Source organism: Paenibacillus sp. YN15 (assembly GCF_003285005.1).
In the GTDB taxonomy this organism is placed as follows: Bacteria; Bacillota; Bacilli; order Paenibacillales; family NBRC-103111; genus Paenibacillus_AR.
On sequence record NZ_QMFA01000027.1, the window covers coordinates 1 to 54,868 of the forward strand.

Here is a 54,868-nt window from a genome sequence, read left to right on the forward strand (position 1 = left end):
ATAGCTCAGTCGGTAGAGCACTCGACTGTTAATCGAGTTGTCGCAGGTTCGAGTCCTGCTCGGGGAGCCATATGGAGAGGTGTCCGAGTTTGGTCGAAGGAGCACGATTGGAAATCGTGTAGGCGTCACAAGCGTCTCGAGGGTTCGAATCCCTCTCTCTCCGCCACTATCTTTACAGTGGCCCGTTGGTCAAGTGGTTAAGACACCTCCCTTTCACGGAGGTAACAGGGGTTCGAGTCCCCTACGGGTCATGTTTCGCGGGCGCTTAGCTCAGCCGGGAGAGCATCTGCCTTACAAGCAGAGGGTCGGGGGTTCGATCCCCTCAGCGCCCACCATATTACGACGCGGGGTGGAGCAGCCCGGTAGCTCGTCGGGCTCATAACCCGAAGGCCGCAGGTTCAAATCCTGCCCCCGCAATACCGCGGAGCCGTGGTGTAGAGGCCTAACATGCCTGCCTGTCACGCAGGAGATCGCGAGTTCGAATCTCGTCGGCTCCGCCATTTTCTTGACAATCGTATAAGGCTTGGTAGCTCAGTCGGTAGAGCAGAGGACTGAAAATCCTCGTGTCGGCGGTTCGATTCCGTCCCAAGCCACCATCTTGTATGCCGGTTTAGCTCAATTGGTAGAGCAACTGACTTGTAATCAGTAGGTTGGGGGTTCAAGTCCTCTAGCCGGCACCATCACGTGGAGGGCTAGCGAAGTGGCCAAACGCGGGAGACTGTAAATCTCTTCCTTCGGGTTCGGTGGTTCAAATCCATCGCCCTCCACCACTTTTCTTGACATTTACATAGGGGCATAGTTTAATGGTAGAACAGCGGTCTCCAAAACCGTTAGTGTGGGTTCAACTCCTGCTGCCCCTGCCATTACTTGCTAGTAACATGGCGATCGTGGCGAAATGGTTAACGCATCGGATTGTGGATCCGACACTCGAGGGTTCAATTCCCTTCGATCGCCCCACTAATTATTTTTTATTGGGGATTAGCCAAGCGGTAAGGCAACGGACTTTGACTCCGTCATTCCTAGGTTCGAATCCTAGATCCCCAGTATATATGCGGACGTGGCTCAGTGGTAGAGCATCGCCTTGCCAAGGCGAGGGTCGAGGGTTCGAATCCCTTCGTCCGCTCCATAATGTGGCGCCATAGCCAAGAGGTAAGGCAGAGCTCTGCAAAAGCTTTACCCCCAGTTCGAATCTGGGTGGCGCCTTTTTTTATTTGTTCCCTTAGCTCAGCTGGATAGAGCGTTTGACTACGAATCAAAAGGCCAGGAGTTCGAATCTCTTAGGGAACGTTTTCGATAAGCCGGTGTGGCGGAATGGCAGACGCGCGCGACTCAAAATCACTCGCCTCTATTTCGCTACGGATTCCGGTTGTTTACGCCGATTGTACGCTGATTTCAGNGATTCCGGTTGTTTACGCCGATTGTACGCTGATTTCAGCGCATACATCCGGCTTATTTTCGTTTATAATCGTATGAACCGGAAATGTACGTTGTACTCACGAAACGCGCACGACTGCAATCGTTGTTACCGTTCTCCGCTAACGGAGAATGTGTTATTCGCGGCGAATAAACTAGCGGAGGGCATACGATGGCTCGGCGTAAAAATGCGTTAACGCAGGAGGATTTATTACCGCAGCACAAACCGGTATACGTGGCGGACGATTTAGACAGCGCGGTCGATTTGTTTTTGCGGGACGGAAGAATCCGGAATATCAGCGAACATACAATCGGATTTTACCGGCAGGAATTACGGAAGCTGAAACGGATGCTTGAAGAACAGCGAGTGAAAACGGACCCGGCCGAAATCACGGAACGTACGATGAAAGAGAACGTTATCCTCTACATGATGGATAAGGGACTGAAGGAAACGTCTATAAACTGCGTGCTGCGGGCCTCGCGGGCAATGTTCAACTTTCTCGTAAGAGAAGGCTACTTGCGCGTAAGTCCGATGCGTGAAATGAACCTGATTCGGCAGAGGAAGAAAGCTGTACCAACGTTTACGACAGCGCAGGTACACATCTTACTTGCACAGCCGGATGAGAAAACCTTCGTAGGCGTACGTGACAAAACAATTATGATGCTCATGCTTGAAACCGGTGTGCGACTACGTGAGCTGGCGGACATCAAAACCGGGGACATCGAGTGGCGGAACGGTGTAATTTTAATCGAAGGAAAAAATGGAAAGGATCGCTTTGTCCCCTTTCAGTCGACAATGCGTCAGCAACTCGGAAAGTACCTGAGTCTTCGCGGAAATTTGGGGCACGATACGCTATTCGTAACAATTGATAATACTCCGATTACGCGGCGACAGGTGCAGGAGCAGATTCAATTCTACGGCGCTAGAGGCGGCATACAGGGCGTCCGCTGCTCTCCACACACCTTCCGACACACCTTCGCCAAAATGAGCGTTCAGAACGGCGCGGACGTCTTTGCGCTTCAGGCCGTACTCGGTCATGCCACGTTGGAACAGGTTCGGACGTACGTAAATCTCTTCTCGTCAGAAGTGCGCGATAAGCACCGCAAATTCAGTCCGCTTGAAAAGCTGTAACGTAACCCCTGCGCCACTCTTCCGGTCTATCACGGTTGGGTGGCGTTTTCTTTTTCCGCTTTACTTACCCGCATCTCCATCGCCTTCATCCGCCTAGCCAACCGCAATCCAATCTCCCGGCGTAACTCCTCGCGCTGTAACTCCGTTTTCTCCTCGTCTATACCCGCGCTATTCCGCACTGTATAGCGCACGATCAACGTACCTTGCGCAGCCTCCTCGCTGACAATTCGCAGCTTCCTGCGGCTCATCTCGCGGCGTAGAGCGTAGATATCCGCACATACTTCGGATAGTATAACGTACGTTGCGGCCGCGTATAGACGCTGTAATAACGTCTTAGATGCGCTAATCTCATCGAGACTCCGCGTCACTACCTTACGCAGATTGTCCGTTATAACAAATTCGTGGACGAGCGCGCTGTTCTCCTCGCTATTTACGCTAATCTCCGTTGTCATTTCCGCCATCCTCCGTAATCTCATATGGGAACGTATATTCGTATTATAAACGTGCGTTTTCATTTCCGCAACCTTGCGGTGGAGATTGACAGTTTCGCAATCCTGCGCTAATATACAAATAGAGCCAGTGACGAAGCACGTCCGCGGCTCTTTTCGTTTTTCCTTTTTTGCGTCTTATGCGCAAACAAAAGCGCCAGCCAAACGGATTACTCCGCAAGCTGACGCTATGTATCCGCTGGCTATTTTCCGCCTACTACCGCATACCCGTCGATGACCATTCCGTCAAACGTCCGGTGCTCGCTCCAATAATCGGATTGTACACGCTCAATCCTGCGCATCTCTTCCGCCAGCATAGCGGATATTTCACGCAACCGATCAACCTCCGCCACTCCTCCGGAAACTTGCTCGCCATCCCAGCGCTGAGACCGGTCCATGTACAGCCAGCGCAATTCCGGTCCGGACCATTCCGGCTTATCCCCGAAGTTTACCCATACGGTTAGTTCGCGATATCCTATCGGAGAGTCTACGATTGTTCCGCCATCTGGCGTCTTCTTTGGGAGACGGTTACTAGCGGGGCGGACGTCCAAACGGAACTCCTGCGTAAATTGAGGATAATTTGAGGAGTAGTTCTCTTTCATCCAGATACGTCCGTTTCCCTCGATGTGCGTTACCTCGTAAGCAAGCGCGATCATTTCTTGTACATTCATCGTAACAACCCCCTTGTTATTTTGCCCTCTTTGTTATTTCCTGGACGCTATCAAACGTAAGAATGCCGGAAGCTCTGCGGATATACATTTCGGCCATATTACCGTATCCGACGTGGGTATTGACTGCGGAGCGATACGCATCCATGTACGCTACTTTCGTCTCGCAGGGTCCGTAAGTTTGCGCAATTCGACCGTCAACAATTGCCATAATGGAGGTTATTTTGTGCGTTACCTCATCCGCAATCACCACGACTTTAGTACCAGAAAGCGTTATCGTCGCGCTCTTTGTTTCCGCCCAGGCTTTACGCAATGATTCCGCGAAGTATTCGCGAGTCTTGCCGCCAAATTTTACCGCCGCTGCTTTCGCGATCTCCCAAGCACGAACCATTACGCTTCTTTTCATCCTCATCCGCTCCTCTGCGTTAACCTTATGTCTATATAATATCACGCGTATTGCGTTAAGTCAACACACATTTCGCGAATATATTGAATAGACAGCGAGATAACGAGGGAACAGATATAAATAGAAAAACCGGGAAAATATCTCCCGGCTTCTACATTAAGCAAACTACGTTATTTCAATCCACGCACGCCCGCGAGGGCAAGCGGCTACTTAATTTGAATTATAGCGGATTGTCGTGGATGCGTCAAGGCTGTGTTAGTCTGGTACTCTACTAATTGACGTAGGTATATAACTAATAATGCGTGTTTTAGGCGGTATGCGAGTTATTTTCGCAAGAATATTTACAATAGCGCGGCTGGTGTGCTATGCTGTATTATGCGCAGGACAGCACAGTGAGAGGTGGTAATACATGCTTATCAATAAAACTACAATAAAGGCCGCAGTGGACGTCATGCTTGCAGAGACGCAGTACGGTAACGTTGCGGACCTGGCGCGCGGCCTTAATATCGCCGATAGTACGCTGCGTACAACGATCAACCGCGGCACTCTGCGCGTAGCGGACTTGATAAAGATTGCAGATATGCTCGGCTATAGTGTAATCATTGAGCGCAAGGGGGCGCAACATGGGTAGACTGTCTATTATGCAGGCCATGCGCAAGTACCGTAACAAAGACCGCATATCCAGCGTTTTAGACGAGTGGCTTGCGGGATTCCAGACGGAGAGTACGGTGATCAGTCGCAAAATCGTCGCCTCTATGCGCAGAGGCGATTACGATGTGCTATGCCGTGCGCTTGGCGGATTGAAAGAGGTAATGCGCAAGCACTTCGCCGCCTGCCCAAACGTTATTAAAGCGCTGTACGCAAAGCTACCGCCTGATGACGCAGTCGGCGTAATAGACGCTCTAGCCCTAGTATTGGACGCAAAGGACGATTGTGACACGCTATCTTATAGAGCGGAGCAGTCCGTTATACACGACGACTATGATACGCTGTCCGCGGACCAATTGCGGGAACGCCTAGTTACGTATAATAACGCACTTAGGCGAGCTATTTCGGATGCGTGCGAAAAGATTCCGGAATATGTGAGCGGGACGTAATCGGTCCCGATTTGCACTATTGGTATAATATCGGACGCAATCACCCGCCTTAGAGCGTAGCTTACTCAACCATCCTCCCGGACAACTATCTCGGCCTTACGCAAACAACCCCACGTTGTTTTCACGTAAAATTACCGTTAAATTAGCCACGCAAATATCCGGGAGGCATATTCCTACCCTCGCGCATCTGCAATCGCTAATTCGCCGCAAATTTCACGCTAAAACAACGGAAGCATCCGGGGGACTATACGCAGGCGTGCGGAGAGGAGGCGGAGTTGCGTATGATATACGTAAAAATTACGAACAAGGACGGGGGAAGACGGCGGCGGCGGCGGGCCGGACCACTAGGTTTTATCTTTTATGTTTTAAAGCCCTAACGTTCCCCATAGGGGTTATATGCCGTAATAATCCGCTATAAATCCGTTATTTATAAAGCTTATTCGTCACGGAATCGAACACGGTTTTACGTTCGAGGCCGTAATTTATAATATTTAGAACGTAGTGATTAAATATTATAAATTTATAGATCTTAAGATCTTTAATAATTAAAAGATTTTATTATAGCGCAATTACTCCGGAATATCAAGCGTTATTATCCGTTAATTATTACGGATGTGTGAACGTTAATACTGCGCAGTCTATCCGTTATCCCATCGCTACCACCCCGCAATCATCCTACGCCTCAAATCCGCAGCCTCACCCGATCCCATTCCGCCGTCACAACGTTTTACCGCGTAAATCCCACGAAATTAGCTGCGCTAGCCATCCGCTAGGGTATTCGTAAGGGTCCGATATCCACGCGCCTCATTTTCCGCAAATCCTACGTAATCTCTACGTGGGACTTTTTGCGTCCCTGCGGATAGATTGCGGAGGATATGCTGTCGTGTCCGCAAGTTACCAGCAAGTTAAACGCTGGGATTCCGATTGATTTCGTTTGCACTATTGGCATATTGCGGACGTCTGCGCGAGTTACCGTCAAGTTAAATCCGGCTGACTACGTACTGACATATCGTGCTTTTTCGGATTCCTGCGTAAAATAGTTCCGCCAAATTGCGAAAACATGGCCCTGACGTGCGCGAAACCGGATGCCTGCGGATAATACTCCGGTATGAGGCCGACACGGCTAAACAAAGGAGGCGGAAGAGCATGGAAGGAGCAACAAAATACTACTGGCTAATCAAGCGGGCTTATTCGCGAGGACTCGGTGGCCTGGCGAAGACAGCGCTAGGGTACGCCAAACACGGAGGAGGCGCGGAGTGTTACCGGAAAGACAACGTTTTATTCGTAGTTGCGGAACATGCCCGCGGAGAGACGTTCTTCATTTATCTCATCGGCGATGACGACTCGCTTTTCGAGGTTTACGGAGTTACCGGCGGGCATCGCGGATGGACGGAGACATACGGATGGCTGCGTAAGGGGACGTGGGTACTTCCGATTTTAAAGTATCTGCGCGATCTGGAAGCGGAGATTAGGCGCTACGACATGGATAAAGCGGAAGCCCAGCGTAAGAAAGAGGCGGAGGTTAACCGGGTTATTGGCGTAAAAGTTGCGGAATTTAACGAGAAGTTCCGGGAGGTGTCGTTATGAAACGCGAAGTCGTAATAGCGAAGTGGAGTACGCTGAAGCCGCGGGAACGTGACGCATGGGTAGCGGAGGTTGTTTTCGGAAAAAAGATCGGACGTGAGCGCAGAATAGGCGGATCTGTGTACGAAATCGGACATGGCGGCATCGGAATCGAATTGGACAGTTACACAACGGATATTTACGCAGCTTGGGCGGCTGCTTCCGGAATCCCCGGCGAGTTTATTCTGTTCCGTTTGCTTCCGGATAAATTCGTAGCCTCATTCGGATATTCCGTGGAGGAGTGTCCGGAGTGTGGCGAAGATCCATTCGAGGTTACGGCGCAGGGAGTCGCAAGCAGTCCGGCTGAAGCGATATGCCTCGCGGCTCTCATCGCGAAACTGTGTCCGTAAGAATACGAATAAACTACGAAAGGGTGACGTTATTATGACGAAGAAAATCGAAGTTGAGTTACCGGTGATTCCGCGTGAGGTTGCGGAGGCAGTTAAGGCGGCGGATGACGTTCAAACCACGCTCGACTGGTTGTACGGCGGAGATAACTATAATGAGGAGCATACGCCAGCTTTGCGCAGTATTCCGACAGCAACGCTACTTCGGGCGCTATCGGTTGGTTACGAAATCGAGCGCACTCCGGAGGAAATCGCAGCCGAGCGGAAGAGGCTAGCGGAGTACCGATTGAGACAGCGCTTAGACGAGTGCCTTGGTGCGCACCTACAGTCTCACGCAGAAGGCTTCGCCCGCGGTATCTACTGCGCTATTAACGTGTTATCTGAAGCAGGGTACGAAAATTTACCGCAACTTATGGAGGTGTCCGAATAATGTCCGCATCCACAACGAAATTTACTGTTCCCTTAACGCAAGACTTCCGCCTGACCACGGATACCGAAAACTCCGCTAATATCCGCAATCTCGTCCTCCAACGCCGGGTTATCGTTGACCCGAAGTCTGCGCCAGGATTTGCGTTAAGGTACGCGGCCGACCCGACGATTAAGACGGAACCATACGAATCCTGGCGCGATGACGGTTATTATCCGGTGAATCCTAGCGGATTAACAGCCGCAATCAACAGCGCAGTCATCCGCTCTGTGATTGCGAACGGCTCCGCAGACGGACCGCAGGACTTGGCGGACATGCTACGCCAGATTAAAGCGGAGATTGACCGGATTGCTGCGATGGTTGATGCGGCGTTTATACCAGAAAATAGCGAAGAGGTGGCGTTGTAATGGCGAAGGTTAAACTGTTTACGCATACGGATTTGGACGGAATCGGCTGCGCAATCGTAGCGTTTTACGCATTCGGCCGCGAAAACGTTGACGTAGAATACTGCGATTACAACAACGTCAATGAGCGGATTTCATCATTCCTGGATTCCGGTAAGGTGGCGGATTATAGCGACGTGTTTATAACGGACATCTCCGTCAACGAGGCGGTGGCCGAGCGGTTGGATGCGCTGGACGCCGAAGAGGAGTGCGTGCGCCTATTCGACCACCACGCGACTGAAAAATGGCTTGACCGGAAGTATAGTTGGGCGTTTGTTCAAGAACACATAAACACGTTCAGCAAAGAGTTGTCCAGCGGGACTTACGCGTTTTACCGTTTCGTTTGTTGTTACGGATTTGCTGGAATCTGTGAGAGACCGCAATTATCTCCGTTCGTGGAAAAGGTTCGCCGCTACGATACCTGGGAGTGGAAAACAACCTACGGTGATATCCACGCGAAGGAGCTGAACGATCTTTTCTACCTCATCGGACGTGACCGCTTTATCGACCGGTTTATGGCGAATCCATCCGTCGATTTCACGGAATCCGAGCGCCTGCTCCTCGATATCGAATCCGGACGCCGGGAAGCGTACATGAAGCGCAAGCTCCGCGAAGTATCCGTACGCGAAATCGCCGGACGGAAGGTTGGCGTCGTATTTGCGGAACAGTACGTCAGCGAACTCGGTAACCGAATCGTAGAGGAGCGGACGGATATCGATTGTGTGGCGATGGTTAATCCGTCACTATCCGTTAGCTGGCGTGGGATTGACCGGATGGACTGCGGACAGTTTGCGCAGACGTTCGGTGGTGGCGGGCATAAGAACGCAGCCGGATCGCCTGTTACGGGCGACATGCGTGCGCAGATTGTCAGCGTAATATTCGGGAGGTAGCGAGAAACTGCGCGATAGCGAGCATGAGCGAGAATAACGGAGGTGCGGAAATACAGCGGCAGGCTGGCGGAGCGTAAGTAAATTATTGCACAGTTAAATGCGTGAATATCGTTGCGGCATATTACGGAGCGTTCAGTGGCGGCGTAAACGGTAAATCGCGGAATTTGAACTTTGCGGAATTTTAACGGGGAGGTTACGATAATGGCAAATAAGCAGCCCACGGCAACCAAGCGCAACCTAGCGGAGGATATGAGGATTTGCGAAGTTGCTACGCCGGGTAATTGGTTCGTGATGCACGATACGGATATTACCGTAGAAGACCCGCCAGGAAGCGGCTATACGGACAGTATCGGATACGCGAGTTCCGTTATTGACGCGCAGTTTATCGCGGAAGCCCGTACCGGTTGGCCTCACGCAATCCAGCGGGCAATTGAGGCGGAGGACTTGGCGGATCATTTACGCGCAGAAATAGCGTACTTGTCCGCATTCCAATCGGAACTACTCCGCCAGCTCGGTAAGCAGCGTGCGTATACGTATTTCCTGCGCGAGTGCCTGCGTAATGGCGTACAGATTCCGTACGATTACAATTTCAGCGCGTTTAAGGAGGCGTATGGCGGTGGTGAAACGCAAGACTACGAAATCTGACGCAGAGGAAACGCAGATTAAACGGATTACGAATGAGCAACGAAAGGACTGGCGTACGCTTCCGGTATCCGAGTGGAATACGTTGACGTTCACCGTTTACTTTACGGAGAAGAATGCGGAGTTATACGGAGTCGAATACGTTCCGCTGCGGAATTGGCGTTTTGAACAAGCGCAGATTAAACGGATGTTGGACGCATACGGGCCGGAGATTCTGCGCCAGGCTTGCGAGGAGTGTTTCCGCGACTATAAGCCTACGCGGGAATATCCGGTGCTGACGGCGGGATTTGCGCTGAGTTACCGGGTGAATACGATTATTCCGCGGTTGGTTGCGGAGAGAGCGAGGGAGGAGCGTAGAGCGGAGGTCGTGCGTGAGGGTCCGAGTGTGACGGAGTTGGAAGCGTGGCTGTAGCGTAGGGTGTTGCGGATCAATGCGTGATATAGCGTCCGTCTGCGGTCTTAGTGAGGCGCGACTTACACTTCGGACATACGCTGCTACCGCCCATTAAGCGGAATTGCTTACCGCAGACCGGGCAGCTTACGGATTCCGAGCGGATGTCGCGCGATGCCTGGCGGACAACTGCGAAGATGATAAAAGCGCCGAGACCGACGATTACGCCGAATACGATCATTTGCGGATACCTCCGTTATTTTTCTTCGACGAATTCGACTACGTTCTCAATCCGGCAGTCAAGGAATGCGCATATCTTCGCGATTACATCCAGCGCAACCCATTCGTCCTTGTTAATCTTCGTATACGTTGATGGGGCGATTCCGGTTTCACTCCGGAGCGTGGAGGCGCTGATATCTTTATTAATCATCATAACTTTCAATGGCTTATAGCTTGGCCGGAGCTTCTTCACGTATGTATTCACCTCAAGATAATTTTACCAGCATGAGAGCAAATGAACAATTGCTAAGTTCTCGAAAAAACTATTGACAACTCATTAGTTCAGGATTATTATGGGAAATGTAAGCAACACGAAAACAAACGCAAGACACGATAAACTCCGCAACACTCGCCTCACCCAGCGTATCCACTACGCAAAACATACTCCGCACAACTGGCGCTCCCCTACGCGTCAACTTCGCACCAAAACCTCCGCAAAAGAGCCGCAGTATCAGCGTACCCCTTACGCTGTGCTACCGGTTATCGCGCTCCCCTAACTGCGCGATACACTTTAGCGCGAGGTTATTCGTTTTCCTTGCGCAAGAGTGGCGGAAAGGAAACGAAAAGATGACGCAGAAATGCGAAGGAGGAACGCGATCATGAAAAAGAACCTGATGAAGGGCGAAAGAGTAAGAATTCACGGGGACACCCCGATGCACGGCGAAGTAGGCGAAGTTGTTGAGGTGCTGGACGGTTTTGTGCGTGTAAAGTTCGTAAACTGGTCCGGCGGATACGTCGTGTTAATTTACGAAGGATATATCCGCGAACCATATTAAAACGGGGACTCCGTTCCCCTTCCGAAAGGAGGCGCTAGTGTGGCGAGGAAGATTCGATTCCACCTCACGCGGTCGGATACGTTAGAAGTAAGCGCGAAGAAGTTTACCGATGTTGATAAGGCGTTTGACGCGCGCGATAAACTCGAAGCAAAAACAGGCGCAATCTGGCATGTAGTTGCGGAAACTTCTCTCGGAGACTGGACGGTGTTTCCGAGTGAGCGCGGCAACTGGCGCTAAATAAACAAAGGAAGGAGGCGCTACACTTGCGCAACGAAACGCTTATGACGATCCGCTTTGCGTTAAGAATCCGCATAGATACGTTGGCCGAACGCCTGCGCTTCTGGTCAGAGGAGTCCGATGATGCTTCCGCTCGGGTTACGGAAGAGACGCGCAAGGAGCTGGAGGAGACGCAAGTGGCTTATGACGCTGTTGTTCGGTTTCAGGATACCGGCGTGTGGCCGGAAGATGACCGGGACAAGAACGGGTGTTCGTGATAATATAAACGTATGAGAACGAGAGGAGTGAGCGGAGGTGAACGAGGAGACAGTCGTAATCAGCCTCGATAAAGTAACGGTCGGCCGCTATCAAGTATGGGGCAGCATGAGCAAGGAAACGTATGAACAGTTCCGCGAGAGTATCCGTAACAACGGAATCGCACAGCGGATTATTGTGGATGAGGATTACGTCATCATTGACGGACACCATCGTTACCGCGCGGCAATTGATTGCGGATTAACGGAAATTCCCGTTGAAGTCATCCGCGGGTTAACGGAAGAAGAGAAAGAAGGGCAAGCGTATTGGCGGAATACGCTGAGCCGGAGTTTAACGCCGAAGGACTTAAAACCCGTTGCGAAGAGGTTGCGGGATCAAGGAAAAAGCTACCGACTCATAGGTAACTGGCTCGGTAAGCACCACACTACGGTAGTGGAATGGTTAAAAGAAGCCGATGTGGCGTGTTCAACTGGTGGAAAATCAACAGTTGACCAAATCGAATCCGCAGATGGAAAGCTCCGGCCAGCATCCGCAGCATCCGCTGAAACGCTAACCGAGCGCGAACAAACCGCAGTCCGTATGCGCGAGGAGGGCGCTACTCTCCGGGAAATAGCGAAAGCAATCGGAGTATCATCACATATTACCGCAGCAAATACGCTAAAACGCGCAGAAGAGAAGGCGGTACTAGCTGCACGAGTGAGTACGGAACCGTCCGAACCTGAGCCGGAAGAGCAAGCGGATGAGTCCGAAGATTGTGGCGAACCAGTCTGGTGGGACTCCGAGATAGAACCGGAAGACGCAGCAGCGATTAAAAAGGCGGAGCAAGACGCGCATATTCAGAAAGTATACGAAATGGTCGAGTATATGGCGCGGACAGCCGCAGAGGCTCCGATGTATACCGAAAACGATATGAGCGCTGACAATCGGCTGCTATACTACATCCACTGCAACTTGCGCCCATTCCTCGGAAAGTACAGCGGGTCGTTCGGAGCATATTCCAGCGCAAAGGATGAGCGCGCCAAGGAGTTGTACGTTGAACAAGTACAACTATTAACAGAAATTGGATTGCGTGTTCTTCTTACAATAGACCAAGATTCTATTTATAAAATTCTGGAGGTGCTTGGCCGTGACTTCAATTAGAACTAATAGAGACGGGGATCGTTTGTTTGATAAATTTCAAGTTCTTTCTGGTAAAAAGACAGACCCCATGCTTCCTGCGCAACTAAGAACAACAGGACTAGACATCCTTAGGGAATCTCCTTTCCCTGCTTTTGGATTTACCAAGGCTGGTGTTAACTTAGGTGATCGCAAACAAGTGTTTATACCTGCATCTTGTAGTTCACCAGCAGTAAGGCTTCACGGCAGCGCTATAACGAAAGGAAAGCTTCACGAAGTTAATCTCCAGACATTTGACAGCATGATTGAAGTTGTTCATGAGAAATTAGTCCACCAACCCAAGTTACCAGAGGCCTTAAAACGCCTACTTGGCCCTTCGTGGGAGACGAGGCTTAACGATTCTATCAGCGAGCAGCAGCTTAAGAACAAATTTTATCAAATGCTTATTGCCGGTATCGGCATGTCTGATTCGGAGGTAATGGTTTCCTCGTTCGCACTTGTGCAGTACATTACATCGAGACCGCAAGGACACCAGCTTAACAAATTTCTGGCCGAGTCCGGGATTGATAAGACAAAGCAAAAGGAAGTTTATCAAGCTTGGGTTTCCGGTGGGTTGGGGAACTTCATACGAGAATCTTATGCGCTTAATCCGTGGTTCAACCCAACTAACACAAAAGTTATGGACATATATAACGAGCACGTAAGGAGGAATGGGAAGGGAGACCTTTCGATGTTCGGAGTGGTAAAGGATGTTGTATCCGACGCTCAGGAGTTCTCTTCGTTCGGAAATCGCGATTCTATTCTTTCGGCCATGGAGACGTTCTTGGGACGTATGAAAGGCGATTCCGAACCTGCTCGGATAATCGCGCCGGATAATGGGCTAAGGGTGGCTAAGTTGTCGGAATCACGCGCTGGATCTGGTCGCACACAGTCGGCCGACGAGAAGGAGTTGCGCCGGATAATCTCGGTATACGCTAGGGCCGAGGATATTCCGTACAGCAGCGCTATCCGGCAGTTTGAGGAGCGGTATATGACGGTACACCGCGTAAACATCCGCCAAAAGGCGGCGCAGATGTCGCGCGACAACGGTTTCGAGCAGATAAATACCGTTGACTATCTCGCCAGGACCGGAAATCTTGATCGGGGGATCAACGTTGCTCGCGGATTGGGCCGGAGTAGCATCGTAATATAAACGGAGGTATACGAATATGGACGCTTTACATCGTAACACAAACGCAATCATTCCGTCAAATAGACGCAAACTTACCACGTTATCACACGCAATATCACTCGGCCGTCAATTGGCGTACATTAAGCGGACGGGTGCAGCTGATCACATCGGAGGTTATGCGGAGTGGATCGCATTAGCCGGATACACGCGTCAGCAAGCCGATAGGTTAGTGGCGTTGTATGACTCGCTGTCCGCAAAGGAGGCTTAACATGAGGCGGTATGTATCGGAATACAGCGGAAACACGGCGCAGTTACTTCGCGACCTGGCGGCATTAGCGCAGAGTGACCGCGTCAGGCGCATATGGCTGCGGATGCTGGAGCGGAGGGGCGTTGCGCAAGGTTGACGCAAACTGTGCGATAGAAGGGATGGATAAAAATGAAAACTGAAATGCAGATTCAACAGGAAAACGTCTTGGAGCTTATCAGGCTGATCGCGGAAAACCCTGAATTAAGAATATTGCCGATGGTAGATTCTGAAATTGTAGCTGACGAAGGGTATTGTTCGTGGGTTGGATGCTTCGGTGAAGCGCAGGTGGATGAAGTTTTTTCTAAGGGCGAGCGCCTTTATATCCGTTCCGATGACGAGGAAGGTCTGATTGAAGAAGTGTACGACAATTTGGATGGGCCTATAACGGATGAAGAAGCGGAAGAAACGGCAAAGGAGATCGTTTCCGGCTATGAGTGGGAAAAGGTTATTTTAGTAAGGATAGCCTGCCCGTAACTTCGCAGTACGACGACATGGCGCAAAGGAGGGAACGCTAATTGACGGAGTCAGCAACGCAACACAGTCGCAAGTGTTTACTATCCGGAGTATGTACGTTAGCGAACACCGCTAATTGTACGCCGTTGTGCGCCTCATACATCGGAATGCACGGCATCTCAGGCGTCGGCGGGCGCATGGGTAGCGCGAATGTTCCGGCCGAATACCGTATGCTTACGCTAGCCACAAGCCCGGCGCGGGAGGCGCAAGCAATCGGACCAGACAATGAGGGCTGCGCCAGACTATACCGCGCGTACAACGTAATCGAACGATACGTTGCGACATTTCCGCGGATGTTTGCGGAAGGTGGCGAGGGGCAGCGTATCAAATCGCTATATCTATACTCCGCAGAACCTGGAACGGGAAAGACGACGACAGCAGCGGCAATACTGGCGGAATTTCTCATCGTCCATTACGTCGGAAGCCTGCGGAGAGGATTAACGCCAGCTGAGCGGCCAGCGTACTTCCTCGACGTGAACGCCTGGCAGACGCTGTACAACGGATTCAACCGTTCAAATGTTCCGCAGGCAACCGCAGAGCCGATCGCAGCCGAATATTACGCGGTGGAGGAGCGCGCAAAAACGTCAGCCTTCGCCGTCCTTGACGATATCGGCGTAAGATCCGCAACCGAAGCGTTCCGAGCGGATTTACACGGAATTATCAATTACCGCGTGGCGAACGGACTACCTACGGTATATACGAGTAACGTTCCGATGGCGGAGTTATCAAGCGTCTTTGACGCTAGATTAGCGGACCGGATACGGGATATGACGGCGGAGATCGAGTTCAGCGGACAATCGCGGAGGGGGATGCGTTGAATTGATGCTGCGAGAAGCCGAAAAGCTATCTCCTGGAGACTTAATAAAATGTATATACCCAGGATATCAGTCAGGACTTAAGATAGATACCTATTATGTGGTTGAACGAACATGTATAGGTAATTATGACGGCGTTGTATACTTGAGAGGTTTCCCAGAACGTCGCGTGCATGTAAATGGTGTAACGGAAACCGCAGGATGTTTTGACATACGTTGGTTTGATAGGAGATGAGGGGCGTGCAAGTAACTTCGGAGACAACAAGGGCGGAGTGCGACCATTGTGGGGAATTGACGGATTGCATTATTTTGTACGCTGAATTTAGAGGATTAAAAAACGATTCGATTCAATTATGCAAAGAACATGCTGCATATTTTTCGCGAGTTCTCAAAGTATTTAGTGGTGGGGGGGGTGACGGAGATTGAGCGTAGCAGAAACGCTATTATCGAAAATTGTTGACGCCAATGACCCGCAAGCCTTCGTCCGATTCGGTATCGACCGCGATCACTTCCCGACGGAGGAGCTGCGCAAAGCCTACGATTTCATCCGGACGTATGCGGACGAGAACCGGGGCCAAGCGCCATCCTACGCTATCTTTACCGTAGCCAATCCGCGAATCACCTATGTCCCGGCTGTGACGGATAGTTACGAATATTTGACGAAGAAGTTGAAGGATGACGCAGGCAAGCGGATGTTCCGCGATTTGTATGAGCACGAGATTCCGAAGCTGTACGAAGAGGCTGCGGACAGCCAGGCGCTATTGTCCGGAGTAGCTTCCGGACTCGAGCGTATTCACGCGAAGACGAAGCCGCATACGGACATCGGCGTAAACTTGGCGCTAGCTGGGGACAAATTCTTGTCAGAGTTTCAAGCGCGTAAGGACGGAAAATCGTTCCGCATCTGGCGCAGCAAGTTTCCGTCGATTAATCGTGAGATTGGCGGATACTTCAGCGGAAATACGTACGCCTGGTATGCGCGATCCGGCCGCGGTAAATCCGTCCTCGTAATGGAGGACGGCGCGATTGAACCAGCGTTCCAAGGCGCAACCGTACTCGTATGGGCGCTGGAAATGTCGGAGTACGAGTGGATGGCGCGGGCGTATTCGTCCATAAGTGCGCGGTTGGGAACGTTCAGATCCGAATACGCTGGCGGTGAGATCGAAACCGGCTACGAAAATAAGGCGCTGCTTATGGGTAAGCTTCCGGAGGACTTCGAGGAGAGCTTTGCGGAGTTTCTGCGGACGCTTAACGATAAGATTCCGGGAAAGATTATTCTGCGGGCGGCAGATTCCGAAGGTTTCGGAACACGCGGAGTAGCGCATCTTGAGGCGGACATTACCGAAACAAAAGCGGACGTTGTCGTAATCGATCCGATTTATCTAATGGACTACGAAGCGAATACGTCTCGCGTAGCTGGCGGAGACGTTGCGGCAACCTCCGTTAAACTTAAACGGTTAGCCGGGCGGACTAAAACCGTTATCCATGTCGTAACCCAGGCGGAAGAGGATGCGAACGAGAAGGCGGAGGATGGAACGCGGGAATTGCGGCCACCTAAGCGCGCGGAGTTGAAGAAATCGAAGGCGATACTCGAAGACGCAGCGAACATATTCGGACTCGATACGCTGAATAACGAGGGTCGCGGCGTTATCGAACTCGGTAAAGGGCGGAATGGCGGCGAGGATACGCGCGTGGAACTCGTATATCTACCGAATTACGGCGTCGTACGCGAGTTGGTTACGCAGGAGTCAGCGGATCATTTCCGGAGTGACCTCGGATTCTAGCGCAGAGGAGGTAACGCAATGTCCGGAACAATCCGCATTCATAACGTTGATTATCCGGTTGATGTCCGCGCTGAACTCGAAGATTACGGTTGGACGCGCGACAACTGGACGAACCCACGCCGGTTCCAAGCGTCATCACCGTTCCGCTACGATAAGAATCCGTCATTCTTCGTTGATACCGATGAATCCTCGGAATATTTCGGATGCTGGTCCGACTCGGCCGCGGATGATCCGGAGTGGCGTAGCGGCAATTTTACGAAGCTGCTGGCGTTTTTGCGTAACGAAACCTACGCTGAGGCTGCGGAATACCTAGCGCTAAAATACGGAGAGCAGCCGGAGGATGATGCGCTGCCACTTCGCACAAAGAAACTGCCGAACTTGGCGCAAGAGTACCGACCGATAGCGCTTTCAACGCTCGAACGTTATAAGCGGGCGGAGGCGTGTCCGTACTTAACCGGAAGATGCGTATCGGCGGACGTGCAGCGGATGATGCGGGTTGGATACGATGCAGAGCGCAAGGCCGTGGTGATTCCGTGGTTTAACGCGGACGGGACGCTCGGGAACGTTAAGTTTCGGAAGGTAGCGGAGAAAACGTTCTGGTATACGAAGGGCGGACGTCCTATCCGCGAGATGTTATACGGAATCGACATTGTCTATCGGAGGAATGTAACACGTGCGTGTATAGTCGAAGCGGAGATTGACGCTATGACACTGATGAGCGCAGGGATGGCGGCTATTGCGACTGGTGGCGCTACGTTTACGGAGGATAAACGTAGACTCATCGTTCAAAGTCCGCTAGAGGAAATCGTAATCGTCCGCGACAACGACCGGGCGGGGCGTCGGTGGCGGAACGAGATATACGAGGCGCTACGTAAGGATATACGGATAAGCTTCGCAACAATACCGGTAGTTCCGTTATCCGTGAAAGATCCGAATGAATATGCGCAGGCTTACGGAGTGGGTGCGTTGAGAGCGGTGCTGTTGCGTAGATTGCGTCCGATTGCAACGTTGCGAGGAGGATTATGTGATATGATGTAATGGACATTGCATAACTAATCACGCCGAATCCTCCCGAAAAGTACGCGATCGCGTACGATAATTGTACTATAACATAATTATACCCAATTTGAAAATATTTAATCAAGAAAGTTTTGTAAAGACGCGCGAAACAAGGTGCAGGCAGGTAATACTACCTTCAGGAGGGATAATATTGGAAGAATCCAAACAACTGAATAGTTTAGTCGTCCGCTATCAAAACGGAGACAAGGCGGTATTCGGCGATATTTACGAGGCGCTAGCGCCGATGCGCAACGGTTGGCTCGCCAAAGCCAGCGGACGTTATCTCGACGATAAAGCAACGCGACTAGCATCGTTTGATGATACGCTTTGCGATAGCCTCTGCCGTTATAATCCGGATATCGGAAGATTCGTCGGATTCCTCGCGGATAACCTTCGGCGCGCCAACGCCAAAGGTTACCGGAACCGGAACCGGAAAAAGCTAACGTGTGAGGTGCCGGACGATCCGATTTACTCGGACGATGACGACGGGATGACACTGCTTGACACAATTGCGGACGCCAATCCGCTACCCGAGGAGGTTGTACAAAAGAAAAGAGACCACCGCCAAGTGATCTCAATTCTCCTCGCCGACCAAAGCGCAGAAGTGAAGCGTATTGCAGAACACCGCCCGATGTATAAAACCGACAACGCGCTCGCCAAAGCGCTTGGCGTACACCACACGGTGGTTAAACGGACTTGGAGTAAAATTGTGGCACGCTACGACGCCAATCGTTACGGACCTATCTCCGAGTATCTCGCTTAACAATATCATTATATCATGAGCGTCTCGTTTTATGCCTGGTAGTAATTCTCAATCGCAGCAACGTTACCGCCATAACTAATATAACGGGACGCGCTACTCAAGTCAATGCAAATTAGGAGTTTTGGGATAAATTTCAATAAAAATAGGTCTATATACCTAAATATAAGGAGAAGTGTGTCATGAAAATAACAAAAGATACAAGCGTTGTTGCCCGGTTGGAATTTCGCGGCACTCCAGTTAACGTTTCCCCAACGTATTTATACGAAGGCTGCGCGGAAGAATACGAAGATTTAGCGGACGTCATTTCCGTCCCTCTACGCAGCATTCCGAAGGGGGTTCGCGTTGCATGAGTGCACTGAAGGTTACGAATCATGCCGCTGAGAGAGCAACCGCCAGGTTCCGCATTCCTCCGGAGTTAACTACGCAATGGCTGCGTAATACGTATGCCAAGTCCCGGTACATTTGCGATATTGTCGGAGATAACGGAGAGTCACGCAGGCTGTTCGCTGGGGATGGCGTTGCTCTCGTACTCGATCCGAACGAGGAAAAGGTAATCACCGTATTCGAGCCGCGGCTTAATGGCGCTATTAAGTCCGAAATGACTGCGCTCATTCAACGGAAGATTGCCGCCGCTAATCGTAAGGAGCGCGCCGAGGAGCGTCGTATCCGTATTGAGAAAGCAAAATTGTCCGTAGAACTGGCGCAATGCACTTTGCGGATGGAGTTGACGCCGAGCAAAGCGGTTATCAAGCGCAATACGGAGATTATCGCCGGGATTAACGCCTCTGTGGCGAAATTGGACGCTGAGTTGGCGGATGCTCGGCGCACAAAGAACGGCGTGGTAAAGAGTTTAGCTGCGTATTTGTAACGCAGATAGCGCATTTTTGCGGGTAAACGCCAGTTGCCCGCTGGCTAACGCACATGTCCGATAGTTACGTAATTTGAGACGCAGCTGACCGGATGTGTGCGTTCGCGGGCGGGTAAGAGGCTCGAAATTTAAGCGAAGGGAAGCGGTATGCGAATGACAATGTTTACGAAGGTTGGCGCGGCGGCAGCGGCAGCAAATAACGATGAAGGAGGCGCAAAGGAAAGTCCGATTGTATCGTTTAAGTCAGGCTCTACGTATAAAGTCGGCGTAAAGTCGATTAACGACGTAGCAGAGTATTACGGGTACGGCATGTACGGAAAGGTTAACACGTTTGTTCCCAAGAATCCGCCGGAGCGTAATGCTAAGGGCTACGTGCAAAAGAACCCGTCTGTGTGGGATAAGGCGGCGGACCTGCTTTACAAGGACGCTGATGCGGCCAAGGATTCCGGAGCAGGTGAAGACGACGTAAAGGCGATAACGAGCGAAGCGTACTTATACAGAGGTAAGAAACGCTATCTCCGCGCATTCTTCGACCTTACATCCGGGAAGGACATCGTAGTTGACCTCAGCCCTAGACAGGAGCAGACGGTCAAGTCTACGATTGAGGATAACGTGGATGACCTCGACGCTATTGCGTTCAAGTTGACGAAGAAGGGTTCCGGTACTAATGCAGTTGTATCGTTATCCGCCATTGTAAAAATGGAGCGCGATTTGACGGAGGATGAGCGGGCTAACTTCGCTAAGATTGGCGAGGCTCCGTTCGATATGGACTCGTTTGAAACGTGCCTGTACGTAGCGGATGAGGAGGAACAAATAAAGAACCTCGTTATCGCCGGATTCGATATCGCACGCTTGGGACTGTCGATTGGTGCGCAGCCTTCTACGCAATCCACCGCGCAGCCTGCCGCCAATACTCCGTCTGATGCCGACGCTCCATCCGCAGAACCGAAGCTGAACTTCTAATGTTCACACGTCGGTTCTCCGCAAGAGGTTACGCATGTCTCGCAGTCCTGGCGTTTTGTATAGCGTCATGGACTGCGGCGATTGCGGTACTGTGCGCAATATTACGATAAGGAGGCGTGGGAATGGCGAAGGTTATCCGCAATAAGCCGGAACAGCACGAAACACTCGAAATGTCCGCGGAGCAACTGGCGGGGTTGTTAGCGCAAGAATCCGACGACACAACGCCTGCATCTCCGCAGCATTCGATAACCGTCGGAGTTCATGCGAAGAAGTCCGGTCAACTCGGCGGAATCGCGTATGATATTGCGGAGTTTATCGCAGTCCTCCGCGAACAAACGGGGGAAACGTTCGCACTCGATATTCAGGCGGCGGTCGGCGAGGCTCCGGAAAGCAGCGGAGATAAAGCGCCGGTTGTCGGATTCATTGCGCAGGAGCAGGCGGAAGATGATGAAGGGGATGACGAGTAAATGGCGCATGTAAGTACCGTAGTTGGAGCGTATTCCGAGGCAGTTGCGCGGGTTGCGCTTATGGCGAACGGATGGGTCGTCCATCAGGCGGAAACGGCGGAAGCGTACGATATCCTGGCGAAAGACCCGCTGAACGGCGAATACGCGAAGATACAGGTGAAAAGCGTACGCAAGCGTGACGACCGCGGCGGTGACCTCGTAATCTGCGCGCGAAAAGGGAATGGGGCCGTATATGACCGATCCGAGGCGGACTATGTAGTCGGCGTGTGGGCGGTAGATGGCGAGATCCCTCGCGTGTGGATTTTGGAAAATCGCATGTGCGGCGAGTATTGGGCGTCAGAAGCCCGCGCAAGTGAGCGATGGGTTGAGTTGTCCATTGCGCTTAATCGCGACTTATACGCGGAGTCGGCGGGGGTGACTGCGCAATGAGCGTACGGAAAACGATAGTTGACGTAGTAGAGGCGATGCGCAACGTTTACCGCAGACTGCGCTATTGGACCGGAGGTGCAGCGTATGTCCGATAGGCTCGATACCTTCGCGCGATTTGACGAAGACATTCCGGAGCCGGTAGCGGTTGATACCTGCGCATGGTGTCGCGAAGCTATTTACGTAGGCGACGAAGTGTGGCGCGTAGACGACAGCGGTAGTCTCGTTCACTCGGATACTTGCGCTAATGCCTTCGCAAGAGAGCGCGTATACGATATCTGCGGAGTTGTGCAGGCGGATGGCACCGTAGAGTGACGAAGTACTGGCGAAGTAATAGCGGACAAAGGAACGGATGCAGGCGCAGGACGGCGTCGGTCCGAGAGGAGACCGAATAAATGGCGAAGTTGACGGGTGTTAGCGTTGTAGCGGAAAAGATTACGTATAATGGCGCGGAGTACGTGAAGACGGATGAGAGCGCTAAGGCTGGCGATATCATCCGGATTGCTAGCGACGTGAGTTTCCTGACGGATGGCGGATACTACGTAGTTGATAGCGTCGATTGCGCTGGTGATCCGCAGATTACGGACGACGAAGGCGATAGTTACGACATTTGCGGAGATGAGTTCGAGGTGTTTGCGAAGGTATCCGTTGCGGCTCCGGGTGCGACTTCGGCAGGAACCGCTACTTATCTCGAGGTTAAGCGGAGGGCTAACGTTGGAGAGCGGATTCGTATCGTCAGTGGTGTATCTTACTCCGATTACGGTAACGGAGACGAGTTCGTAGTTGAGCGCGTCGATTTGGACGGTGACGTTTATATCACGGACAATGTCGGAGAGGAAGAGTGCGTATTCCTGCGCGAATACGTTGTCCTCGAGCCTATTCCGCAGCCTAACGCAACTACCGCGGACACTCTCCCGGACACACTTCCGGAGCCGTACGTCATTCACGACGGTAAGGTGTACGTTAAGGAAACTCGGAAGGCTGCGGCGGGTGAACGCATCTTGATCGTAAATCCGCAAATTGCGCTTAGCTACGGAAAAGGCGATGTGCTTACGGTTAAAGAATCGCTAGAGGGCGGAATTTCTGCGGACAACGAAGCGCGGTCGGGCGTACTTCACCGCGAGTATGTCGTACTCACTCCGGTAACTTCCGTCATCCTCGGCGGAAAGGAATACGCGATTGAGCAGCGGAATGCTAAGGCGGGAGATATCGTATTGGTTACGGAAACGGCTGCGGATTACTGGGCGTTCTCAACCGGCATGATCGGAACTTGCGACGGCGAGTCCGGACGGGTAGCGAAAGATGCGCACCTTACGTTCGCTAACGGAAAGAAATACTACGTCGGACCTTCCGCAAGTAAATCGGATTACGTCGTACTTGTTCCGCAAGAAGATACGCAGCCTGTCGCCAAGCAGCCGGAAGCCGTACGCCTTACTGTCGGAGATTATGCGAAAGTCACTGCAACCAGCAATCACAATTACGCTATCGGAGACGTCGTCAAAATCACGGAGGACGATCCCGACGGACGTCCGTATAGAGGCGAAGTTGTTGCGACCGGCCGCGTAGGTAACTGGCTGCGCGAATCCGAAGTCGTACGCGCTACTCCGGAAGAGGTAGCGGAAGCCCAGCGTAAGAAAGCAGAGGCAGACGCAAAGGCTGCGAAACTGAAGCTGAAGGTTGGCGATAAGGTCCGTATCAACGTTCCGGAGGGAACACGTACCTCTTACGGAAGGGCTGGCGTAACTAACTCGGAAATTGGCGAAGTAACTACGATTATCTCCGATGACCTCGTAAGGGTTCGCTGGCCTTCGTTCAGCAACGATTGGAACGGAAAGCCTGCGGAGTTGGACGTAGTTACTCCGGAAGAAGCGGCATGGGCGAAACTTGGCCGTAAGGTTGGCGAGTTTAAGGCGGGGGATATCGCAGAGTTTGCGGAACCAGCCGGATATAATGCGCTCACAAAGGGAGACATCGGAGTAGTTGGAGAGCCGAATCAACTCGGGTGGGTGCGCCTCAACACGGCAAGCGTAGTCTGCGGAAACTGGTGTACTCCAAAAGAGTTGCGCTTGATTGCGCCGGTAGAATCGCTGTTCAACAGCGCAATTAATAGCGCTAGTACCGCAAACTAGGAACGGGGTGATTGCGCATGGAACTCCGTCAGACTCTCCGCCCATCAAACGCTAAACTGGCGGAAGTTGACGCAGTCAATGCGGATTCTGGCGAAGTGTTGCGGAATGCGGTCCGGAAACGGGCTGCTTCCGCCCCAGAATCGGCTGAGGACGCGTGGAAACGAATCCTGGCGATGAAGATAACGGATATCGACCGCGAGCGCTTAGAAGCCGTCAGAAGCGCTATGGAGCGCGGCGAAATCGGAAGATCCTCGATCTGCGCAGGCAAACGGTTTAGTAAAGCGGAAGCGTTGCGGATGTACGCGGACTTACACGAAAGCAGAAAGGCGGAAACGCTGCGTAGACTTGTCGCGGATACTCCGTCACACTACGTATTAGTTCGCGACGAACAAACGCTAGAAACGGCGTTTAACGCGGTCTCAGCGGCATCTATTATCGCGATTGACTGCGAAACGTTCGGTGAGAACGACGGCGCACTTGATCCGTGGTCCGGAAACATGGCGGGATTTAGCGTTTCCACGCGTGACTATTCGTTTTATATTCCGCTGAACCACGAAGAAAAGACGGAGTTATCCGAACAACGCGTGTTCGAGCGCTTGAAACCGTTGCTGGAAACGAAGCCTAACGTCATGCATAACGCGCCATTTGACTGCAAATGGTTCGCGGTAAAGTACGGCGTGAACCTTATCGATACGCTCCGGGCAGATACGCGGATTATGGCGATGTCGTTAGACGAGAACCGCAGTCACCGGCTGAAGGATCTGTGTACGGACTGGCTGCGATTGCCTGGCGATAACTTCGACCAACTCTTCGGTAAGACTCCGTTCAGCAAGATTCCGCTAGACGTTGCGCTCGCATACGCCGCTGGTGATACGGAGAAGACGCTGAAGCTGTACCGCTGGATTTGCGATTGGTACGATAAGCGGCCGGATCTTCACGAAATTGGCGCGCTGGTGTTCAACGTAGAGATGCCGGTTGCTCGAACGTTCATACGCGCTGACCTGCGCGGTATCCGGTTTGACTCCGCCAAGTCGTGGGAGCTTGACGCTAAGTTTGCGGAGGAAGAGGCGGAATTACGGCGGCAGATATTCGTTCACATGGGCGAGGAGATTAACCTTAACTCTCCGGCGCAATTGAAACGCAAGCTTTACGAAGACCTGCGCTTACCGGATAACGATAACGGTTCGACAGGAGTTCGCAGCCTGAAGCGTATCAAGCGTGAGCATCCGGTTATTCCGTTGTTACTCGAATACCGCGGAATCGATAAACTGCGTCAGGCGTTCACGTCCAAACTTCCGAACAACGTAAAGAGCGATGGCCGAATTCATCCGTGGCATAACACGTGGGGAGCTGCGACGGGACGGTTTACTTGTAATAACCCAAATACACAGCAGATTCCAGCCAAACGACCGGAAATCCGCCATCTGTTCCTATCCGCCGGAGACGACCGCATTCTTGTATCGATCGACTATTCGCAGATTGAGTTACGCGTATTGGCGCATATGGCGAATGAGACGGTGCTTATCGAAGCCTTCCGAGAGGGTCGCGATATCCACTCGACTACGGCAGCGTTAATTTCCCGCGGAAAATACACGTATGACGATATCGAGCGCTGGAAGGACACGGAGGGTCACGAATGTCAGAAACTCCGTAAGCAGGCGAAAATCGTTAACTTCGGAATCGTGTACGGAATGGGCGCTGGTAAACTCGCCGATACGCTGGAAATTACGAAGCAAGAAGCGCAGGAAATTATCGACAACTATTTCCGCGGTTATCCGGGAATCAAGCGGTACATGGACGATCAACACGCGAAGGTAATGAAGGACGGGTACGTAACGGACTTTGCCGGAAGAAAGCGCAGACTCCATGAGGACATAAAAGCGAAGGAGAAGTGGCGTGTATTCAGCGCTCAACGTATGGCCGGTAATTTTCCGATTCAAGCCGGAGCCGGAACGATTCTGAAGCGCGCCATTGTCGACTTGGAGCCGGTTCTTCCGCTGTACGATTCGTATATCCTCCTTCAGGTACATGACGAGCTGGTGTTCGACTGCCCGCGCGACATCTCGAAGGAAGCGCTGGAACACATTCAACACACGATGGAGAACGCGTTTCTGCTGCGCTGTCCTGTGCGTTGTGACGTCGAAATTAACCCGGAGCGCTGGCTTAAGAAAGTCGATATTGACGCGTGGTTTGACGAAGACGAGGAACTTGCGCAATCCAGCGGAATCATTTCGTAACATATATGCGGAGGTGAAGCGGTATGGAACGTTTTCAGACGAAGCCCTACGATGGCCCACTGCATGACTACGAGGCCCTGCGTAGGGATGTACGCGAGTATGTTACGCTATGTCACCGCCAGGGCCTGCGGCCAGATGCGTTCGCGTTCTCAACGGGAATGGTCCAGCGGTGGGGCTACGTACCAGGGCGGACGATTGAGCGGATGATTGCGGAAGAGGAGAGCGGAACAAGCGCTAGACCCGTAATCGTCGATAACGGCGGATTTGACGAGTGGTTACGAAGCGAGAGGAGGCGTAAACGTGGCGAAAATTAACGTTATCCTTTGTCCGAAATGCGGACGCGATCTGCATACGAAGTACTATCGCTACTGTGGCGAATGTGACACCCGGGGAGTTTCCGCACAGCGCGAAAAGAAGCGCATAGACTTCGCGGAGTTGACCGTAGTTGACTGGTTTAGTTCGCGAAGCAGCGCCGGGCTAACGCTACAGGACGCGGAGGGCAAACGCTATTCCGTATACATGTCGGATATATTCCGATACCTCGACGGAACGAAAATTGCTAACGTTGCGCTCGAGGAGACGAAGAAGGGCAGCGCGTACGGCTGGCGGGTTATTGCGAAGGAAAACGAAGAGGAGGCGCAAGTATGAGCGCGGATAAGGCGAAAGTAATCGCGGAGGTTAAACGAGCGATAGAGCGTCTAGACAGTGTGATTAGCCGGATTGATAACGGTGATATGGGGTTTTCGGAAGCAGGAGACTGGTTGCACAATTGCGGGGATACGGTTGTTAGCGCGCTCGAATCAGCGCTCGACGCTATAAAGGAGGCCGATTAATTGGCGAAGTTATTTACGCGAATTGGAGCCGAAGCTGCAACGGAGTCAGCTGCGCAATCGCTCGGTAAGAAGCGTGGTGATACGCTAGTACGCGAATTCCTAACGCAACTTGACGCATATTACACTTCCCCAGCGTCATCCTTTTACGACGACGCTATCAGCCGCAGATATTACGAACAGAAACTCCGCTATTTGCGCTATATCCCGTACCCGGATGACGGATTGATTACGTTCGGCGCGTCCGGTACAAATCTCTGTGACCGCCAGCTTGCGTTTAAAAACGCTAATGTCAGGGTTGAGAAATCGGATGACTTAGCGTTCCGCGGACGACAGCGGCGGAGTGGTACGGCTATCGTCGATTACCTTCAGCTCGACATCGTACACATGCCGAAGCGACTCGGTAAGGCCGCGAAGTTTCGTATGGCGGAGCATCCGGTAGTTATCGACGATGACCCGGAGAATAAGCGGACAGTTACGGAGTGGTATTTCGAGGAGTCTGCGCAAACCCGGCGAGTGTTTACGCATCCGCATCCGGAAACAGGCGAGTTGGTTACGTTCGCCATTACCGCTAAGCCGGACGGAATCCTCGATTACGAGAACAGCAGCGGAGGCAAGCGCATCCTGTTTGAATACAAGACAAAGGCGTCCGGACTCCGCGCTATGAACGGTAAACTCGATTACAAAGGCGCACAGGACGATCATAAGCGCCAGGTAACCGCTGAATCACTAGTCTTCGGATTGGACGGCGTAATCATAGCGTACGAATCGACGCAGAAGCCCGCGTGGTTCGACGATACGGACAACGCATCGGTTACGAAGGGGCAGAAGACGTGGGAGAACGGCGCACCCCGGCCGGACATTCGCGCTTTCTACGTCGAGGTAACGGAGGATATGCGGAATGCGCTGCTGTCCGACCTAGCGCGCCAGGCTGCGCTTGTGTACGAATCGAAGCGTACAGGCAAGATTCCGGACGTTACCGTTGATATGACGGGTTCCTGCGGATTCTGCGCGTACGGAGCGCATTGTCGCGAAAGGCTGACGGAAGATAACCGCGCTATGCTGGAGCGTGTGGAAGCGCAAATGGCTGCGTCACAGTTCGCAGGGAAAGCGGATCATCGTAATTTGCGGAATTATCTTAGCAGGGAGGGTGACGCAGAATGAACGCAGAAATTGCGAAGGAAATGGTGGTATTCGCGGCATTTGCGGAGATTGTAGAGGGGCTTAAGCAGAGCGAAGTCGATACGATGGAGGCGGAAATTGGCGCGGAGATGTTACAGAGGATTGACGATTACGTAGACGCAGCCGGGGACGGAACGGTATACCGCGAGGAATGTCTCGTACTGCTGCGCCAGAAACTTCGCGAATCGGCTACGCGGCTGCTTGCGCTGATTGAAGCAGAAACGCCGGAAGACAGCGAAACAGACGCGTTTTTCCGCAAACAAGCGCAGGACATTCCGGATATGCTTGCGGAAGAAGGTGCGCAATCTGACGAAGTCACAGCGGAGCAAGCCGCAGACTGAACGGTTTCTTGGCCTCGATCTCAGTTTATCGCCGGGACTCGCGGTCATCGACGTCACCAACCGGATTCCAACGCTAATCTACGCAGGCTCCATCGCAACCACTTCGGACGATTCCGATGCCGTTCGGAGTGAGGCGGTAGCCGCGTTCATATCGACTAACGCGTTCAGATTCCGACTCTTTGACGCTATTATCCGCGAAGATTTCCTGTCCGGCCGCAATAAGCGCGCTACGCAGACGATATTCTCCGCATGGGCTGCGGCTGATCGAGCGCTAAATGCGTACGGCTTGCGTGTGGACGCGGAGATTAACGGGGCGACGGTTAAGCGGATTATAACTGGAAACGGTAAAGCGGAGAAGGCGGAAGTTGCGGATGCCGTCCGCAAAATACTCCGATTACCGGACGATTACGTATGGGCGAAGGGTAACGATGACAGCGATGCGGCCGCGGTCGTGCTTGCGTGGCTAATACGCGAGGGGAAAATCGATATTTAGCGGAGGGATTGCGGATGAAAACGTTCAGTAACGCAGAACTGGCGGACATTATCGAAAACGACGGAATCGGATACGCCATCGAGTGGACCGTTGGTGTTGAGCGCATCGAAGACCCGGATACTCGCGAAATGTGGGCGCAGGCGCGTACGTTACTCGGCACAATAAATCAACGCTGCTTTGACGCTAGGGCGTTGGCAGAAGATAATGCGCCATGACAGCGTTAGAACAGCGCGTTATTGAAATGATCCGCTGGGACATTGCGCAGATTGACCGGGAGATTGATTCGCTCGAAACGCGATTGTGCGCAGTCCTGGCGGAGAGGAAGCGGAAGGTAGCGGTATTATTGGAGTACGAACGAAACCACAGCGAGGGAGATGCGTAATTTTGACGCAGTTGCTAACAGAAGAGTTTATCGCGAAATATCCGGAGTTTCCGGCGGAAATGAATGCGCTCGGCCAATTCGTGTACATGCGGACATATTCGCGGTTTCTGGCGGATAAAGGGCGGCGTGAAACGTGGAAAGAGACCGTCCGCCGGGCAGCGGAATATAACGTCCAGCTTGGCGTTAAGCATACGGAGAATATCGGCTATCCGGTTGATTACGAGTGGCACCGTAAGGAGGCGGAGTTGCTATTCGACAATATGTTCCATTTGCGCCAATTCTTAAGCGGACGGACACTGTGGGTCGGCGGAGCGGAGGGCGGAGTTGCCGAGAAGTATCCGCTGGCTAACTTCAATTGCAGCTTTATCAACATCCGATCGTGGGCGGACCTTGGTGATTTGTTCTATCTGTTGCTCGTTGGTACCGGCGTCGGATTCAAGATTACGAAGAAATTTGCGGCCGAACTCGCGCCTATCCGGACGAACACAACGTTGCTCCATTCGGAATACGAACCGGTTCCGAAGGCCGCGCGGTATGAGCGGACACAACTTCGGGATATGGCAAACGGGTACGCGAAGATTTACGTAGGCGATAGCAAAGAGGGCTGGGTCGAGTCACTACGCCAATACCTCGACATCCTTACGCAGCCAGCGTATGAGCATATTCATACCGTTAAGATTTCGTATAACTCCGTACGCCCCAACGGTGAGCGCTTGAACACTTTCGGGGGCACGGCATCGGGCCACGTTCCTCTCCGCGAAATGTTCGACGGAATCGACCGCGTATTGAAGAACCGGATTGAACCCGGACTCGCTCCGTTAGGAGACGTTCTTACGTGCTATCATGACGACGAAACGGATGACTGCGGAAACCCTACCGGGTACCAACGTGTGCGCCCGATACACATTCTCGATATCGCAAACCTTATCGGAGCTAACGTAGTTGTCGGAGGCGTGCGTCGGACAGCGGAAATTGCGCTATTCGACGCGGACGATTACGAGTGTATCTTCGCCAAGTACGGACTTAACGGTATATGGGACGCAGATAAACACGCCGCCGTTATCGCGAAAACGCGAGCGCTAGGCCTTGCGGAACAGGCGCAATTTCTCGAAACACTTCCGCTGTTTAATCCGGATGCCCGTCCGCTGCATCACCGCCGTATGTCGAACAACTCGATCGCATTTGAATCGCAGCCATCGCGCGAATTTCTGAACCTGATATTCACGATGATGCAGGCGGAAGGCGAACCGGGATTCGTCAATCTCGAAGAGGCGCGCAGACGGCGTCCGAACGCGGAAGGTTTAAACCCATGCGCCGAGATCCTGCTGGACTCGTACGGAGTCTGCAATTTGACCACCGTTAATATGACCGCATTTGTTAACGCTGATAGTACGCTCGATCGCGAAGGCATAACGGAAGCCCAACGCTTATCCGCGCGCTGCGGTATGCGTATGACGCTCGCAATGTTGGAGATTCCGCATTGGAACGATGTTCAGCAGCGCGATCGCCTCCTCGGTACGTCGCTAACCGGCGTAAAGGACGCTCTCGCACGGTTGAACTACGTTGAGACGCAAGAACAGGCGCTACTCTACGAACTCGGCGTCGCTGCGCGGACGGAAGCGGACGCCTACGCCAAACAACTCCGCGTGTCATCGCCATTACTCGTCACAACGGTTAAGCCGGAGGGTACGATATCGCAAGTTGCTGGCGGAGTTTCTAGCGGTCTTCACTGGTCGCACTCACCGTATTATATCCGCCGTATCCGTATCAACGCCGCTGATCCGCTGGCCCGCGCGGTTATCGATCTCGGATGGACGGTTAATCCCGAAGTGGGAACGCCGGGCAATACGCACGACGAGCGCATGGCTAACGCCCGGACGTACGTCATCGACTTCCCGATCGCATCTGGCGCAACTGAAACGAAGGATGACGTATCCGCAGCGCGTCAACTCGATACGTATTTCCGATTCCAGCGGTATTATACGGAGCATAATTCGTCGAATACGATTACGGTCCGGCCGCAGGAATGGGCGGAAGTCGAGCGTATTGTATACGAAAAGTGGGACGAATTTACAGCGGTATCCTTCCTCGCGTTGGGTGGCGGAACCTACCAGCTCGCACCGTATGAGGCGATCTCTCAGGCGGAGTACGAGCGGATGGCTGCTGATATGGCTCCGTTTGACCCTGCGATTCTGCAACGTTACGAGAGCGGCGTAGGCAGCGATTTAGACGGCGCTGATGGATGCGAGGGAGGAGTATGTCCCATCCGGTGAGCAGCGCTCCAATACCGCGCATTTTAACCGTCAAACCCATGCGCATGAGTCCGCTGCTATACCGGATACTAGACGTCATCTACGAGACAGATGAGCGGCAATTAGCGCGCATATCGAACGCATTTGCAACGTGGACTGATTCAGCAAAGATACGGAGGTAGAAGATGCGTATGGCTTTAGCGGAGGGTTCCGGGTGGTATCGGAGTCTTCCGCTTTCTTTAAAAATATTTTCGTAAGGGAAGCGGAATGTGCGCGAAACAAGAGGGCCGTAGGTAATATTACTGTATAAGGATAGGCGGAAGGGGGAGCAAGAGTGGGCGGATTTAACGTATTGAACGAGATTGCTGGCGCGCCAATTACGGAGGTTACCGGATGGGGTTTCATTGCTTTGTTCCTATTCGTCGCAGGTGTAGTTATATTTGTCCTGGCGGCGATAGAGTTGGAGGGGCCTGCTGTAGTCTTCGGATTATTTCTGGCTGTCGTTTTTGGTGCAATCCTGTTGGTCTTCGGTTATACGCACGAGACCGGAGAATACGAACCAACGCGCTACGAAATCACGCTGAAGCCTGGCGCAATCATCGACGCTACACGCTGGGATATCGTAAGCCACCGCGGAGAAATCTACGTTATTCAAGAACGCAAGCCAAGCGCAGATTAACGTAAAGGAGACGGACACATGCCGCTACCGAAAGATTCGATGTTCTTCGGATTTGCTGCAAGAATGACGGAGGAACAACGCATCTACGTCGATTCCATTTTCGATAATCAGATTACGTTCGTTAACGCTAAGGCTGGGACCGGCAAGACTACGCTGGCTGTCGCGGTTGCTCGCATGATTGGTAAGCCGCTGGTCTACGTAATATCCCCGGTAGAAGAGAAGCGTATGGGCTTCCTGCCCGGCGATCTGAAGGCGAAGGAATCCGTATATTTCACTCCGCTGGAAGACGCGCTGTACGAGATTGGCGAAGATCCGCGCAAGGTGATATACGATAAGGAAAACGTAGAGGCTCAGAAACGCGGAGACGTATGGGTGTATCCGAAGTCTCACGTATATGTCCGTGGGACTAACGTAAAGGGGAAAACGGTAATCATTTCGGAGGCGCAGAACTTCACACGCGGCGAGCTGAAGAAGGTTCTTACACGCTTGCATGACGATTGCCGCGTAATTGTCGAAGGCCACTCGGAACAATGCGACCTCCCCGATCCGAAGAAATCCGGATTCATTCCGTATCTTGAACATTTTCGCAATGAGCCGTACGCCAACGTATGCGAATTAACCGTAAATTTCCGCGGTAAGCTGGCGCAACATGCCGATGCCTTAACGTGGTGACGTAAATAAGCGAAGGGGTGACGGATATGGAGACGGTTAAACTGCGCTGCATACTCGCAGACGACGATTGCTTTACGCTGGGCGGTGTATACGAGGCCCGCGAAAGCCTTGCATATTATGCGCTAACGGATGACATGGGCGATATTCAAGCGTTCACGAAGCGGCCGGACGAGGACGGAGATTCATACGCAACCTGGTTCGAGTTGGTAACGGAGGAGGATCGCGTTAACAACGACGATTACCGGACTTACGAGTGCGAAGAGTGCGGCCTCAAGGTTATGGTTGAGCGCGGTACTTACGCGGAGGATAACGATATGTGCGCGGAATGTTGGTGCGCATACCAAGGAGGTTAGCGCAGCTATGACGCAGCCTAACGAAGCACCTCCGCAAGCCCTTCGCATCGACCGCACAGCAACCGGATACCGCATCCGGCCGGAGAAGCCAGCGGAACAGTTAGCGGAGGATTGCGCAGCCATCGGCGTATGTATCGTCGGATTAATCGTAGTAATGGCGCTACTGGCGTAAATACAAATCGAGGAGGAAGCGGAACATGGCGAAGTATAACGAAGTGAAGCGTAAGGCTTGCGTAGGTGAGCGGATTAAGATTGTTAATCGAATTGATAACGAGCACCGTTACGAAAACGGCGACGAGTTTATGGTTATGGCTGATTGGGGCGCAGGAGACGTTCGGGTAGACGTGGCGGGCGATGCCGCGTGCGTATTCCTGCGCGAGTACGTAGTTCTCGAACCTGTTCCGGAAGCTACTCCGCAGCCTGCCGCATCTGTTCCGCAGCTTCCGGAACTATTTGCGCAATTCCTGCGCGATAACTCCGCCGCTGTTCGTGCGTACCTTGACGCTGTTGACCAGCAGGCTGGCGGTCCAGTTACGGAGCCTATCGTTAAGCCTGCGGAAACTATTGCGGCAGCAAAGCCCTTAACACGGGCGGATGTGCTTGCGCAGGCTAGCGCTGATGTTGCGGAGTTGCTGCGAATCGGGCGGAGTGACGACGATATGCTCAGCGGTAGCAAGCATTTCCGCGCGCGCTGGTATGACGTAGATTTCGTCGTTAACCGCGAAAAGCGCACGGTTGTCGCGTTGGTGTACGAGATCAACGGCTTGAGCCGCACATTCGCACGTTACAGAAGCAAGCCTGATGCGAAAGGTATCGCTCGCTGCGCGCCAGATGACGTTTTCCATACGGATATTGGTCGGGCGATTGCGTTACGGCGCGCGCTGGGGTTAGTGGTTCCTATTGCGTACACGCAAGCGCCGAAACCGGAGGAGCCGCGTGTTGGTGCGAAGGTTCGCGGAGTTGGCGATGACAATGATTTTGGCGTAATCGGAACGGTAACAGAAATGCGTCCGGTCGACTACCTTGATGCGGATAACGGACTAATCGTCGATACGTTCTCTGGTAGCGGTTGGAACTATATCCGGGACGTAGCAGTAATCGACGATACTGACGTAGTTTATGACGTTGACTACGCAAAGGAGGCGGAGTAGTTGCGCAAGGTATTTGCAAAGTCATCCCTCGGACTATTGGCGGCTTTTATTACGGTGATCGCCGGAGGAAGCGCTGCTGAAGCGTACACGAACGGTCTGCTGGCGTTGATATGCGTTGAGATTGCAGATAAAAGGGAGGCGGAGTAGTTGAAGGTTAAAATCAGGCGCCTGAGTCCAGACGCTGTGATTCCGAAGTATGCAACGCAACTATCCGCAGGCTTCGATTTAGTAGCGGTAGAGGACGTCATTATCGAGCCGGGCGCTACCAGCGTAAAGGTTCCGCTGGGCTTGTCGTTTGAGTTACCGCCGGGATACGTCATGTACGTTATGATGCGGTCGGGAATCGCGTTGAGGACGAAGCTGCGGCAATCGAACGGTATCGGCGTTATCGATGCGGATTATCGCGGGGAAGTAGCGATGCTGTTCGATAACGTTTCGAGGCCGCGTCGTAAGGTTTTTCTGCGCCACCCTCCGTACTGGAACATTTCATCCAATCGCGAGGGGACGTACATCATTCGCAAAGGCGATCGTATCGCACAAGGCGTAATCCAGCGCTATGAACCGGTAACGTTCGTTGAGGTAGCGGAATTGAGCGAGACGGAGCGCGGAGCTGGCGGCTTCGGTAGCACTGGCGTAAGTATAACGGAGGTTAGCGAATAATGCGTGATATCTACGTAATCCTTATCGACGGCAATCTGTACCGCAAGGACAGCGCAATCCGAACGTATAAGACGCGCGAACGTGCGGAGGAAGAGGCGCGCAAAATTGGACGCTATTGGAGTTACCGCGACAGTAAACTCGAGGTCGGCCGCTTTACTGCGGTTGAGGTGACGGAGGTATCCGTTGCCCGTCCGGACTACTCCGCACCGTGTCCGTATATTGTTCCGGAAAAGGAGGACGCAAATTGAACGTTATCTGCATCGCACACACGGCGCTATCAGACGAATTTCTTTCGCAGTTTGATTACGTAAAGGACGTCGGAGTATGCCGCCAGATGCGGAATCCTTACGTCGATGACGGACGCAATCAACGCGCGGCCATAGCGCTTACCGCTATTCGTACGTGTTACTCACCGCTACCACCTACGCAAATCCTTCCGCGAGAAGGCGCTAAGTATTTCGGTCAATCTGCGTCAGATGGCGAAGGCGGAACGGAATCTGACCGGTTATTCCGCCACATCATGCGGTCTGGTCATGCGTCAACCTGCGAACATGTGGTGTACACCTTCGCGGTTGAGTCCGTCAGCCGAGCGTTATTGGCGCAACTCACCCGCCACCGTCAGCTTTCGTTCAGCGTACAATCGCAGCGCTACGTTAAATTCGGTAGCAATGACCGTAGTCATGGATTCGATTACGTTACGCCACGCTCGCTCCACGGAAAACACGTCAACTATAACGGCGGTATGTCAGCGGAAGAGGTATACGAAAGCGCTATGCAATCGCTTCAAGCGCATTATGACGTTTTGCGCGAAGCTGGCGTACCGGCCGAAGACGCGCGCATGGTTCTTCCGCAAGCCGCAACGTGTAATCTCGTATTAACCGGAAACCTCCGCGCCATCCTCGAACTTTACGCCAAACGCAACAAGTCAACGCACTCCCAATGGGAGATCGCTGACTTAGCCGAAGCTATCCGCAAAGAAATAACGAAAATTGACGCTTGGACGCAGCTATTCTTCGATTACTATTCGCAATCTTAGCCCTCCTGTTATCACTACCAGACGCAATTCCTACCGTCCCGTCTCCGTCAGTCCCAGCGGAATCCTCCGAGTGGCAAACGTATGAAGCTACGGCCTATACCGCTCGTTGTCGCGGCTGTATCGGTATTACGGCGGATGGGACTGACGTGCGAAAAACGCACACGGACGCAGACGGACGTAGGATTGTCGCAACCGATCCGGATGTGATTCCGCTAGGGACAGCGTTAGAGATACGGTTAGCGGACGGTAGCGTAATTGAGGCGATAGCGGCGGATAAAGGCGGGAGGATACGCGGTAAACGGATTGACGTGTTACATCGGACATATGCGGGGGCTGTCGAGTTTGGACGGCAGAACGTAGAGGTGCGGATAATAACGAAAAACGAGGAGGAAACGATATATGAGCGTAAAATACCGCGAGGTTAAACGTAAGGCGAAGGTTGGCGAGAGGGTTCGGATTATAAACGCGTGGGAAACGTACGGAGCGTACGAAAACGGAGACGAGGCGTTGGTGACGAGGATGCTCGGAAGCGGAGTGCAGATTGACCGCCAATACGGCAACGGAGGCAGCGTTGTTGTTGCGGATAATGAGTACGCAGTCCTCGAAGAGGTTACAGAGGCGGTAGCCTCATTAGCGGTAAACGCTACGGAATCCCCTGCGCAGGCATCCTCTGTCCTCATCCGCCCTGACCCGTCCCTTAACGGAATCCAGCGCGAATATACGCTGGAGAAACGCAAAGCCAGCGTCGGGGATGCGGTTATGCACATGTACCGCGGCGCATCGGACGGAATCGTTGCAACAGTTACCCGCACGGACGATGACGGGGCGGTGCGCTTTCTCGACGTCTTTGATCCGGAGTTAGGCAGGTATGTTTGCGGATTCAATGCGGACGCTTACGTGGTCCTTACACCGACCGACGTAATCCACATTGACGGAGAAAGATTCCGCATGGTCGAACGGAAGGCTACGGTGGGAGAGCGGATTATTGTTACCGTTAGCGGAGAGTGGGCGCTTAATGGTAAGGACCGCTACTCTAACGCGGGGGATGTCGCAAAAGTACGGGAATGTGGCGGCTGTTTCGTTTCCGCTGATCTTACAGAAAATAAGCGTTACTATCAGGACGGAGTATGGAGCGTAAATCACGAACGATACCGTGTACTCGAGCCTATTACGAAACCATCCGCCAACCTCTCCGCGCCCGCATCGCAAGAGGACGTCGTAGCGGCGCTAACTGTCAACCTTTCGCGCCTTCAACGCGAATTTGACGAATATAAAGCGGAAACTGACGCGCAGTTTGCGGAGATTGCAGCGCAAATGGAGGCGAAAGGTTGCGGAGGTAGTGACGCAGATTACGTAAAAGTGGCGTCCGGCTCCGTAACCAACCGACGTGATGACGTTGTGCGGCGCGCGATTGCGGATATTGAAGGCGTTAAAACTCCGTGGAATATTAACGCTGATCCGCAGCCACTTGTATACGTCAGCGGAATATGCGTAGTCGACGTGGAATTCGTAATCAACCGCGAAAAACGTACGGTAGCTGCTATCGCTCGCTGGCGGTATAACGGAAAAGTAGTAGCGCGAGGAATCGCAAAATGTGCGCCAGGCGACGTATTTAATACGCACATTGGCCGCGCAATAGCGTTAAGGAGAGCGCTGGGCCTCGAAGTACCGCAAGAATACGTTAAATGTCCGCAGCCAGCGGAGGGTGACGTTAGAGTCGGCGATATTGTTGCGGCAACCTCCGGTATGGCAGCGTCGTTCTTTCCGCAAAGCAGCGGAGTAGTAACTTCGCTCAAACGTAGCTTGACCGGTAAGCAGGCGTTATACTTCCGCAGCTCCGCAGCATCGCGCTCTGACGGAACAATCTGGACATTGGCGGAAGAGGTTGCCGTAATCGACGATTCCGCACGTTACGACTCGGAGGCTGATGCGCAATGACTACGTACCCTAACGTTGCCCTGTGCGGTAAGATGCGGTCCGGAAAAAGCGTAGTGGCGCAGTATCTTGCGGAGAAATACGGATATGCGGAGTTTGCGTTCGGGGACGAACTGAAGCGAACGGCTCACGAAATGTTCGATATTCCGGAAACTCCGAAGCCCCGCGAACTTTATCAGTGGTGGGGGCAGACGTTAAGACAGCGCGAGCCTGACATATGGGTGCGGAAGTGTTTTGATAGGATATCGGATGAAGCGATGTTTCTCGACGCCTACGGAGATATTCTTCGTTCGCTAATCAGCGACATCCGCCAGCCCAACGAGTATTCCCGCTGTCGTGCGGAAGGCTACGTTATCATCCGCGTAAATGCACCGGAGGAGCTGCGCAGACAACGGGCCTTAGCGGAAGGGGATGCGTTCGATTCCGCCAGCCTTGCGCACGAGACGGAGCAACACGTCGATTTATTTGCGGTTGATTACGACGTTTACAATACCGGAACATTTGAGTCGCTTCGCGAACAAATTGACGCGATTATGGCGGCAATAGCGCTAGAGGAAGGATAACGCAAAATGGACGTATACGAGGCGTATAAACGCGGATACGAAGCGGGGTATTTCGTAGGCTATCGCGATGGCGTGCGTAATACTCCGCCGGATTCTCGGATGCTTACGGAGAGGTTAGCGAGTGGATGCGCAGAGATTGACGATGAGGAGGCGGAGGATGGACGCATACAGAGCGCTATCGACGACTAACACGCGAATAAATAAAGCGGATGTGCTGCGTTTTGAAGCGGAACATAAAACGTCCACACTCGCGGAGAAAGAGAACCGGGCGTTGACGCTGATTGACGAAGCCATTACGCAAACAGTCGAGCGGTATGGCTCCAACGCTAAAATCGTAGTGTCGTGTTCTTTCGGAGTTGATTCGGTAATAACGCTGCACCTCGTAAAGCGCGTATGTGATATGCGCAATATACCGTTTGATGTCGTATGGAATAACACGCTAAACGAGTATCCGCAAACGCGCTTATTTGCGAAGAAGCTTACGGCTGATTGGCGGTTAAATACAATTGAAGCGTTGCCTACGACAACTATTCGGAAGATATACGACGAACACGGCGTTGATTCGCTGCTTAAGCGTAAGGGCGACCGTAGTAACGGACAGCCGGTCGTAGAGAAGTGCTGTAATGCGCTGAAACATGCGCCGATGCAGCGAGCGATTAAGGAACACGGGTGGCACTTGATGTTTAACGGAGTTCGAGCAGGCGAGAGCCGCCAACGGTGGATGAGCGCCAGGCGAGACGGAGATTATTACTACTCTTCAGGAACGTGGAAGACGTGGGTATGTCGGCCGATCCTGTGGTGGACGGCGCTCGCGGATTCGTTCAATTACGGTAATAACCGTCAGGAGGATGTATGGGAATACGTTAGAAAACACGATATCCCGTACAATACGATTTACGATATGAACGCGGTGATTGACGAGCGCTACGATTGTCCTACGGTAATTATCGACCGCGTAACGGCGGAGCGGCTGTCTGCGGAAGGATATAACGTTTTCATGCCGCGCACCGGTTGTCAAGCGTGCCCGATCCCGATTAAGCGCGGATACCTGCGGTACCTTCGCGAAGTGTTTCCGAAAGTATACCGCGCTATGCTGTTTCAACTTGGGTTTGCACGCGTTCTGATTGCGGAGATACCGGAGGATCAGAGAGTGGCGCTTATTGCGGAGTTATCGTCTTTCGGAGTTATTACGGAGAAAACGGAAGCTGCGATATTGGACCGGTTAGAGGACGTTATCGAATTTAAACCGTGCGTATTTGACGGAGTCGGTGTAAGCAAGCGCAAATAACCCGTCAATCCGCAGCAAACACGAGCCATCCGTCCTGCTCCGCAACAAACGAATAACGCCGGGCTTCTGCCGCAATCTGCGACTTCTCGTAAAATCTGCGCGCAGAAATATAACCGCGCTGGTCAACGTTAGCGGCCGTAGGGTCAGCGGAGTTTCGTGCAAGCCTAATCGCAATCGCACGCTCGTCTGCGGTATATCCGAGTTCTACGCGATTACCGGCGTCTAAGCGGTACATGCGTATGATATCGGCGGATAAGCGGAGGCGGCGTTGGGCGTCCGTCGCGACGTATAGGCGGACTAGCGGGATTGATACGATGTTATAGCGTTTCTCTGCGGATGGCTGCGGATTGGTAGCGGGCTGTTCCGGCGTGATAGCGGATTGTTGCGGATCTTTTCTTGGCATAGCGAGTACCTCCGTACAAGTGACGATTATTAACGTAATTATAACCGGAAATATACGGAAATGCAAACGTAAAGGAGTGAGCGGATGATAGCGAACCATAATCCGCAACCATTAAGCGCAGCGGTAGCGCAGAAGATGGTTGACGGTGGCTATGCGGAGTATATCCGCAAGCATCCTATTGCGCGAATGAGCGAACCTTCCCCCGCAGTATTGACGCAATGGGCGAAGGGCGCTCCGAATGGACTCGTAGATATTAGTGAAAAGGCGGCGGTTATTACGGAAAATCACGTTGGGTACGATCTGCGTAATGATGAGCGTCCCTTTGCGCACAAGATTCCGCCCGGTGGTAATTGGCGCGATCTATCGGAAATTGAACAAGCGCAGTTTATGGGCGGAGCATTACGGAGTGGCGGCGGTAAAGTCGGATATCTACGTAGAGAGCGCTGGGACGACGCTTCTCACACAGTACTAGCTGCGCCAATGGCGAAGGCTACTTGTCAACTTCACCCTGGACAATTGGACGAAAAGGAGACGATTACACTGCGCAATTATAACGTAACGCCTGCGCTTCCCTCGAACGGGTTAACGGTGGTCGAGTTGTTTTGTGGCGGCGGATTAATGGGCGTAGGACTGGCGGCGGCTGGTTACGATATCATATTCGCGAACGACTTCGATAAGAACGCGGTAAAGGCATACGCACACAACCTCGGCAATCACGTCATTTGCGGAGATATTACGTCCGATGACGTACAGCAGCACATTCCTGACGCTGACATTATCGCAGGCGGTCCGCCGTGTCAGGATTACTCCGTTGCTGGTACGGGAGCTGGCGAAGATGGTGAGAGAGGCCGCTTGGTATGGACGTACCTTAACGTAATCGAGCGCAAGCAGCCGAAAGCTTTCGTATTCGAGAACGTTAAGGGGTTGATTGCGAAGAAGCACCGCGCAACATTTGACGCATTGTTAGCGGAGTTTGAACGCATAGGCTACGCCGTGTCCTGGCGGCTGATTAACGCATGGGATTACGGAGTGGCGCAGAAAAGGGAGCGCGTGTTTATCGTAGGCATCCGCAAGGATCTCGGATTTACATTTGCGTTCCCTGAACCGGATGCGAGCGGGTATCGGACGCAGGTGCTGCGGGATGTTATCGGAGATTTACCGGAGCCGAATAGCGGAGTCAATGCGCATATTCAGACGCAGGCAACTACGGTTAAGCCGGAGCATTCGCTATCGAATCAACGCGGTTATGTGGCGAACTGGGATGCGCCAGGTAAGACGGTTTGTACAAATCGGTTAGACCATGCGGAGATTCATCCGGGACCAGATAACCACGATCGAGCATCCTTAACCGAGGGCGCTATACGAGGGGCCCAACGAAGACAGGCGCAAGGCAATTTCCAGTCTGCACTCCGTACATCGAAGTGGGAGGAGCCCGCTTACACTATTACGACACAACTTGCGAAAGACCCTACCACATACGTACCGCCTACTCCGCAGCCCCGTCGCTTCACCGTCCGCGAATGCCTGCGTATTCAATCCGTTCCCGATTCGTACGTATTTCCGGACACAATAAGCCTTTCCGCGCAATACCGTATTGTCGGAAACGGCGTCGCATCGCGCGTCGCTTACTTAATCGGTTCGGCGTTAGCGGAACAACTTAACGCAGCATTAGCGAAAAATAACGCAGAGGAGGCGGTGTCCTTTGGGTAAGGCGGAGAGGTCCCGTTGGGACGGAAATGTCCGCTCGATGGCGATTATTGCGAAGCCTGACGCGGAGATCACAGCGGAGGACTTAGCGTTCCTTCGCGATAACTATACGTCAACGGGAGGTTTACTTCCAAACGCATACGCTGGCGGCGCGTTCTATACGCCAACACATGTAGCGCGCTTTATCGTCGAGGCGTTGCGCGGACTATGTGGCGGAGAATTTCCGCCAGGTTCCCGCTGGTTAGAGCCGAGCTGCGGAAGTGGCGTATTCCTCGAACATATTCCGGAGTCGTCCGAAGTAACTGCGGAGGTAACGGCACTCGAACTCGATCCGACGTCAGCCCGCGTATCCGCGCTATTGTATCCGCAGGTTAACGTAATCAACTGCGATGCCTTAACGCATGACCGACGCGACTATTACGATTTCGTTATCGGTAATCCACCGTATGGCGTGAGCATCAACGTTGAGGCTGCGCAAGTACCGGACGATTACGTTACCCTAACGAAAAAGTCCGGTAAACTCAGCGGAAAGTCCGAGTCGGCTTTCATTGAGTTGGCGATTAAGGCTGCGAAACCAGGCGGGTACATTGCGTTTGTGCTTCCGAAGGGGATCGGATATAACGGGCAAATGGCTAAGATTCGCGAACTCATGCGGGAAACGTGCTGGCACATCGCGAGTATCGAGTTGCCTTCGGAAACATTTGCGCTGACCGGTACGACGATTAAGACGGACATACACATTTTGCGGAAGATAACGCCAAACGCGCGGAAAGTTTACGTTAAATACGTGGATGTAGCTGGCGCTTACCATCGCGTAGAGCAGACGGAGGAAAGCGCAGCCGATACGTTTTGGTACGAGGGGCAGATGCCCGTGTTGCAAGCGCAGATTAACGATATCGGCTACGACAAGGACGGTAAATTGACGGACAAGTGGGGCGATGGCTTAACGCAGCTTGATGAGTTGACGGAAGCGTTCGAGAACACGCTGATGCGTGAAAATACAAACCCAATTACACCCGGTCTGTCCGGACTTGTTCACGCGTTTAACGTGAGGATTCCGCCTTACGAAGCCTGGCGCGCTAAAAACGGGTATATGGCGTACTGGAGCGTTCTGACACTTGGCCGCGGCGAGGAGTTTAACGGAGAATCATCGTTCGATTTCGGATGGCAGGACCGCATTGTCGCGGAGTATTACGCAAGATAACGAAGAGGAGGCGCAATATGGGCGCAGTTAAGATCGATATTGAAAAGGACGAGCGCAATCTCAGCGTCAAATACGCGCTTAACGATAAGAGAGGCGTTCGCCTCCTGCTACGCGACCGGTATCATATCGCGAATAGGCGGTTCCTCGGCGATCTGGCAGCGGCGGATATTCTCATCGATTTAAACAGCGCAATCGAATCCGCAGGGTTAACGGAGCGGCAAGCGGAAGCGCTCGGATACGTCTACGGATATTGGCAGCTTACGCAGGAAGAAGCGGCGCAAACGATGGGAATCCGTCAGAATACGGTTAGCGAGCTGTTGGATATCGCGTGCGAGCGGATTGCTGGCGTGTTTGAGCGGTGGAACTACGGAGAAATAAACGTCGTAGCGGCGCAGCCGAACGAAACTACTGCCGAAGGAGAGAACGACTAATATGACGGATAAAACGTTGCTTGGCGGCATTGAGTTAAATCGGATATACCAGCGCGACGTGCTGGAGTTGTCGCGTGCACTTCCGGGTGGGTGTGTAGATCTAGTCGTTACCGATCCGCCGTATTTGATGAATTATCGGAGCAATCGACGCGTAGCTACGGAAAAGTTTCGACACATTGAAAACGACCAAGATTCCCGCGGATTGATTTCGGAATACCTGGCGGAATGCTACCGGCTTATGAAGGATAACACAGCGATCTACGTCTTCTGTAGTTGGCATCACATAGACTTCTTCAAGCAGGAGTTTGAGAAGCACTTTAAACTGAAGAATCTTATCGTGTGGAATAAGAATGTGCACGGTACGGGCGACCTGACAGGATCTTACGGGCCGAAGCATGAACTTGTTCTGTTTGGACACAAAGGACGGTCGTTGCTACGCGAAAAGCGCGTTCCTGACGTTATCGACTGCGCGAAGATATCCGGATCAAAGCTGACGCACCCTACCGAAAAGCCGACGGAATTGCTACGCCTCTTTATCCGGAATTCTAGCGATCATGGAGCGGTAGTTTACGACGGATTCGCCGGAACTGGCTCGGTATGCGAATCAGCGGCGGTAGAAGGGCGGTCGTTTATCGCATCGGAAATCGATCGCGAGTACGTAGAAATCGCAAATATGCGCCTTGATTCGTTACAGTTACCGCAGCCTACCGATACCACATCCGAAGGAGAATCCGCTAATGTCTAACTATCACGAAAAATACGCGCAAATTACCGTAGAGTTACGCAAACGCCTGAAGCTGCGCAAACACGGCGGAATCGTACCGTTCATCTACCGAGGGATCGCTAATCGCGATACAGGTTACGAATACGATATCGCTGACCGAGCGGAACGTATCCGCTTAATTGACGCTATTACTGCGGATTATATGCGGGAGCATTCCGAATACGTTGCGGCCGGATTAGCGAAGTGGGAACGCGATGGATACCGGGGCCAGAGGCCAAAGACGCAGCCGGTTAATAGCGCAATCCTCGAATCGTTGGCGGATGCGATATTGGACGAGGAGCTGACGGATATGAACGAGCATAAAGTGTCGCAGACGGAATATCCGTTCTTATCCGCTACTCAACTAGAGGAGCGCCGTAACCGGGAATTTCCGCTGAAGATTGCGGAGGAAGTCGGAACAGACGGCGCAGATTACCGCATTCCGACGCGGAAAAAACGTCCGAAGCGCGATATCAAATTCCGCGACCGTGACGCGCACAAGCGAAACCGCGAACGGTCAGCGCAGTATAAGCGGGACACATCACCGGGACCGATTACGCCACGCGTTACGGAGGCGTTCGTACAATGCCGCGGGATAAGCGACGCGTGGCGCAGGTATATTGCGCAAGAGACAGAAATCTGCGAGGTGTGACCGATATTTTACGCCGTTTGAAGGACATATATTATGAGGGGACGCTATCCAACCGGATACGCGTTCTTTTTGTGTTTTCTAAGATAACCGGGAGGGGACCGTAGATTGAACGAGAACAGACGTTTATACACCGCTGAGCATATCGCATTTACCGGAACAGGAACGGCATTCGATCCGGAAACAGGAGAGGCGTTGATTTACGCACCAGCAGCAACGCACAAAGTCGTTAATCTAGCGCAGTCGGAAGCGTTTAAGGAGCGCCAGCAAACGATAAAGGCCGGACGAAGCGTAGAGTTTACGATTACGAACATGAACAATATCGACGAGGTAATTGAGCGTGTATCTGATAAGCACTGCGGATATTTGCTATATCTACAATGCTTCGTTAACTACGATACGACGCTATCTAATCCGAACAAAACCGCAATGAGCAAGGAGGACATCAGGCGGACACTTGGCGTAAGCAAGCCGACTGTGAACTCATTCTTAGCGGATATGATCGACAACGCGATAATCTTCGAGGATTCCGGAAGTTATCGCCTCAATCCGCGTTACCACTTCCAAGGTAAAACGAGTAATACCGCAATCGTGCGTACATTCGTCGCTAAGGTAAAGGAGTTATACTCGGAAGTTTCCGCGAAGGATCTCGGATTCGTCTACAAGCTGCTTCAGCACATTCACCTGGAGACGAATACGATATGCGCCAATCCGTACGAACGCGACGTCGAAAATACCGTTCCGCTGACGAAGGAGGATATCGCTAGGATAACGGGAGTTGACGAAAAGACTGTGTACCGGAAGTTGCGTAAGTTAAAATTCGGAGACCAGTACGTATTTGCGGAGGTTGTGTACGGGCGATCGCGCTATTACAAGATTAATCCGTTCGTATTCTACCGGAAGCCTGGCGTACCTGACGCAACCTTGCGCGAAATGTTCTCCATCCGGAATAATTATCGCGGATGACATCGGGCATTTTCTTTACGAATACGGCCTGACATCGGGCATTTTCTTTACGCTAAAAAACGCCGGAATCCCGCGCGGCACTAAGGCTGGCGGGAATTAGGGGCCGAAATTATTTCTTAGTCTTCTTCCGCTGACAATTGCGTAGGATAACGTCAACGTTACGCATAATATATCGCGTTGCTATTACGCCAGGATTCCGTATACACGAGCGGAGTTCTGGCGTTATTGTTTCGGCATAATCTGCGCAGGAGAGCGGAGGTAAGAGCGAAGAGATTAGCGTATCCGAGGCCGGGGGAAGAACCGTCCTCAAATCCGCAACGAATAAATATTATTGAACATTCTGATACGTCACGGTATTTGACGTAGCAGACCAAGGGAACGCTAGTGACCGCGGCAGGCACCTATCCTTTATGATCGCGCTGATTCGTACCGAATCCTCGGGATCTAACGCTATATACCGCTATATAACGATTCATTGCGTACAGTTAGCGCACATTACCGATATTACGCGCTGTTTCGTGTCTATACGTTATGAAGGGTTACGTTAGATTACGCATGTAACCGTGCTATACACGGATCATAACGTCGTGTATACGTTTGTATACGTAACCTTCCGTATTATAGCGTAAATGTATAACGGAATGGCTGCGTTATAGCAACGTTAAATAAGCTACATATAATGAAGCGGAATTATAGCGTATGGATTGCGATAGGGCAACGTTAGATACAGCGCTCGTGGTTACGGTGGATTACGGAGGGAAGCGTAGGTTAGCGTTATGACTGCGTATAGTCCGGATATGTGCGAGTGGTAGCGCAGATACAGCGGATCGTAGCGTATTGATTACGTATGTGTCCGATTACGAGCGATGCTATGGCGTTTGTGTGCGCTCAATAGCGCTGTTACATCCGAATACTGCCGTATTACATCCGACGCTAATAGCGTTTCATCCGCAGAGGCGCTCGGACCGGGCGATAGCGTCAAACTCACGGGGTTATGCGTAAATACTCCGATTAGATAGCGGATTTGTCCGTATGTGGCGGACATTTGCGGGGATTGGCGTAGTGGTTGCGGATGAGGATGCGGAAAAATGGCGTAGTGGCGCGGTTTTATAGCGTAGGGACATCCGTATAAAAGCGGACTTTTGTACATATGCCAGCACGTTAATGCGTTAAAGCGCGGACCCCCAGGCGGGGTAGCGTTGGGCTGCGCATTTGCTGTCCGGAATTAGCGCGCAATTTTTCTATCTCGGGAGGTAGCGGAAATGTGCGGTTTGTGCCGCTGGTTTAAGCGGTATTTGGCGGAGAATCCGGAAGAGGAATCAGCGTTCTATTCGTTCGGAATCGGATGTCCTCTCATATTGGCGGTAATGTGGATTGCCCTACGGATTAGCACGTAATTTCACCGTGAAATTAACAACGCCGTTTTGGCGTGTGAAATACGCTGTATTTCCGTCTCTACACCGCGGGAGTATAAAACTATTCCCAACGCTGTACAATCGCTAATTTCACGCAATTTACACGTAATTATCACGTTAGAAAGGAGGCGTTAGTATGTCGGAAGCAAAGAAACGTAGTCTTGAGGCGAAATTAGACGGACGCCAACGCAAAGCAGCGTTATTGTGCGTTCAGCGCGAATTTACTCCGGAAGATGAGCGGTTAGGGTTCGATGCCATTGCGGAAGAAGTCGGAGTATCGCGCAATACCCTTTACGAATGGCGTACGCAGAAACGTCCGTTTATCGACTACGTTAATATTCTCGCGGACGAACATCTCGAAGAGAAGAGAGCGCTAGTTTACCGTCAGCTTATGAAGCTTATCGAAGGCTCGCAGCCATCCGTTAAGGCGATCGATTTGTATATGCGTCGGCACGGTTTATTGACCGAGCGCCAGGTTATCGAAACGAAGGATAGCGGAGCGGGCCGGAGTAACGACGATGTGTCAGCGGAAATTGCGGAGCTGGAAGCGTTATTGAGCGAGGAAGTACCGGAGTAGTCCGGACGCGTACGAAAGGAGACGATACGTTATCGCTATAGTTGACGGAAAATGGCTTGACCGTGCGGAACGAGCGGAGCGTATCGCACTCATTACGGAACGTGCGAAGAAGTTGCGTGATTTAGCGAAGTCCGGGCGGGCAACGGAGTATCATACGGAAATGCTGCGGAGTGATATTGCGGAGATTAAGCGGTTAACGCGGATACACCGTGCGGAGTTTGATACCGCATACTTCGCCTATGAGTATCTATCCGACGCAGGTAATCCGGAGAATGACGATAATATTATCCGCAATGGCGAAGACGGAACGCCACACGATCCTTTAACGGAGATTGCGCCCATTCACCGCGAGTTCTTCGATTTATGCGATTACGTAGACCACGTCGTCCGCGAGGCCCGGCTCGCTGTCGCAGCTGCGCGGGGGCACAGTAAATCCGGTATGTTCTCGAATGCGTTTCCGCTGCACCAAACGGTATTCCGAAAGCGCCGGTACATTCTCGTTATATCCGAAACGGATACGCTATCGAAGAAGCTTATCGGATGGGTAAATAAGCAGCTCAAATTTAACGAAAAGTTGCGCAACGACTTCGGAAGCCTACTATTCGAGCGGAATACGCAGAATGAGAAGGACAACGAAGAGGCGTTTATTACCGTTAGCGGTACGCTGGTTGAAGCGTCATCGTCCGGTAAGCAACTCCGGGGTAAGCGTCATGGCTCGTATCGTCCGGATCTCGTTATCGTTGACGATCCGTCTTCACAGAATAACGAAGGTACGAAGGAAGCGCGGGAGAAGCTCGTACACTGGTTCAATTCCGTTGTGGTCCCGATTGGAACGAAGTCTACCGCAATTATTCTCGTTGGTACGATGGTTAGCGCAACGGGTTTGCTGAAGCACGTACTCGACCGCAAGGACTTCCGCTCGTCGTTCCACGGCGCTATCGTTTCGGAGCCAACGAATCCGCGGCTGTGGGACGAATACTGCGAAATATACGCTCGGTCCGAAGATATGACGGAGCCGGACGCGTTTTACGAAGCGAATAAAGAGGCGCTAGAGGATGGCGTCGCATTGGCGTGGCCTTGGCGCTGGTCCTACCGAGCGCTCATGCACGAAAAGGTGAATATGGGCACGCGCGCATATAATTCGGAGTTCCGGAATCTAGCGTTTAGCGAGGATGAGCAGTATTTCCTTCCAGAAAATTACGCCTATTACCGTTACGAGTACGAAGGGACGCGCCGGTTCATCCGTTACGAGGATCTGCGGATTCCGATCGATGAGCTGACGATTAGCGGCGCGTGGGATATAGCGCAAGGGAAGAACGCGCGAAGCTGTTATAACGCGGTGCTAACGGTGGGACGGCATGAGAAGACCGGATACATCTTCGTGCTGGACGAATACGCGACGAAAGAACCGCCCAGCAAAATCCTGGACGTTATAATCGCGAAAATGAAGGAATATCGCCATAACGTATTTACCGTAGAGACAATTAACGCCCAATACGAGTATTACCAGCAGCTCCGCGACCGAATGCGTGTCGAGGGGCTTTATCGCGTCCGCCTGAACGATAACAAACACTATAAAACCGGAAAAGAGGAGCGAATTGAGTCGCTGGAACCGCTGTTCCACAACCGGACGCTCATCCTTAACCGGTCTCATACGATGCTACTCGATCAAATGGCGCAATACCCACACGGAGATTATGTGGATTCGATAGATTCCTTGCAGATGGCGGTAGATAACGTTGCGAAGGCGAAGAAAGCAATCCGCAATAAACCCTCGTGGATGTAACGAAAGGAGGACGCAATTTGACGAGGTTATTTTATCCTGGCGCACATTATCCGCCTGATAACGCAATCCCCCGTCTAGCACGATATAAACGTGGCCGCACGATATTCGACGGACGGCATCCGGAGATATACGAACGAGCGTCATCGCTGCTGAAGGATACGCCGCACGCTGCGCAATTGAAGACGCTATTTATCGCGGTCAACTTGATGGATATATTGCTGACGAAGCCTGCGGATTTGTTAACGGGCGAACCGCCTACGTATGAAGCCGGTACTGGTCCGGACTCAATCGAACAGAAGCGCCTCGACTCGATTGTGGAAGAGAACGACTTGACGCAGATGATGCATGAGCTCGTTATCGGCGGAGGTTATCGCGGCGACTCCTGGATAAAAACGTATTACGCAGCCAGGGCGGACATGAGCGAAACTGAAGCGTTAGGACTCGAAGCGCCTGCAACGAAATTGGAGCCGATTATCGAAGCCGTACCGGCTAACGTTGTATTTCCGGAGTTGGCGCGCGGGAGTCGCAAGAAGTTTAAAGCGGTCAATATCGCATGGATCGATTGGGTCGAAGAACCCAGCGGCAGAGTTATGCGTTGGCTGTCCGGTACAAACGAGACGTATACGCCATATCTCGTAGTCGAGCGTCATATTCCCGGATACATTACGTACGAGCGATTCCGGTTGACAGAGCGCGGCGTTAACGCGGAATGGGGCGTGCCGATTGCGACTTATACGGTCGGCGAAAAAGTAGCGACCGGACGCGAAGAAGATATCGTTGCAACCGGAACCGACCGCTTACTTGTCCACCACATTCCGTATAAGAGCGTAGACGATCGTTGGGAAGGTATCAACGGAGTCGAGAAGCTGGAGAGCGTTCTAAGCGCGATTAACGAACGGTTGGCGCAAATCGACTATATCCTCTGGAAGCACAGCGACCCCACCGCATACGGTCCGGACATCGACGGGGAAGCGGACGACGGCGCAAGTGTACGGTTCGGCGGCAGGTATATCCCCGTTGCGAAGGACGAGGCCACTCCCGGTTATATGGTTTGGGAAGGCCAGCTTAACGCAGCCTTTACGGAGTTGGACGTACTCCTCGGTATCGTATATCAGATGTCGGAGACGCCGCAATGGTTGTTCGGAACAACGCTTGCCTCCGATAAAGGCGGAACTGGCACGTCACATACGGATTCTGGCGCAATCAAGGCCCGGTTCATGCCGATCCTGGCGAAAGTTAACCGTATCCGGGCGCACGTTGACCGGGCGCTACGTGACGCTATCTGGACGGCGATGCAACTCGAAAATTACGCTAATCAGGGCGTTGAAGGTTGGGTTCCGTACAATCCCGTCTATCCACGGATTAATTGGCGCGACGGCGTTCCCATCGACGAGAAGGAAGCCGCTGAAGTTGCGCATATACGAACCGGAGGCAAGGCGACGATATCCGTATTGGACGCTATTAAAACGCTGGATGGCGTAGACGACGCGACCGCAATCGAAATGGTATCGCGGATTGATGACGACGAGACGCGCGTTATGGGAACCGTAGACGGAACGGTGTTTAACAGTCCTTCCGGAGCTGACGCGTAATGGCTATACTCCGCACGATACCCGACCCGACGTATGAGCGCGAGTTATCCGTTATTGCGGCGGTATTTAAGCGCGGTATTCGCGACATCCAATCGGAGTTATACCGCCTAGACTTATCTGCGTTATCTCGTGCGCAAGCAAACGCAGCACTCCGGGAGATTGCGAAGATACTCGCCAGCATTGACGCAAAGTCTGCCGCGTGGGTGGCGGAGAATATTCCGAAAGCAGCAACCGAAGGCGTCGCTCGTACGCTATATGCGCTTGAACTGACGGAGACGTACGAACAGGCTACGAAGATAGCGAAGTTTAGCCGGTTGAATGCGGATTATGTTAAGGCGGCAGTAGCGGATACGCAGGCGGACTTGCTCGCCATAACGCGCAATATCGACAGTCGAACGCGGAAAGCCGTGCAACAAGCTGTATCCGATTCCATGCGCGCTAATCTCGCTAAAGGCGTAAACGGGCGGAGAACTATACAGCGGGACGTCCTCGCTAATATGCGCCAGCAGTTAGGAACAGCGCTCGATACCGGAATCATTGACGCAGGCGGAAGACGCTGGAAGCCGGAAGTGTACGCCGAAACCGTTACGCGAACGAAGATGCAGCGGACGCACTTAGAGGCGACCGAAAACGAGGCGCTATCTCGCGGAGTCCAGTACGGGATTATTTCGCGGCATGGCGCTACTGATGCGTGTAGAGCGTACGAGGGGCGCGTAGTTAAACTGACTCCGGACGCTCCAGGAAGCTATCCGTATGTCGGAGACTTGAAGAAGGGAAGAGAAATCTTTCACCCCCTCTGTCGCCATCAAGTAACGCCCGTCCGTAATCCGGAAATTTACGGACAATAATACGATGTCCTACGTTAAGACGTTAAACTGACGGAATCCATGCGCTACGCAAGTAAAGTGTCACGCGACACTGGCGCTAAAACGCGGGAGGAAACGAAATGAGAACGTTTTTGAATGCGCAATTTTCCGATAGATTCATGCCGCTGTTTAACCCGGAGCCAACACCGGCACCCACCGATCCCAATCCGCAGCCTGATCCGGACCCTAAGCCGGAGAAGACGTTTACGCAGGCGGAGTTGGACGCATTGATTGCGGACCGTCTCGGAAGAGAGCGTAAGAAGTACGCTGACTATGACGAGTTGAAAACGAAGCTTACCGCATTGGAACAGGCGGAAGAAGAACGGAAAAAGACGCAAATGTCGGAGCAAGAACGGTTACAGGCGGAGCGTGACGAAGCGTTGCGCAAAGCATCCGAAGCGGAAGCGTCAGTATCCGCGAAAGTTACCGCAGCCAATCAGCGCTTGATTAGCGCAGAATTCCGGACACTGGCGCGCGAGGCCAACGTACCAGCCGACCGGATTGCGGCAGCGTTGAAATTGGCGGATTTGAGCGGGGCTGACGTAGATGACGAGGGTAACGTAAGTGGCGTTAAGGAAGCGGTAGAGGCGTTAGTTGCGGCGAATCCGTATTTGGCGGAGAAAACGCAGCCCAAACCAATTGGTGGCGCAGGCGGTGGCGGTGAGCCTACGGATAAGACGAAAGAGCAACTGCTGAAAGAAGCCGCGGAAAAAGCGCGCAGGACCGGGCGTATTGAGGACCGCATGGCGTACTCGGCGCTAAAGGACGAACTAAACAGATAACGTTATTCAAAGTCGCGGGTAATTGGCGGCTTATTTTATTACACAAAAACATATCAAAGGGGATATTTGAAAATGGCTAAAGTTTATAACGCATCTCTGATTGGTAAGAAGGAATCAGTAGTTGACGAAATCCTGCTTTTGAATCCGCATCAAACTCCGCTGCTGAACGCTCTGGGCTTTTCCGAAGCTGTAACCGCCGTTGAGCACGTTTGGTATGAGGACGAAATGTTCCCGGACGAAACCGTAACTACCGCATCCGCGCTGGTTGACGACACCGCGATTGTTGTCGCTGATGTTACACCTTTCCGCGTTGGCTCCGTAATCAAAATCGGCGAGGAACTGCTGTACGTTTCCGCGATTAACACCGGTACCAAGACGCTGACTGTTACACGCGCTTACGCTAGTACTACGGCTGCTGCGATTGCTAACGCTGCCAAGGTCGAGTTCCTGTTTGATGAAGGTACCGAAGGAGCCGACGCTCGCGCGGCGCGTTACAAGGCTCGTGTACGGAAGTCCAACCTTACTCAAATCTTTACAGACTCTATCGAAATTTCTGGTACTGCACAGGCTGTCGCTCAATACGGTATCGACAACCTGTACGAATACGAAAAGCAAAAGAAACAGCTCGAACTGGCCCTGCAACTGGAAAAGGCGTTGATTAACGGTGTTTCCTACGAATCCGGCCAGGTGCGCCAAATGAAAGGTATCCGTCAGTTTATTACAACTAACGTCACCAACGTTGGCGGCGCTGTGACTCTTGCCGCTATTAATACACTGGCACAAAGCATCTATGACGCTGGCGGTTTCAAACAAGCAGGTGACTACAAGATCATGGTCGCTGCAAAACAAAAGATTGCGCTGTCTGGCACCGATTCCAACAAGATCACGCTGACTCGCGGTGAGAATACCCGCGGTCAAGTAGTCGACAAGATCGTTACAGACTTCGGCGAGTTTGAAATCGTGCTTAACCAAAACCTGGCTTCCGACGAGTTGTTCCTGTTCGACTCCAACCGCGCAAAGATTCGTCCGTTGATTACCCGTGAGTTCTCCCACACTTACCTCGGCACTAAGGGCGACTACACTACCGGCCAAATCATCGGAGAGTACACGCTCGAACTGGAGCAAGAGAAGGCTCACGGTCGCCTGAAAGGTCTGTCTTAAGAAACGGAGGTTTAACGCAATATGACGGTAACATACGAATCTAAACGCTATCCGGCGCTGGGCTTTTATGTAGACGGCGCTTTTAAGCGTTTTTCTAACGGAGTTTACGTAACGGAGGACGTAGCGGAGATTGCGGTATTGGACGCAATGTCAGACGTAACTCGCGTCAGTGAAGCGGAGACGGACGCGGAGTCGGGACCGGGTATTCCGCAAGAGACGCCGGAGGTAAAGCCCGCGCCTAAGCGCAAGCCCTCCGCCAAATAAACGGGAGGTGTAGCGCATGGCTATTACGGTAGAAGACGCAAATACGTACATTAGCGCAAATTGTATCGATATTGACGACTGGAACGACGCAGGCGAGGCGAAACAACTACGGATTGTAAACGTCGCATCTCGTGACCTAGCGCAGTTTTATCCGTCGTATACGATACCAGACGCAGCGGTGTACGAATTTGCGAATGTGTTAGCGACGGTATACGGAGATTCCGTAAGGTTGGCGCAGCAAGGCGTTAGCGGATTCTCGCTAAGCGGAGTTGCTTCGTTCAACTATAAGGACTCCGCGATTAACATTCCAGGCGGAAGCACGCGCAAATATATTCCGCAAACTGCGCTCGATATCA

The 54,868-nt window shown here is 52.5% G+C and carries 68 protein-coding genes and 14 tRNA genes (1 of these 82 cut by a window edge); 76 read left to right on the top strand and 6 right to left on the bottom strand.

Going from position 1 to position 54,868, the window contains the following annotated elements; all coding sequences use genetic code 11:
• Window positions 1-73 precede the first annotated feature (73 nt).
• The 15 genes from DQG13_RS19610 (at window position 74) to DQG13_RS19680 (ending at window position 2,545) form a co-directional block, all read left to right on the top strand.
• Window positions 74-166 (top strand) — tRNA-Ser (locus tag DQG13_RS19610).
• A 13-nt stretch (window positions 167-179) separates the two neighbouring features.
• A tRNA-Glu gene (locus DQG13_RS19615) sits at window positions 180-251 on the top strand.
• Window positions 252-259: 8 nt separating this feature from the next.
• Window positions 260-335 (top strand) — tRNA-Val (locus DQG13_RS19620).
• 8 nt (window positions 336-343) lie between these two features.
• A tRNA-Met gene (locus DQG13_RS19625) sits at window positions 344-417 on the top strand.
• Between the two features lie 6 nt (window positions 418-423).
• Window positions 424-500 (top strand) — tRNA-Asp (locus DQG13_RS19630).
• 20 nt (window positions 501-520) lie between these two features.
• A tRNA-Phe gene (locus tag DQG13_RS19635) sits at window positions 521-596 on the top strand.
• 8 nt (window positions 597-604) lie between these two features.
• Window positions 605-680: transfer RNA gene (locus DQG13_RS19640), tRNA-Thr, on the top strand.
• 6 nt (window positions 681-686) lie between these two features.
• A tRNA-Tyr gene (locus DQG13_RS19645) sits at window positions 687-770 on the top strand.
• Window positions 771-789: 19 nt separating this feature from the next.
• Window positions 790-863 (top strand) — tRNA-Trp (locus DQG13_RS19650).
• Window positions 864-881: 18 nt separating this feature from the next.
• A tRNA-His gene (locus DQG13_RS19655) sits at window positions 882-957 on the top strand.
• Window positions 958-972: 15 nt separating this feature from the next.
• Window positions 973-1,044, top strand: a tRNA-Gln gene (locus tag DQG13_RS19660).
• Window positions 1,045-1,051: 7 nt separating this feature from the next.
• Window positions 1,052-1,126: transfer RNA gene (locus tag DQG13_RS19665), tRNA-Gly, on the top strand.
• Window positions 1,127-1,132: 6 nt separating this feature from the next.
• Window positions 1,133-1,203 (top strand) — tRNA-Cys (locus DQG13_RS19670).
• A 10-nt stretch (window positions 1,204-1,213) separates the two neighbouring features.
• Window positions 1,214-1,287 (top strand) — tRNA-Arg (locus DQG13_RS19675).
• Between the two features lie 298 nt (window positions 1,288-1,585).
• Window positions 1,586-2,545: a tyrosine-type recombinase/integrase gene (locus DQG13_RS19680; protein ID WP_113021490.1), complete on the top strand. Its 960-nt coding sequence runs from the start codon at window positions 1,586-1,588 to the stop codon at window positions 2,543-2,545.
• 29 nt (window positions 2,546-2,574) lie between these two features.
• Here DQG13_RS19680 and DQG13_RS19685 read toward each other — a convergent pair whose 3' ends face one another.
• The 3 genes from DQG13_RS19685 to DQG13_RS19695 form a co-directional block, all read right to left on the bottom strand.
• Window positions 2,575-2,997 (bottom strand): YhjD family protein, encoded by a 423-nt coding sequence (locus DQG13_RS19685; protein ID WP_113021491.1) that lies wholly within the window; start codon window positions 2,995-2,997, stop codon window positions 2,575-2,577.
• A gap of 239 nt (window positions 2,998-3,236) precedes the next feature.
• Complete coding sequence (locus tag DQG13_RS19690; protein WP_113021492.1) at window positions 3,237-3,704, bottom strand: hypothetical protein; 468 nt, start codon at window positions 3,702-3,704, stop codon at window positions 3,237-3,239.
• Between the two features lie 16 nt (window positions 3,705-3,720).
• Window positions 3,721-4,107 (bottom strand): hypothetical protein, encoded by a 387-nt coding sequence (locus tag DQG13_RS19695; protein WP_113021493.1) that lies wholly within the window; start codon window positions 4,105-4,107, stop codon window positions 3,721-3,723.
• A gap of 409 nt (window positions 4,108-4,516) precedes the next feature.
• Between DQG13_RS19695 and DQG13_RS19700 the strand changes: the two genes are divergently transcribed.
• The 9 genes from DQG13_RS19700 to DQG13_RS19740 all read left to right on the top strand — a co-directional run bounded on the left by DQG13_RS19700 (window position 4,517) and on the right by DQG13_RS19740 (window position 9,988).
• The gene (locus DQG13_RS19700; RefSeq protein ID WP_113021494.1) at window positions 4,517-4,738 is read left to right on the top strand and encodes a helix-turn-helix domain-containing protein; all 222 of its coding nucleotides are present in this window, start codon (window positions 4,517-4,519) and stop codon (window positions 4,736-4,738) included.
• The gene (locus DQG13_RS19705) at window positions 4,731-5,204 is read left to right on the top strand and encodes a hypothetical protein (protein ID WP_113021495.1); all 474 of its coding nucleotides are present in this window, start codon (window positions 4,731-4,733) and stop codon (window positions 5,202-5,204) included. Before DQG13_RS19700 ends, DQG13_RS19705 begins: the two co-directional genes overlap by 8 nt.
• 1,146 nt (window positions 5,205-6,350) lie before the next feature.
• Window positions 6,351-6,791 (top strand): hypothetical protein, encoded by a 441-nt coding sequence (locus DQG13_RS19710; RefSeq protein WP_113021496.1) that lies wholly within the window; start codon window positions 6,351-6,353, stop codon window positions 6,789-6,791.
• The gene (locus DQG13_RS19715) at window positions 6,788-7,177 is read left to right on the top strand and encodes a hypothetical protein (RefSeq protein ID WP_113021497.1); all 390 of its coding nucleotides are present in this window, start codon (window positions 6,788-6,790) and stop codon (window positions 7,175-7,177) included. The genes DQG13_RS19710 and DQG13_RS19715 overlap by 4 nt, the downstream gene beginning before the upstream one ends.
• A gap of 34 nt (window positions 7,178-7,211) precedes the next feature.
• Window positions 7,212-7,604: a hypothetical protein gene (locus tag DQG13_RS19720; RefSeq protein WP_113021498.1), complete on the top strand. Its 393-nt coding sequence runs from the start codon at window positions 7,212-7,214 to the stop codon at window positions 7,602-7,604.
• A complete protein-coding gene (locus tag DQG13_RS19725; protein ID WP_113021499.1) occupies window positions 7,604-8,008 on the top strand; it encodes a hypothetical protein in 405 nt (134 codons plus the stop codon). Before DQG13_RS19720 ends, DQG13_RS19725 begins: the two co-directional genes overlap by 1 nt.
• Window positions 8,008-8,934 (top strand): DHH family phosphoesterase, encoded by a 927-nt coding sequence (locus tag DQG13_RS19730; protein ID WP_113021500.1) that lies wholly within the window; start codon window positions 8,008-8,010, stop codon window positions 8,932-8,934. Before DQG13_RS19725 ends, DQG13_RS19730 begins: the two co-directional genes overlap by 1 nt.
• A 201-nt stretch (window positions 8,935-9,135) precedes the next feature.
• Complete coding sequence (locus DQG13_RS19735; protein ID WP_113021501.1) at window positions 9,136-9,579, top strand: hypothetical protein; 444 nt, start codon at window positions 9,136-9,138, stop codon at window positions 9,577-9,579.
• Complete coding sequence (locus DQG13_RS19740; protein WP_258525773.1) at window positions 9,551-9,988, top strand: hypothetical protein; 438 nt, start codon at window positions 9,551-9,553, stop codon at window positions 9,986-9,988. The genes DQG13_RS19735 and DQG13_RS19740 overlap by 29 nt, the downstream gene beginning before the upstream one ends.
• Before the next feature lie 16 nt (window positions 9,989-10,004).
• On the opposite strand, the gene DQG13_RS31910 is transcribed toward DQG13_RS19740, so the two are convergent.
• Both DQG13_RS31910 and DQG13_RS19750 read right to left on the bottom strand, forming a co-directional pair.
• On the bottom strand, window positions 10,005-10,208 hold the full coding sequence (locus DQG13_RS31910; protein WP_113021502.1) for a DUF2614 family zinc ribbon-containing protein: 204 nt from the start codon (window positions 10,206-10,208) through the stop codon (window positions 10,005-10,007).
• A gap of 15 nt (window positions 10,209-10,223) precedes the next feature.
• Window positions 10,224-10,439, bottom strand: a complete 216-nt coding sequence (locus DQG13_RS19750; protein WP_258525774.1) for a helix-turn-helix domain-containing protein — start codon at window positions 10,437-10,439, stop codon at window positions 10,224-10,226.
• 406 nt (window positions 10,440-10,845) lie between these two features.
• Here DQG13_RS19750 and DQG13_RS30870 point away from each other — a divergent pair, with 406 nt between their 5' ends.
• The 38 genes from DQG13_RS30870 to DQG13_RS19925 all read left to right on the top strand — a co-directional run bounded on the left by DQG13_RS30870 (window position 10,846) and on the right by DQG13_RS19925 (window position 39,946).
• A complete protein-coding gene (locus DQG13_RS30870) occupies window positions 10,846-11,022 on the top strand; it encodes a hypothetical protein (protein WP_181592857.1) in 177 nt (58 codons plus the stop codon).
• A 39-nt stretch (window positions 11,023-11,061) separates the two neighbouring features.
• Window positions 11,062-11,259, top strand: a complete 198-nt coding sequence (locus DQG13_RS19755; protein ID WP_113021503.1) for a hypothetical protein — start codon at window positions 11,062-11,064, stop codon at window positions 11,257-11,259.
• Between the two features lie 26 nt (window positions 11,260-11,285).
• On the top strand, window positions 11,286-11,516 hold the full coding sequence (locus DQG13_RS19760; protein WP_113021504.1) for a hypothetical protein: 231 nt from the start codon (window positions 11,286-11,288) through the stop codon (window positions 11,514-11,516).
• A gap of 37 nt (window positions 11,517-11,553) precedes the next feature.
• The gene (locus tag DQG13_RS19765; protein WP_113021505.1) at window positions 11,554-12,654 is read left to right on the top strand and encodes a ParB N-terminal domain-containing protein; all 1,101 of its coding nucleotides are present in this window, start codon (window positions 11,554-11,556) and stop codon (window positions 12,652-12,654) included.
• On the top strand, window positions 12,641-13,822 hold the full coding sequence (locus DQG13_RS19770; RefSeq protein ID WP_113021506.1) for a hypothetical protein: 1,182 nt from the start codon (window positions 12,641-12,643) through the stop codon (window positions 13,820-13,822). Before DQG13_RS19765 ends, DQG13_RS19770 begins: the two co-directional genes overlap by 14 nt.
• Window positions 13,823-14,237: 415 nt before the next feature.
• Entirely contained in the window at window positions 14,238-14,582 is a 345-nt protein-coding gene (locus DQG13_RS19780) for a hypothetical protein (protein ID WP_113021508.1), read from the top strand.
• Between the two features lie 176 nt (window positions 14,583-14,758).
• The gene (locus DQG13_RS19785) at window positions 14,759-15,439 is read left to right on the top strand and encodes a P-loop NTPase family protein (RefSeq protein WP_309472249.1); all 681 of its coding nucleotides are present in this window, start codon (window positions 14,759-14,761) and stop codon (window positions 15,437-15,439) included.
• A gap of 419 nt (window positions 15,440-15,858) precedes the next feature.
• Window positions 15,859-17,217, top strand: coding sequence for a DnaB-like helicase C-terminal domain-containing protein (locus tag DQG13_RS19790; RefSeq protein WP_113021509.1), 1,359 nt, complete (start codon window positions 15,859-15,861; stop codon window positions 17,215-17,217).
• 18 nt (window positions 17,218-17,235) lie between these two features.
• The gene (locus DQG13_RS19795; RefSeq protein ID WP_113021510.1) at window positions 17,236-18,255 is read left to right on the top strand and encodes a toprim domain-containing protein; all 1,020 of its coding nucleotides are present in this window, start codon (window positions 17,236-17,238) and stop codon (window positions 18,253-18,255) included.
• Between the two features lie 172 nt (window positions 18,256-18,427).
• On the top strand, window positions 18,428-19,039 hold the full coding sequence (locus DQG13_RS19800; RefSeq protein ID WP_113021511.1) for a hypothetical protein: 612 nt from the start codon (window positions 18,428-18,430) through the stop codon (window positions 19,037-19,039).
• A gap of 179 nt (window positions 19,040-19,218) precedes the next feature.
• Window positions 19,219-19,389: a hypothetical protein gene (locus DQG13_RS30875; protein ID WP_181592858.1), complete on the top strand. Its 171-nt coding sequence runs from the start codon at window positions 19,219-19,221 to the stop codon at window positions 19,387-19,389.
• Window positions 19,386-19,907, top strand: a complete 522-nt coding sequence (locus DQG13_RS19805) for a hypothetical protein (RefSeq protein ID WP_113021512.1) — start codon at window positions 19,386-19,388, stop codon at window positions 19,905-19,907. The genes DQG13_RS30875 and DQG13_RS19805 overlap by 4 nt, the downstream gene beginning before the upstream one ends.
• Before the next feature lie 153 nt (window positions 19,908-20,060).
• Window positions 20,061-20,870 carry a hypothetical protein gene (locus tag DQG13_RS19810; protein ID WP_113021513.1) on the top strand — a complete coding sequence of 270 codons (810 nt, stop codon included), beginning with the start codon at window positions 20,061-20,063 and terminating at the stop codon, window positions 20,868-20,870.
• Window positions 20,871-20,992: 122 nt separating this feature from the next.
• Window positions 20,993-21,337 carry a hypothetical protein gene (locus tag DQG13_RS19815; RefSeq protein WP_113021514.1) on the top strand — a complete coding sequence of 115 codons (345 nt, stop codon included), beginning with the start codon at window positions 20,993-20,995 and terminating at the stop codon, window positions 21,335-21,337.
• A 60-nt stretch (window positions 21,338-21,397) separates the two neighbouring features.
• Entirely contained in the window at window positions 21,398-21,766 is a 369-nt protein-coding gene (locus tag DQG13_RS19820; protein ID WP_113021588.1) for a hypothetical protein, read from the top strand.
• Window positions 21,767-22,158: 392 nt separating this feature from the next.
• On the top strand, window positions 22,159-23,892 hold the full coding sequence (locus tag DQG13_RS19830; protein ID WP_113021516.1) for a hypothetical protein: 1,734 nt from the start codon (window positions 22,159-22,161) through the stop codon (window positions 23,890-23,892).
• A 17-nt stretch (window positions 23,893-23,909) separates the two neighbouring features.
• Window positions 23,910-26,129, top strand: coding sequence for a DNA polymerase (locus DQG13_RS19835; protein ID WP_113021517.1), 2,220 nt, complete (start codon window positions 23,910-23,912; stop codon window positions 26,127-26,129).
• Window positions 26,130-26,429: 300 nt separating this feature from the next.
• Window positions 26,430-26,777: a hypothetical protein gene (locus DQG13_RS19845; RefSeq protein ID WP_113021519.1), complete on the top strand. Its 348-nt coding sequence runs from the start codon at window positions 26,430-26,432 to the stop codon at window positions 26,775-26,777.
• A complete protein-coding gene (locus DQG13_RS19850) occupies window positions 26,774-26,962 on the top strand; it encodes a hypothetical protein (RefSeq protein WP_113021520.1) in 189 nt (62 codons plus the stop codon). The genes DQG13_RS19845 and DQG13_RS19850 overlap by 4 nt, the downstream gene beginning before the upstream one ends.
• Window positions 26,963-28,123, top strand: a complete 1,161-nt coding sequence (locus DQG13_RS19855) for a hypothetical protein (RefSeq protein WP_258525775.1) — start codon at window positions 26,963-26,965, stop codon at window positions 28,121-28,123. It abuts the gene before it with no gap.
• Window positions 28,120-28,482, top strand: a complete 363-nt coding sequence (locus DQG13_RS30880) for a hypothetical protein (RefSeq protein WP_181592860.1) — start codon at window positions 28,120-28,122, stop codon at window positions 28,480-28,482. Before DQG13_RS19855 ends, DQG13_RS30880 begins: the two co-directional genes overlap by 4 nt.
• The gene (locus DQG13_RS19860; protein WP_181592861.1) at window positions 28,427-28,975 is read left to right on the top strand and encodes a crossover junction endodeoxyribonuclease RuvC; all 549 of its coding nucleotides are present in this window, start codon (window positions 28,427-28,429) and stop codon (window positions 28,973-28,975) included. Before DQG13_RS30880 ends, DQG13_RS19860 begins: the two co-directional genes overlap by 56 nt.
• Window positions 28,976-28,989: 14 nt before the next feature.
• On the top strand, window positions 28,990-29,190 hold the full coding sequence (locus tag DQG13_RS19865; RefSeq protein WP_113021522.1) for a hypothetical protein: 201 nt from the start codon (window positions 28,990-28,992) through the stop codon (window positions 29,188-29,190).
• A complete protein-coding gene (locus tag DQG13_RS30885) occupies window positions 29,187-29,357 on the top strand; it encodes a hypothetical protein (protein WP_181592872.1) in 171 nt (56 codons plus the stop codon). The genes DQG13_RS19865 and DQG13_RS30885 overlap by 4 nt, the downstream gene beginning before the upstream one ends.
• A gap of 59 nt (window positions 29,358-29,416) precedes the next feature.
• Entirely contained in the window at window positions 29,417-31,630 is a 2,214-nt protein-coding gene (gene nrdJ / locus DQG13_RS19870; protein ID WP_113021590.1) for a ribonucleoside-triphosphate reductase, adenosylcobalamin-dependent, read from the top strand.
• Between the two features lie 313 nt (window positions 31,631-31,943).
• Entirely contained in the window at window positions 31,944-32,288 is a 345-nt protein-coding gene (locus DQG13_RS19875) for a hypothetical protein (protein ID WP_113021523.1), read from the top strand.
• An 18-nt stretch (window positions 32,289-32,306) separates the two neighbouring features.
• The gene (locus tag DQG13_RS19880; protein ID WP_113021524.1) at window positions 32,307-32,960 is read left to right on the top strand and encodes a PhoH family protein; all 654 of its coding nucleotides are present in this window, start codon (window positions 32,307-32,309) and stop codon (window positions 32,958-32,960) included.
• A gap of 26 nt (window positions 32,961-32,986) precedes the next feature.
• The gene (locus tag DQG13_RS19885; protein ID WP_113021525.1) at window positions 32,987-33,313 is read left to right on the top strand and encodes a hypothetical protein; all 327 of its coding nucleotides are present in this window, start codon (window positions 32,987-32,989) and stop codon (window positions 33,311-33,313) included.
• A gap of 7 nt (window positions 33,314-33,320) precedes the next feature.
• Entirely contained in the window at window positions 33,321-33,485 is a 165-nt protein-coding gene (locus DQG13_RS30890; RefSeq protein WP_181592862.1) for a hypothetical protein, read from the top strand.
• A 25-nt stretch (window positions 33,486-33,510) separates the two neighbouring features.
• Entirely contained in the window at window positions 33,511-34,464 is a 954-nt protein-coding gene (locus DQG13_RS19890) for a hypothetical protein (protein WP_113021526.1), read from the top strand.
• A complete protein-coding gene (locus tag DQG13_RS30895; RefSeq protein WP_181592863.1) occupies window positions 34,465-34,611 on the top strand; it encodes a hypothetical protein in 147 nt (48 codons plus the stop codon). It abuts the gene before it with no gap.
• Window positions 34,612-35,124, top strand: coding sequence for a dUTP diphosphatase (locus DQG13_RS19895; protein WP_113021527.1), 513 nt, complete (start codon window positions 34,612-34,614; stop codon window positions 35,122-35,124).
• The gene (locus DQG13_RS19900; protein WP_113021528.1) at window positions 35,124-35,372 is read left to right on the top strand and encodes a hypothetical protein; all 249 of its coding nucleotides are present in this window, start codon (window positions 35,124-35,126) and stop codon (window positions 35,370-35,372) included. Before DQG13_RS19895 ends, DQG13_RS19900 begins: the two co-directional genes overlap by 1 nt.
• Window positions 35,369-36,160, top strand: coding sequence for an FAD-dependent thymidylate synthase (thyX, locus tag DQG13_RS19905; protein WP_113021529.1), 792 nt, complete (start codon window positions 35,369-35,371; stop codon window positions 36,158-36,160). The genes DQG13_RS19900 and thyX overlap by 4 nt, the downstream gene beginning before the upstream one ends.
• Window positions 36,161-36,306: 146 nt before the next feature.
• Complete coding sequence (locus tag DQG13_RS31915) at window positions 36,307-36,585, top strand: 3D domain-containing protein (protein WP_181592864.1); 279 nt, start codon at window positions 36,307-36,309, stop codon at window positions 36,583-36,585.
• Window positions 36,560-38,098, top strand: coding sequence for a hypothetical protein (locus DQG13_RS19915; RefSeq protein WP_113021531.1), 1,539 nt, complete (start codon window positions 36,560-36,562; stop codon window positions 38,096-38,098). The genes DQG13_RS31915 and DQG13_RS19915 overlap by 26 nt, the downstream gene beginning before the upstream one ends.
• Window positions 38,095-38,658, top strand: a complete 564-nt coding sequence (locus DQG13_RS19920; protein WP_113021532.1) for an AAA family ATPase — start codon at window positions 38,095-38,097, stop codon at window positions 38,656-38,658. Before DQG13_RS19915 ends, DQG13_RS19920 begins: the two co-directional genes overlap by 4 nt.
• 157 nt (window positions 38,659-38,815) lie before the next feature.
• Entirely contained in the window at window positions 38,816-39,946 is a 1,131-nt protein-coding gene (locus DQG13_RS19925; protein WP_181592865.1) for a phosphoadenosine phosphosulfate reductase family protein, read from the top strand.
• 4 nt (window positions 39,947-39,950) lie between these two features.
• Here DQG13_RS19925 and DQG13_RS19930 read toward each other — a convergent pair whose 3' ends face one another.
• Entirely contained in the window at window positions 39,951-40,349 is a 399-nt protein-coding gene (locus tag DQG13_RS19930) for a hypothetical protein (protein ID WP_113021534.1), read from the bottom strand.
• 84 nt (window positions 40,350-40,433) lie between these two features.
• On the opposite strand from DQG13_RS19930, the gene DQG13_RS19935 reads away from it, so the two are divergent.
• The 14 genes from DQG13_RS19935 to DQG13_RS20000 form a co-directional block, all read left to right on the top strand.
• Window positions 40,434-42,059, top strand: coding sequence for a DNA cytosine methyltransferase (locus DQG13_RS19935; protein ID WP_113021535.1), 1,626 nt, complete (start codon window positions 40,434-40,436; stop codon window positions 42,057-42,059).
• On the top strand, window positions 42,052-43,260 hold the full coding sequence (locus tag DQG13_RS19940; protein WP_113021536.1) for an HsdM family class I SAM-dependent methyltransferase: 1,209 nt from the start codon (window positions 42,052-42,054) through the stop codon (window positions 43,258-43,260). Before DQG13_RS19935 ends, DQG13_RS19940 begins: the two co-directional genes overlap by 8 nt.
• Window positions 43,261-43,277: 17 nt before the next feature.
• On the top strand, window positions 43,278-43,691 hold the full coding sequence (locus DQG13_RS19945) for a sigma factor-like helix-turn-helix DNA-binding protein (RefSeq protein WP_113021537.1): 414 nt from the start codon (window positions 43,278-43,280) through the stop codon (window positions 43,689-43,691).
• A 1-nt stretch (window position 43,692) separates the two neighbouring features.
• Window positions 43,693-44,436, top strand: coding sequence for a DNA-methyltransferase (locus DQG13_RS19950; protein WP_113021538.1), 744 nt, complete (start codon window positions 43,693-43,695; stop codon window positions 44,434-44,436).
• Complete coding sequence (locus DQG13_RS19955; RefSeq protein WP_113021539.1) at window positions 44,429-45,106, top strand: hypothetical protein; 678 nt, start codon at window positions 44,429-44,431, stop codon at window positions 45,104-45,106. The genes DQG13_RS19950 and DQG13_RS19955 overlap by 8 nt, the downstream gene beginning before the upstream one ends.
• A gap of 105 nt (window positions 45,107-45,211) precedes the next feature.
• Window positions 45,212-46,069, top strand: coding sequence for a helix-turn-helix domain-containing protein (locus DQG13_RS19960; protein WP_113021540.1), 858 nt, complete (start codon window positions 45,212-45,214; stop codon window positions 46,067-46,069).
• Window positions 46,070-47,620: 1,551 nt separating this feature from the next.
• Window positions 47,621-48,061, top strand: coding sequence for a phBC6A51 family helix-turn-helix protein (locus tag DQG13_RS19965; RefSeq protein ID WP_113021541.1), 441 nt, complete (start codon window positions 47,621-47,623; stop codon window positions 48,059-48,061).
• 31 nt (window positions 48,062-48,092) lie between these two features.
• Window positions 48,093-49,847, top strand: a complete 1,755-nt coding sequence (terL, locus tag DQG13_RS19970; RefSeq protein WP_113021542.1) for a phage terminase large subunit — start codon at window positions 48,093-48,095, stop codon at window positions 49,845-49,847.
• Between the two features lie 17 nt (window positions 49,848-49,864).
• The gene (locus DQG13_RS19975; protein WP_258525776.1) at window positions 49,865-51,439 is read left to right on the top strand and encodes a phage portal protein; all 1,575 of its coding nucleotides are present in this window, start codon (window positions 49,865-49,867) and stop codon (window positions 51,437-51,439) included.
• Window positions 51,439-52,287: a phage minor capsid protein gene (locus DQG13_RS19980; RefSeq protein ID WP_113021543.1), complete on the top strand. Its 849-nt coding sequence runs from the start codon at window positions 51,439-51,441 to the stop codon at window positions 52,285-52,287. The genes DQG13_RS19975 and DQG13_RS19980 overlap by 1 nt, the downstream gene beginning before the upstream one ends.
• A gap of 98 nt (window positions 52,288-52,385) precedes the next feature.
• Window positions 52,386-53,087: a phage scaffolding protein gene (locus DQG13_RS19985; protein ID WP_113021544.1), complete on the top strand. Its 702-nt coding sequence runs from the start codon at window positions 52,386-52,388 to the stop codon at window positions 53,085-53,087.
• Between the two features lie 72 nt (window positions 53,088-53,159).
• Window positions 53,160-54,248 (top strand): SU10 major capsid protein, encoded by a 1,089-nt coding sequence (locus tag DQG13_RS19990; RefSeq protein WP_113021545.1) that lies wholly within the window; start codon window positions 53,160-53,162, stop codon window positions 54,246-54,248.
• A 21-nt stretch (window positions 54,249-54,269) separates the two neighbouring features.
• The gene (locus tag DQG13_RS19995; protein WP_113021546.1) at window positions 54,270-54,512 is read left to right on the top strand and encodes a hypothetical protein; all 243 of its coding nucleotides are present in this window, start codon (window positions 54,270-54,272) and stop codon (window positions 54,510-54,512) included.
• Between the two features lie 16 nt (window positions 54,513-54,528).
• Window positions 54,529-54,868, top strand: partial view of a hypothetical protein gene (locus DQG13_RS20000; protein WP_113021547.1) — the 5' portion only. Its footprint extends 59 nt past the window's final position; only the first 340 of its 399 coding nucleotides appear in the window; the start codon lies at window positions 54,529-54,531; its stop codon lies off the right edge, out of view.

What these genes read in the sequence shown, in the direction of transcription:
- DQG13_RS19950 (WP_113021538.1), top strand. Translation starts at nt 43,693, where the DNA reads ATGACGGATAAAACGTTGCTTGGCGGCATTGAGTTAAATCGGATATAC.
- nrdJ (WP_113021590.1), top strand. Translation starts at nt 29,417, where the DNA reads ATGAATGCGCTCGGCCAATTCGTGTACATGCGGACATATTCGCGGTTT.
- DQG13_RS19965 (WP_113021541.1), top strand. Translation starts at nt 47,621, where the DNA reads ATGTCGGAAGCAAAGAAACGTAGTCTTGAGGCGAAATTAGACGGACGC.
- DQG13_RS19720 (WP_113021498.1), top strand. Translation starts at nt 7,212, where the DNA reads ATGACGAAGAAAATCGAAGTTGAGTTACCGGTGATTCCGCGTGAGGTT.
- DQG13_RS19880 (WP_113021524.1), top strand. Translation starts at nt 32,307, where the DNA reads ATGCCGCTACCGAAAGATTCGATGTTCTTCGGATTTGCTGCAAGAATG.
- DQG13_RS19695 (WP_113021493.1), bottom strand. Translation starts at nt 4,107, where the DNA reads ATGAAAAGAAGCGTAATGGTTCGTGCTTGGGAGATCGCGAAAGCAGCG.
- DQG13_RS19995 (WP_113021546.1), top strand. Translation starts at nt 54,270, where the DNA reads ATGACGGTAACATACGAATCTAAACGCTATCCGGCGCTGGGCTTTTAT.
- DQG13_RS30885 (WP_181592872.1), top strand. Translation starts at nt 29,187, where the DNA reads ATGACAGCGTTAGAACAGCGCGTTATTGAAATGATCCGCTGGGACATT.
- DQG13_RS19850 (WP_113021520.1), top strand. Translation starts at nt 26,774, where the DNA reads ATGAGCGCGGATAAGGCGAAAGTAATCGCGGAGGTTAAACGAGCGATA.
- DQG13_RS19890 (WP_113021526.1), top strand. Translation starts at nt 33,511, where the DNA reads ATGGCGAAGTATAACGAAGTGAAGCGTAAGGCTTGCGTAGGTGAGCGG.
- DQG13_RS19690 (WP_113021492.1), bottom strand. Translation starts at nt 3,704, where the DNA reads ATGAATGTACAAGAAATGATCGCGCTTGCTTACGAGGTAACGCACATC.
- DQG13_RS19710 (WP_113021496.1), top strand. Translation starts at nt 6,351, where the DNA reads ATGGAAGGAGCAACAAAATACTACTGGCTAATCAAGCGGGCTTATTCG.
- DQG13_RS19885 (WP_113021525.1), top strand. Translation starts at nt 32,987, where the DNA reads ATGGAGACGGTTAAACTGCGCTGCATACTCGCAGACGACGATTGCTTT.
- DQG13_RS19730 (WP_113021500.1), top strand. Translation starts at nt 8,008, where the DNA reads ATGGCGAAGGTTAAACTGTTTACGCATACGGATTTGGACGGAATCGGC.
- DQG13_RS19985 (WP_113021544.1), top strand. Translation starts at nt 52,386, where the DNA reads ATGAGAACGTTTTTGAATGCGCAATTTTCCGATAGATTCATGCCGCTG.
- DQG13_RS19835 (WP_113021517.1), top strand. Translation starts at nt 23,910, where the DNA reads ATGGAACTCCGTCAGACTCTCCGCCCATCAAACGCTAAACTGGCGGAA.
- DQG13_RS30870 (WP_181592857.1), top strand. Translation starts at nt 10,846, where the DNA reads ATGAAAAAGAACCTGATGAAGGGCGAAAGAGTAAGAATTCACGGGGAC.
- DQG13_RS19780 (WP_113021508.1), top strand. Translation starts at nt 14,238, where the DNA reads ATGAAAACTGAAATGCAGATTCAACAGGAAAACGTCTTGGAGCTTATC.
- DQG13_RS19955 (WP_113021539.1), top strand. Translation starts at nt 44,429, where the DNA reads ATGTCTAACTATCACGAAAAATACGCGCAAATTACCGTAGAGTTACGC.
- DQG13_RS19705 (WP_113021495.1), top strand. Translation starts at nt 4,731, where the DNA reads ATGGGTAGACTGTCTATTATGCAGGCCATGCGCAAGTACCGTAACAAA.
- DQG13_RS19935 (WP_113021535.1), top strand. Translation starts at nt 40,434, where the DNA reads ATGATAGCGAACCATAATCCGCAACCATTAAGCGCAGCGGTAGCGCAG.
- DQG13_RS31910 (WP_113021502.1), bottom strand. Translation starts at nt 10,208, where the DNA reads ATGATCGTATTCGGCGTAATCGTCGGTCTCGGCGCTTTTATCATCTTC.
- DQG13_RS19685 (WP_113021491.1), bottom strand. Translation starts at nt 2,997, where the DNA reads ATGACAACGGAGATTAGCGTAAATAGCGAGGAGAACAGCGCGCTCGTC.
- DQG13_RS30880 (WP_181592860.1), top strand. Translation starts at nt 28,120, where the DNA reads ATGAACGCAGAAATTGCGAAGGAAATGGTGGTATTCGCGGCATTTGCG.
- DQG13_RS19680 (WP_113021490.1), top strand. Translation starts at nt 1,586, where the DNA reads ATGGCTCGGCGTAAAAATGCGTTAACGCAGGAGGATTTATTACCGCAG.
- DQG13_RS19810 (WP_113021513.1), top strand. Translation starts at nt 20,061, where the DNA reads ATGACAATGTTTACGAAGGTTGGCGCGGCGGCAGCGGCAGCAAATAAC.
- DQG13_RS19930 (WP_113021534.1), bottom strand. Translation starts at nt 40,349, where the DNA reads ATGCCAAGAAAAGATCCGCAACAATCCGCTATCACGCCGGAACAGCCC.
- DQG13_RS19700 (WP_113021494.1), top strand. Translation starts at nt 4,517, where the DNA reads ATGCTTATCAATAAAACTACAATAAAGGCCGCAGTGGACGTCATGCTT.
- DQG13_RS19715 (WP_113021497.1), top strand. Translation starts at nt 6,788, where the DNA reads ATGAAACGCGAAGTCGTAATAGCGAAGTGGAGTACGCTGAAGCCGCGG.
- DQG13_RS19805 (WP_113021512.1), top strand. Translation starts at nt 19,386, where the DNA reads ATGAGTGCACTGAAGGTTACGAATCATGCCGCTGAGAGAGCAACCGCC.
- DQG13_RS19915 (WP_113021531.1), top strand. Translation starts at nt 36,560, where the DNA reads ATGAGCGTAAAATACCGCGAGGTTAAACGTAAGGCGAAGGTTGGCGAG.
- DQG13_RS19945 (WP_113021537.1), top strand. Translation starts at nt 43,278, where the DNA reads ATGGGCGCAGTTAAGATCGATATTGAAAAGGACGAGCGCAATCTCAGC.
- DQG13_RS19925 (WP_181592865.1), top strand. Translation starts at nt 38,816, where the DNA reads ATGGACGCATACAGAGCGCTATCGACGACTAACACGCGAATAAATAAA.
- DQG13_RS19920 (WP_113021532.1), top strand. Translation starts at nt 38,095, where the DNA reads ATGACTACGTACCCTAACGTTGCCCTGTGCGGTAAGATGCGGTCCGGA.
- DQG13_RS30875 (WP_181592858.1), top strand. Translation starts at nt 19,219, where the DNA reads ATGAAAATAACAAAAGATACAAGCGTTGTTGCCCGGTTGGAATTTCGC.
- DQG13_RS19735 (WP_113021501.1), top strand. Translation starts at nt 9,136, where the DNA reads ATGGCAAATAAGCAGCCCACGGCAACCAAGCGCAACCTAGCGGAGGAT.
- DQG13_RS19785 (WP_309472249.1), top strand. Translation starts at nt 14,759, where the DNA reads ATGGGTAGCGCGAATGTTCCGGCCGAATACCGTATGCTTACGCTAGCC.
- DQG13_RS19830 (WP_113021516.1), top strand. Translation starts at nt 22,159, where the DNA reads ATGGCGAAGTTGACGGGTGTTAGCGTTGTAGCGGAAAAGATTACGTAT.
- DQG13_RS19865 (WP_113021522.1), top strand. Translation starts at nt 28,990, where the DNA reads ATGAAAACGTTCAGTAACGCAGAACTGGCGGACATTATCGAAAACGAC.
- DQG13_RS19980 (WP_113021543.1), top strand. Translation starts at nt 51,439, where the DNA reads ATGGCTATACTCCGCACGATACCCGACCCGACGTATGAGCGCGAGTTA.
- DQG13_RS19815 (WP_113021514.1), top strand. Translation starts at nt 20,993, where the DNA reads ATGGCGAAGGTTATCCGCAATAAGCCGGAACAGCACGAAACACTCGAA.
- DQG13_RS30890 (WP_181592862.1), top strand. Translation starts at nt 33,321, where the DNA reads ATGACGCAGCCTAACGAAGCACCTCCGCAAGCCCTTCGCATCGACCGC.
- DQG13_RS19725 (WP_113021499.1), top strand. Translation starts at nt 7,604, where the DNA reads ATGTCCGCATCCACAACGAAATTTACTGTTCCCTTAACGCAAGACTTC.
- DQG13_RS19795 (WP_113021510.1), top strand. Translation starts at nt 17,236, where the DNA reads ATGTCCGGAACAATCCGCATTCATAACGTTGATTATCCGGTTGATGTC.
- DQG13_RS19900 (WP_113021528.1), top strand. Translation starts at nt 35,124, where the DNA reads ATGCGTGATATCTACGTAATCCTTATCGACGGCAATCTGTACCGCAAG.
- DQG13_RS19820 (WP_113021588.1), top strand. Translation starts at nt 21,398, where the DNA reads ATGGCGAACGGATGGGTCGTCCATCAGGCGGAAACGGCGGAAGCGTAC.
- DQG13_RS19990 (WP_113021545.1), top strand. Translation starts at nt 53,160, where the DNA reads ATGGCTAAAGTTTATAACGCATCTCTGATTGGTAAGAAGGAATCAGTA.